Source organism: Streptomyces sp. NPDC051738 (genome assembly GCF_044453205.1).
Taxonomy (GTDB): Bacteria; Actinomycetota; Actinomycetes; order Streptomycetales; family Streptomycetaceae; genus Streptomyces.
On the sequence record NZ_JBITCM010000003.1, the window covers coordinates 513,121 to 568,522 of the forward strand.

Annotated in this window: 55 protein-coding genes and 4 pseudogenes (2 of these 59 running past the window's edge); 19 read left to right on the forward strand and 40 right to left on the reverse strand. The window is 70.2% G+C overall.

Annotation, left to right across the window (positions count from 1 at the left end):
• From ACIA8X_RS10170 to ACIA8X_RS10185, 4 genes are all read right to left on the reverse strand, one after another.
• Positions 1-400: the 5' portion of a cytochrome P450 gene (locus ACIA8X_RS10170; protein WP_393445283.1), read on the reverse strand. It extends 839 nt beyond the left edge of the window; the window shows 400 of its 1,239 coding nt (coding positions 1-400); the start codon lies at positions 398-400; its stop codon lies off the left edge, out of view.
• A gap of 33 nt (positions 401-433) precedes the next feature.
• Positions 434-1,858 (reverse strand): NAD(P)/FAD-dependent oxidoreductase, encoded by a 1,425-nt coding sequence (locus ACIA8X_RS10175; RefSeq protein ID WP_393445285.1) that lies wholly within the window; start codon positions 1,856-1,858, stop codon positions 434-436.
• Complete coding sequence (locus ACIA8X_RS10180; protein WP_393445287.1) at positions 1,815-2,039, reverse strand: ferredoxin; 225 nt, start codon at positions 2,037-2,039, stop codon at positions 1,815-1,817. The genes ACIA8X_RS10175 and ACIA8X_RS10180 overlap by 44 nt, the downstream gene beginning before the upstream one ends.
• 109 nt (positions 2,040-2,148) lie before the next feature.
• Entirely contained in the window at positions 2,149-2,775 is a 627-nt protein-coding gene (locus ACIA8X_RS10185; RefSeq protein ID WP_393445289.1) for a hypothetical protein, read from the reverse strand.
• A 183-nt stretch (positions 2,776-2,958) separates the two neighbouring features.
• On the opposite strand from ACIA8X_RS10185, the gene ACIA8X_RS10190 reads away from it, so the two are divergent.
• The gene (locus tag ACIA8X_RS10190; protein WP_393445291.1) at positions 2,959-3,330 is read left to right on the forward strand and encodes a VOC family protein; all 372 of its coding nucleotides are present in this window, start codon (positions 2,959-2,961) and stop codon (positions 3,328-3,330) included.
• A gap of 46 nt (positions 3,331-3,376) precedes the next feature.
• On the opposite strand, the gene ACIA8X_RS10195 is transcribed toward ACIA8X_RS10190, so the two are convergent.
• Together ACIA8X_RS10195 and ACIA8X_RS10200 are read right to left on the reverse strand one after the other, a co-directional pair.
• On the reverse strand, positions 3,377-3,865 hold the full coding sequence (locus ACIA8X_RS10195) for a methylated-DNA--[protein]-cysteine S-methyltransferase (protein WP_393445293.1): 489 nt from the start codon (positions 3,863-3,865) through the stop codon (positions 3,377-3,379).
• A gap of 13 nt (positions 3,866-3,878) precedes the next feature.
• Positions 3,879-5,360, reverse strand: coding sequence for an AlkA N-terminal domain-containing protein (locus ACIA8X_RS10200; protein WP_393445296.1), 1,482 nt, complete (start codon positions 5,358-5,360; stop codon positions 3,879-3,881).
• Positions 5,361-5,528: 168 nt separating this feature from the next.
• On the opposite strand from ACIA8X_RS10200, the gene ACIA8X_RS10205 reads away from it, so the two are divergent.
• On the forward strand, positions 5,529-5,891 hold the full coding sequence (locus ACIA8X_RS10205; RefSeq protein WP_393445298.1) for an ArsR/SmtB family transcription factor: 363 nt from the start codon (positions 5,529-5,531) through the stop codon (positions 5,889-5,891).
• Between the two features lie 30 nt (positions 5,892-5,921).
• On the opposite strand, the gene ACIA8X_RS10210 is transcribed toward ACIA8X_RS10205, so the two are convergent.
• The 4 genes from ACIA8X_RS10210 to ACIA8X_RS10225 all read right to left on the reverse strand — a co-directional run bounded on the left by ACIA8X_RS10210 (position 5,922) and on the right by ACIA8X_RS10225 (position 10,266).
• Complete coding sequence (locus tag ACIA8X_RS10210) at positions 5,922-6,401, reverse strand: hypothetical protein (RefSeq protein WP_393445301.1); 480 nt, start codon at positions 6,399-6,401, stop codon at positions 5,922-5,924.
• Between the two features lie 68 nt (positions 6,402-6,469).
• Entirely contained in the window at positions 6,470-7,999 is a 1,530-nt protein-coding gene (locus tag ACIA8X_RS10215) for an FAD-dependent monooxygenase (RefSeq protein ID WP_393445303.1), read from the reverse strand.
• 45 nt (positions 8,000-8,044) lie between these two features.
• The gene (locus ACIA8X_RS10220) at positions 8,045-8,986 is read right to left on the reverse strand and encodes a hypothetical protein (protein WP_393445305.1); all 942 of its coding nucleotides are present in this window, start codon (positions 8,984-8,986) and stop codon (positions 8,045-8,047) included.
• A 173-nt stretch (positions 8,987-9,159) separates the two neighbouring features.
• Positions 9,160-10,266: an acyltransferase family protein gene (locus tag ACIA8X_RS10225; RefSeq protein WP_399458162.1), complete on the reverse strand. Its 1,107-nt coding sequence runs from the start codon at positions 10,264-10,266 to the stop codon at positions 9,160-9,162.
• 162 nt (positions 10,267-10,428) lie between these two features.
• Between ACIA8X_RS10225 and ACIA8X_RS10230 the strand changes: the two genes are divergently transcribed.
• Positions 10,429-10,659, forward strand: coding sequence for a twin-arginine translocase TatA/TatE family subunit (locus tag ACIA8X_RS10230; protein ID WP_393445309.1), 231 nt, complete (start codon positions 10,429-10,431; stop codon positions 10,657-10,659).
• Between the two features lie 18 nt (positions 10,660-10,677).
• On the opposite strand, the gene ACIA8X_RS10235 is transcribed toward ACIA8X_RS10230, so the two are convergent.
• Positions 10,678-11,598: an ornithine cyclodeaminase family protein gene (locus tag ACIA8X_RS10235; RefSeq protein ID WP_399458163.1), complete on the reverse strand. Its 921-nt coding sequence runs from the start codon at positions 11,596-11,598 to the stop codon at positions 10,678-10,680.
• A 110-nt stretch (positions 11,599-11,708) separates the two neighbouring features.
• On the reverse strand, positions 11,709-12,500 hold the full coding sequence (locus tag ACIA8X_RS10240; protein WP_393445315.1) for an MBL fold metallo-hydrolase: 792 nt from the start codon (positions 12,498-12,500) through the stop codon (positions 11,709-11,711).
• A 135-nt stretch (positions 12,501-12,635) separates the two neighbouring features.
• On the opposite strand from ACIA8X_RS10240, the gene ACIA8X_RS10245 reads away from it, so the two are divergent.
• Positions 12,636-13,547 (forward strand): amidohydrolase family protein, encoded by a 912-nt coding sequence (locus ACIA8X_RS10245; protein WP_399458164.1) that lies wholly within the window; start codon positions 12,636-12,638, stop codon positions 13,545-13,547.
• Between the two features lie 29 nt (positions 13,548-13,576).
• On the opposite strand, the gene ACIA8X_RS10250 is transcribed toward ACIA8X_RS10245, so the two are convergent.
• From ACIA8X_RS10250 to ACIA8X_RS10260, 3 genes are all read right to left on the reverse strand, one after another.
• The gene (locus ACIA8X_RS10250; RefSeq protein WP_393445319.1) at positions 13,577-15,460 is read right to left on the reverse strand and encodes an exo-alpha-sialidase; all 1,884 of its coding nucleotides are present in this window, start codon (positions 15,458-15,460) and stop codon (positions 13,577-13,579) included.
• A 103-nt stretch (positions 15,461-15,563) separates the two neighbouring features.
• Positions 15,564-16,859 (reverse strand): phosphatidylserine/phosphatidylglycerophosphate/cardiolipin synthase family protein, encoded by a 1,296-nt coding sequence (locus ACIA8X_RS10255; protein WP_399458165.1) that lies wholly within the window; start codon positions 16,857-16,859, stop codon positions 15,564-15,566.
• 81 nt (positions 16,860-16,940) lie between these two features.
• Complete coding sequence (locus ACIA8X_RS10260) at positions 16,941-17,906, reverse strand: alpha/beta fold hydrolase (protein WP_399458166.1); 966 nt, start codon at positions 17,904-17,906, stop codon at positions 16,941-16,943.
• A 239-nt stretch (positions 17,907-18,145) separates the two neighbouring features.
• On the opposite strand from ACIA8X_RS10260, the gene ACIA8X_RS10265 reads away from it, so the two are divergent.
• On the forward strand, positions 18,146-18,871 hold the full coding sequence (locus ACIA8X_RS10265; RefSeq protein WP_393445325.1) for a hypothetical protein: 726 nt from the start codon (positions 18,146-18,148) through the stop codon (positions 18,869-18,871).
• An 8-nt stretch (positions 18,872-18,879) separates the two neighbouring features.
• Here ACIA8X_RS10265 and ACIA8X_RS10270 read toward each other — a convergent pair.
• Positions 18,880-19,065 (reverse strand): annotated as a pseudogene (locus tag ACIA8X_RS10270) (macro domain-containing protein); the annotation flags it as partial.
• 203 nt (positions 19,066-19,268) lie between these two features.
• Here ACIA8X_RS10270 and ACIA8X_RS10275 point away from each other — a divergent pair.
• Both ACIA8X_RS10275 and ACIA8X_RS10280 read left to right on the forward strand, forming a co-directional pair.
• Entirely contained in the window at positions 19,269-20,414 is a 1,146-nt protein-coding gene (locus ACIA8X_RS10275) for an MFS transporter (protein ID WP_393445327.1), read from the forward strand.
• 184 nt (positions 20,415-20,598) lie between these two features.
• Positions 20,599-21,162 carry a TetR/AcrR family transcriptional regulator gene (locus tag ACIA8X_RS10280; RefSeq protein WP_393445329.1) on the forward strand — a complete coding sequence of 188 codons (564 nt, stop codon included), beginning with the start codon at positions 20,599-20,601 and terminating at the stop codon, positions 21,160-21,162.
• 92 nt (positions 21,163-21,254) lie between these two features.
• On the opposite strand, the gene ACIA8X_RS10285 is transcribed toward ACIA8X_RS10280, so the two are convergent.
• Complete coding sequence (locus ACIA8X_RS10285) at positions 21,255-21,560, reverse strand: response regulator transcription factor (protein ID WP_393445331.1); 306 nt, start codon at positions 21,558-21,560, stop codon at positions 21,255-21,257.
• A gap of 319 nt (positions 21,561-21,879) precedes the next feature.
• Between ACIA8X_RS10285 and ACIA8X_RS10290 the strand changes: the two genes are divergently transcribed.
• Genes ACIA8X_RS10290 through ACIA8X_RS10305 form a run of 4 tightly spaced genes read left to right on the forward strand, consistent with a single transcriptional unit; the run spans position 21,880 to position 25,759 of the window.
• The gene (locus ACIA8X_RS10290) at positions 21,880-22,524 is read left to right on the forward strand and encodes a YitT family protein (RefSeq protein WP_393445333.1); all 645 of its coding nucleotides are present in this window, start codon (positions 21,880-21,882) and stop codon (positions 22,522-22,524) included.
• A gap of 18 nt (positions 22,525-22,542) precedes the next feature.
• Positions 22,543-23,238: an O-methyltransferase gene (locus ACIA8X_RS10295; protein ID WP_393445335.1), complete on the forward strand. Its 696-nt coding sequence runs from the start codon at positions 22,543-22,545 to the stop codon at positions 23,236-23,238.
• Entirely contained in the window at positions 23,235-24,800 is a 1,566-nt protein-coding gene (locus ACIA8X_RS10300) for an MFS transporter (protein WP_393445338.1), read from the forward strand. The genes ACIA8X_RS10295 and ACIA8X_RS10300 overlap by 4 nt, the downstream gene beginning before the upstream one ends.
• Positions 24,797-25,759, forward strand: coding sequence for a LysR family transcriptional regulator (locus ACIA8X_RS10305; RefSeq protein WP_393445341.1), 963 nt, complete (start codon positions 24,797-24,799; stop codon positions 25,757-25,759). Before ACIA8X_RS10300 ends, ACIA8X_RS10305 begins: the two co-directional genes overlap by 4 nt.
• Here ACIA8X_RS10305 and ACIA8X_RS10310 read toward each other — a convergent pair whose 3' ends face one another.
• The 3 genes from ACIA8X_RS10310 to ACIA8X_RS10320 are packed head-to-tail and all read right to left on the reverse strand — an operon-like array spanning position 25,760 to position 28,339.
• The gene (locus ACIA8X_RS10310; RefSeq protein ID WP_393445343.1) at positions 25,760-26,380 is read right to left on the reverse strand and encodes a TetR family transcriptional regulator; all 621 of its coding nucleotides are present in this window, start codon (positions 26,378-26,380) and stop codon (positions 25,760-25,762) included. It lies immediately after the preceding gene.
• A complete protein-coding gene (locus tag ACIA8X_RS10315; protein ID WP_393445345.1) occupies positions 26,356-27,570 on the reverse strand; it encodes a chorismate mutase in 1,215 nt (404 codons plus the stop codon). The genes ACIA8X_RS10310 and ACIA8X_RS10315 overlap by 25 nt, the downstream gene beginning before the upstream one ends.
• A 1-nt stretch (position 27,571) precedes the next feature.
• The gene (locus tag ACIA8X_RS10320; RefSeq protein WP_393445348.1) at positions 27,572-28,339 is read right to left on the reverse strand and encodes an AfsA-related hotdog domain-containing protein; all 768 of its coding nucleotides are present in this window, start codon (positions 28,337-28,339) and stop codon (positions 27,572-27,574) included.
• A 425-nt stretch (positions 28,340-28,764) separates the two neighbouring features.
• On the opposite strand from ACIA8X_RS10320, the gene pdhA reads away from it, so the two are divergent.
• The 3 genes from pdhA to ACIA8X_RS10335 all read left to right on the forward strand — a co-directional run bounded on the left by pdhA (position 28,765) and on the right by ACIA8X_RS10335 (position 32,254).
• Positions 28,765-29,895: a pyruvate dehydrogenase (acetyl-transferring) E1 component subunit alpha gene (pdhA, locus tag ACIA8X_RS10325; protein WP_393445351.1), complete on the forward strand. Its 1,131-nt coding sequence runs from the start codon at positions 28,765-28,767 to the stop codon at positions 29,893-29,895.
• A 65-nt stretch (positions 29,896-29,960) separates the two neighbouring features.
• Positions 29,961-30,944 carry an alpha-ketoacid dehydrogenase subunit beta gene (locus ACIA8X_RS10330; RefSeq protein WP_393445505.1) on the forward strand — a complete coding sequence of 328 codons (984 nt, stop codon included), beginning with the start codon at positions 29,961-29,963 and terminating at the stop codon, positions 30,942-30,944.
• Positions 30,941-32,254 carry a dihydrolipoamide acetyltransferase family protein gene (locus tag ACIA8X_RS10335; protein ID WP_393445354.1) on the forward strand — a complete coding sequence of 438 codons (1,314 nt, stop codon included), beginning with the start codon at positions 30,941-30,943 and terminating at the stop codon, positions 32,252-32,254. Before ACIA8X_RS10330 ends, ACIA8X_RS10335 begins: the two co-directional genes overlap by 4 nt.
• Before the next feature lie 145 nt (positions 32,255-32,399).
• On the opposite strand, the pseudogene ACIA8X_RS10340 reads toward ACIA8X_RS10335, so the two are convergent.
• The 7 genes and pseudogenes from ACIA8X_RS10340 to ACIA8X_RS10370 all read right to left on the reverse strand — a co-directional run.
• Positions 32,400-32,589, reverse strand: a pseudogene (locus ACIA8X_RS10340) (shikimate dehydrogenase); the annotation flags it as partial.
• Positions 32,586-32,957, reverse strand: a pseudogene (locus ACIA8X_RS10345) (chorismate synthase); the annotation flags it as partial. The pseudogenes ACIA8X_RS10345 and ACIA8X_RS10340, both read right to left, overlap by 4 nt.
• Positions 32,958-33,007: 50 nt before the next feature.
• Positions 33,008-33,112 (reverse strand): annotated as a pseudogene (locus ACIA8X_RS10350) (Phenylacetic acid catabolic protein); the annotation flags it as partial.
• A gap of 47 nt (positions 33,113-33,159) precedes the next feature.
• On the reverse strand, positions 33,160-33,768 hold the full coding sequence (locus ACIA8X_RS10355; RefSeq protein WP_399458167.1) for a transferase hexapeptide repeat family protein: 609 nt from the start codon (positions 33,766-33,768) through the stop codon (positions 33,160-33,162).
• Between the two features lie 25 nt (positions 33,769-33,793).
• Complete coding sequence (locus ACIA8X_RS10360) at positions 33,794-35,002, reverse strand: FAD-dependent monooxygenase (protein WP_399458168.1); 1,209 nt, start codon at positions 35,000-35,002, stop codon at positions 33,794-33,796.
• Between the two features lie 40 nt (positions 35,003-35,042).
• Entirely contained in the window at positions 35,043-35,594 is a 552-nt protein-coding gene (locus tag ACIA8X_RS10365) for a flavin reductase family protein (RefSeq protein ID WP_399458169.1), read from the reverse strand.
• A 2-nt stretch (positions 35,595-35,596) separates the two neighbouring features.
• Positions 35,597-37,189, reverse strand: coding sequence for a 4-hydroxyphenylacetate 3-hydroxylase family protein (locus ACIA8X_RS10370; RefSeq protein WP_393445362.1), 1,593 nt, complete (start codon positions 37,187-37,189; stop codon positions 35,597-35,599).
• Positions 37,190-37,451: 262 nt separating this feature from the next.
• Here ACIA8X_RS10370 and ACIA8X_RS10375 point away from each other — a divergent pair, with 262 nt between their 5' ends.
• The 4 genes from ACIA8X_RS10375 (at position 37,452) to ACIA8X_RS10390 (ending at position 40,988) form a co-directional block, all read left to right on the forward strand.
• On the forward strand, positions 37,452-38,876 hold the full coding sequence (locus ACIA8X_RS10375; protein WP_399458170.1) for a class II 3-deoxy-7-phosphoheptulonate synthase: 1,425 nt from the start codon (positions 37,452-37,454) through the stop codon (positions 38,874-38,876).
• A 55-nt stretch (positions 38,877-38,931) separates the two neighbouring features.
• Positions 38,932-39,411: a MaoC family dehydratase gene (locus tag ACIA8X_RS10380; protein WP_399458171.1), complete on the forward strand. Its 480-nt coding sequence runs from the start codon at positions 38,932-38,934 to the stop codon at positions 39,409-39,411.
• 143 nt (positions 39,412-39,554) lie between these two features.
• On the forward strand, positions 39,555-40,229 hold the full coding sequence (locus ACIA8X_RS10385; RefSeq protein WP_399458172.1) for a TetR/AcrR family transcriptional regulator: 675 nt from the start codon (positions 39,555-39,557) through the stop codon (positions 40,227-40,229).
• A gap of 24 nt (positions 40,230-40,253) precedes the next feature.
• Positions 40,254-40,988 carry a siderophore-interacting protein gene (locus ACIA8X_RS10390; protein WP_399458173.1) on the forward strand — a complete coding sequence of 245 codons (735 nt, stop codon included), beginning with the start codon at positions 40,254-40,256 and terminating at the stop codon, positions 40,986-40,988.
• A gap of 139 nt (positions 40,989-41,127) precedes the next feature.
• Here the strand turns inward: ACIA8X_RS10390 and ACIA8X_RS10395 are convergent, their stop codons facing one another.
• The 9 genes from ACIA8X_RS10395 to ACIA8X_RS10435 form a co-directional block, all read right to left on the reverse strand.
• Positions 41,128-41,643 (reverse strand): O-acetyl-ADP-ribose deacetylase, encoded by a 516-nt coding sequence (locus tag ACIA8X_RS10395; protein WP_399458174.1) that lies wholly within the window; start codon positions 41,641-41,643, stop codon positions 41,128-41,130.
• Positions 41,644-41,683: 40 nt separating this feature from the next.
• Positions 41,684-42,871, reverse strand: coding sequence for a cytochrome P450 (locus ACIA8X_RS10400; RefSeq protein ID WP_399458175.1), 1,188 nt, complete (start codon positions 42,869-42,871; stop codon positions 41,684-41,686).
• Positions 42,868-44,256: an alkaline phosphatase family protein gene (locus ACIA8X_RS10405; RefSeq protein ID WP_399458176.1), complete on the reverse strand. Its 1,389-nt coding sequence runs from the start codon at positions 44,254-44,256 to the stop codon at positions 42,868-42,870. Before ACIA8X_RS10405 ends, ACIA8X_RS10400 begins: the two co-directional genes overlap by 4 nt.
• A complete protein-coding gene (gene eboE, locus ACIA8X_RS10410) occupies positions 44,253-45,410 on the reverse strand; it encodes a metabolite traffic protein EboE (protein ID WP_393445378.1) in 1,158 nt (385 codons plus the stop codon). The genes ACIA8X_RS10405 and eboE overlap by 4 nt, the downstream gene beginning before the upstream one ends.
• A 7-nt stretch (positions 45,411-45,417) precedes the next feature.
• Positions 45,418-46,272: a TatD family hydrolase gene (locus tag ACIA8X_RS10415; RefSeq protein ID WP_393445379.1), complete on the reverse strand. Its 855-nt coding sequence runs from the start codon at positions 46,270-46,272 to the stop codon at positions 45,418-45,420.
• A 2-nt stretch (positions 46,273-46,274) separates the two neighbouring features.
• Complete coding sequence (locus ACIA8X_RS10420; protein ID WP_399458177.1) at positions 46,275-46,976, reverse strand: EboA domain-containing protein; 702 nt, start codon at positions 46,974-46,976, stop codon at positions 46,275-46,277.
• A 179-nt stretch (positions 46,977-47,155) separates the two neighbouring features.
• Complete coding sequence (locus ACIA8X_RS10425) at positions 47,156-48,088, reverse strand: sugar phosphate isomerase/epimerase family protein (RefSeq protein WP_393445384.1); 933 nt, start codon at positions 48,086-48,088, stop codon at positions 47,156-47,158.
• Between the two features lie 32 nt (positions 48,089-48,120).
• Entirely contained in the window at positions 48,121-49,161 is a 1,041-nt protein-coding gene (locus ACIA8X_RS10430) for an SCO3242 family prenyltransferase (protein ID WP_399458178.1), read from the reverse strand.
• 244 nt (positions 49,162-49,405) lie between these two features.
• Positions 49,406-50,818, reverse strand: coding sequence for a phytoene desaturase family protein (locus tag ACIA8X_RS10435; RefSeq protein WP_393445388.1), 1,413 nt, complete (start codon positions 50,816-50,818; stop codon positions 49,406-49,408).
• A gap of 97 nt (positions 50,819-50,915) precedes the next feature.
• Here ACIA8X_RS10435 and ACIA8X_RS10440 point away from each other — a divergent pair, with 97 nt between their 5' ends.
• Positions 50,916-51,518 carry a hypothetical protein gene (locus ACIA8X_RS10440; RefSeq protein WP_399458179.1) on the forward strand — a complete coding sequence of 201 codons (603 nt, stop codon included), beginning with the start codon at positions 50,916-50,918 and terminating at the stop codon, positions 51,516-51,518.
• Here the strand turns inward: ACIA8X_RS10440 and ACIA8X_RS10445 are convergent.
• The 4 genes from ACIA8X_RS10445 to ACIA8X_RS10460 all read right to left on the reverse strand — a co-directional run.
• Positions 51,454-52,299 (reverse strand): inositol monophosphatase family protein, encoded by an 846-nt coding sequence (locus ACIA8X_RS10445; RefSeq protein ID WP_393445392.1) that lies wholly within the window; start codon positions 52,297-52,299, stop codon positions 51,454-51,456. The genes ACIA8X_RS10440 and ACIA8X_RS10445 overlap by 65 nt on opposite strands.
• A 178-nt stretch (positions 52,300-52,477) precedes the next feature.
• Entirely contained in the window at positions 52,478-54,304 is a 1,827-nt protein-coding gene (locus ACIA8X_RS10450) for a gamma-glutamyltransferase family protein (protein ID WP_399458180.1), read from the reverse strand.
• A 127-nt stretch (positions 54,305-54,431) separates the two neighbouring features.
• Positions 54,432-55,214, reverse strand: a complete 783-nt coding sequence (locus tag ACIA8X_RS10455; protein WP_393445508.1) for a GntR family transcriptional regulator — start codon at positions 55,212-55,214, stop codon at positions 54,432-54,434.
• A 47-nt stretch (positions 55,215-55,261) separates the two neighbouring features.
• Positions 55,262-55,402, reverse strand: partial view of a response regulator gene (locus ACIA8X_RS10460; protein ID WP_393445396.1) — the end only. 549 nt of this gene lie beyond the right edge of the window; only the last 141 of its 690 coding nucleotides appear in the window; the start codon falls outside the window, past its right edge; it ends in the stop codon at positions 55,262-55,264.

Here is a 55,402-nt window from a genome sequence, read left to right on the forward strand (position 1 = left end):
TCGGGTCGCCGATGCCGTCGATGAGGCCGGACACGATGTCGTGGAGCTCTCCTCGCATCCCGTCGACCCGGTGGGGAGAGTGCGGCGGGCCGAAGGGCCGGTTGGTCATGCGGCGCATCCGGTCGTGTTCCGGCGGGTCGAGCCGCAGGAAGCCCGGCGGGAGGGCGCTCTCCTCGGGGGCCGGCTCGGCCAGCGGGTCGGCGGCGTTGGAGGCCAGGTTGCGGGCGTCGGAGCTGATCCGGGGATCGTGCAGGAGGCTGCGGATCTCGTGGTAGGTGCTGATGACGTACGGCCCGTCGGCCTCGTGGAGCACCGGCGTCTTGCGCAGCTCCTCGTAGATCGGGTACGGGTTGGCGCGGTTGGCATAGTCCAGGATCTGGTGCAGCAGGGATTGCGTCATGGCGAGTTCCTAGAGTCCTCGTGGCCGTGCGGGTCAGTGCGCCGGAGTGAACGTCATCCGGCGGTCGGCCGGCGAGTATCCGCTGAGGGTCACGGTGGGCCCGTGGGTGGGGACCGACGGGTCGGGGAAGTCCGCGTCGATGGGCCGCTGTCCGTCCGGGCGCCGGTCGACCGTGGTGAACGGCGGCGGGAACGGCGCGGTCGTCTCGATCAGCTCCTGGTAGAACGGCAGCCACCGGGCATGGTCGAAGGCGACGGCGCCGATGACGCGCCCTTGGTAGCCGTAGACGCCGAGGAACCGGTGGTCCTTGAGCGATCCCTGTGAGATGAGGATCTCCGTCCCCATCGACGGCACCCCGACCGACTTGATGTTGACTCCGAACTGCGAGGACCAGAAGGCCGGCACCTCCATGTGGGGGATGCGGTCGGTGCTCTCGCTGAGCATGTTGTGCGCCGCGACCCCGGCTTGGGTGACGGCGTTGCCCCAGTGCTCCAGGGACAGGAACTGGTAGCCGAAGAGGGGGTGGGGGCAGCGGGCGACGTCGCCCGCCGCGTAGATGTCGTCGGTGACGATTCCGCGGATGTCGAAGGCGCGGCAGCCGGCGTCGCAGGCGATGCCCCGGGGGCCGGCCCCGAGTCCGGACCCGGCGAGCCATTCGGTGTTGCGGGCGGCGCCGAGCGAGACGATCACCACGTCGGTCTCCACGGTGGAGCCGTCGGACAGATGCGCGGCGCGCACCCGTCCCGCGGCGTCGCCCTCCAGGGCGGTCACCATGACCCCGCACCGCAGGTCCACACCCTGCTCGCGCTGCATCTCGGCGGCGACCGCGCCGACCACCCCGCCGAGTGCGCCGACCAGCGGCGCCGCGCCGCGTTCCGCGACGGTGACGGGGAGGCCGCGTTCGCGGCAGGCTGAGGCGATCTCCGATCCGGTGAACCCGGCCCCGATGACCAGGACCCGCTTGGGTCCCGCGTCGAGTCGGCGCGCGAGCGCGGCGCTGTCGTCGCGGGTCCGCAGCACGAAGACGCCGTCGAGTTCCGCCTCGGCCTCGTGCGGCCACGGTCGCGCCCGTACGCCGGTGGCGATCAGCAGCCGGTCGTACGGCACCTCGTCGCCGTCGGCGAGCCGTACCCGCCTGGCGGCCATGTCCAGGCCGCTGGCCGGGACGCCGAGCCGCCAGGTCGCGTCGATGGATCGGCTTCTGGGCAGCGCGGTGCGGTCGGCGGTCGCCCTGCCCAGCAGCACCTGCTTGGACAGCGGGGGTCGGTCGTACGGCTCGTGGGGTTCGTCGCCGATCATCGTCAGGGAACCCGCGAAGCCCTCTTCACGCAGGGTTTCCGCAGCCCGCAGGCCCGCGAGCGAGGCGCCGACGACGACGATGCGGCCCTCGCGCTTGAGCTGTTCCAGGGATCCGTCACCGAGCACCGGACACCGCCTCGGCAGGTGCGTCCACCGCATCGACCAGGATGGCCTGGACGGGGCAGGCCGCGGCGGCCTGTGCCAGCTTCTCGCGCTGTGCCTCGTCGGTGTCCGGGTTGTACAGCAACGCCTCCTCGCCGTGCATGGCGAAGATTTCGGGGGCGAGGAACGCGCACTGCGCATACCCCTGACAGCGGTTCAGATCGACGGCAATCCTCACCAAGGCTCGGTCCTCTCCAAAGGCGCGGTCGCCCCCCTGCGACCACCCTCGGTGCCCGGAGGGGACGCGGCGATAGGAGGGGACCGTCCGGGTGAGCGGGTGCGGCCGGTCAGGTCGTGTCGGCGGGCCGCGGCCCGCTGGTGCGCCGGCCCCGGAGGATGTTCAGGCTGACGACGAGCGCCCAGGCCGGGAAGACCAGTTCGCTCCAGGGCACGTCCGCTCCCACCACGAGCAGCGTCAGGCCCGCCAGGTAGCCGAGGACCACGAGCGGGCGCGGGAGGGCGCCGAGCCGTCGGCCGATGGTCGAGGTCGTGATGATGAACACCGCCGCCATCCGCATGGCGTACGTGGTCAGGAGGTTGTAGGCGAAGTCGCGGCCGAACGGAGACCCCTGGCTCTCGTCGAGTACGGTCCCGGCCGCCGCGGCCGCGCCGAACAGGGCGGCGACGAAGACCAGTCCGCTGCCCAGGAACACGGTGGCGAAGAAGCGGTCCTCGCCCTCGCCGACCTGCTCGCGCACGGCGCCCATGAACCACAGGAAGGCGATCCCGGCGAACGGGAGCAGCTCCAGCGCCGTCCGTACGGCGCTCCGCTGTGCGGCGTCAGCGGTCACGTCGACCCCGCCGGGCAGGGCGATGCGCACCAGGACGATCGCCGTGGCCATCAGGATGGCGAACACGACCCCGGCCACTCCGGCGGCCCAGGGTGTCGCGAGACGCTCGTGCTTCTGCTGCATGGTCTCCCGCTTTCTGCCTGCTCTCCTTCGTACAGACACCAGCGATCCGACGGCTCGCGCCACCGGGGTCACTCGGGAGGAAGACCCCGGTGGGCCATACAGGCCATGGCTGCCGGTCGGGTCCGGCCAGTTGCCCTGCAAAAGGCGGTGCGCGGGCTCGGCGCGTCGATCAGAATCCGTGTCATGACCTCAAAGATCCGCCATATGACGATCGACTCCGCCGACGCCTACGGCCTGGCCGGCTTCTGGTCCCGGGTGCTGGGCCTGCCCATGCACGAGGACAACGAGCCCGGCGACGAGGACGTGCTGATCGAGGGGGCGGGGCTGCTGTTCGTCACCGTCCCGGAGCCCAAGACCGTCAAGAACCGGGTGCACCTGGACCTTCAGCCGGATGATCGCACCCGGGACGAGGAGGTCGAGCGGGTTCTCGCCCTCGGTGCCACGCTGGTCGACGACCGCCGCAGGCCGGACGGCACCGGCTGGGCGGTCCTCGCCGATCCGGAGGGCAACGAGTTCTGTGTGGAGCGCAGTGCGAAGGAACGGGCGGACGGCTGAGGCGGGCGCTTGAGTACGGCGCTGTTCCCACCCGCTGCGGACCGGCTCAGAACAACGCCGTTCCGCTCTCGAAGTCCAGCAGGCGCTGCTTGCGGTCCAGGCCGCCGCCGTATCCGGTGAGGCCGCCGTTCGCGCCGACGACGCGGTGGCAGGGGACGACGATGCCGATCGGGTTCTTGCCGTTGGCGAGGCCGACCGCGCGGGAGGCGCCGGGGCTGCCGAGGGCGTCGGCGAGATCGCCGTACGAGCGGGTCTCGCCGTAGGGGATCCGGCGCAGCTGGCCCCAGACCCTGCGCTGGAACTCGGTTCCGTTCAGCCGCAGTTCGAGGGTGAACTCCTTCAACTCGCCCGCGAAATAGGCCTCCAGCTGGTCCATGGCCGCACCGAAGGGAGCCTCGTCCCGCTCCCCGAAGCTCCCCTCGGGTGGGCGGTGGCGTTGCTCGGTCATGTAGAGGCCGCACAGGGCGCGGTCCTCGGCGACGAGTGTCAGGGGGCCGTACGGGCTGTCGATGACGGTGTGCTGCTTCGTTGACATGTGCTCAGACTCCTTAGACCGGGAGGAAGTTGATGGGGTGGCTGTCCGTCGCCCACAGATACTGGACCGCGTAGGCCCGCCAGGGGCGCCAGGCCGCCGACCGGGCCGTGAGGGCCGCCGGGGTGGACGGGAGGCCCAGCTCCTGGGCGGCGCGGCGGATGCCGAGGTCGGTGGGGAGGAAGGCGTCGGGGTCGCCGAGGGCGCGCATCGCGATGACGTCGACCGTCCAGGGGCCGAAGCCGGGGAGGGCGAGGAGCCTGGCCCGGGTCTGCGGCCAGTCGCTCTCGGGGCCCAAGTGCACGTCACCGTCGGCCAGTTGACGCACCAGCGTCGTGAACGTCGTACGGCGGGTCCGCGGCATCGCCAGTGACTCCGGGTCCACGCGGGCCAGCGCCTCGGGGGCCGGGAAGAGGTGGGTGAGGCCGCCCTCGGGGTCGTCGACCGGCTCGCCGTGGGCGGTGACCAGGCGGGCCGCGTGGGTACGGGCGGCGGCCGTGGAGACCTGCTGGCCGAGGACGGCCCGTACGGCGAACTCGGCCTCGTCGACCGTGCGCGGGACCCGGCGGCCGGGCGCCTTGTCGATGAGGGGCGCGAGCAGCGGATCCGTACGCAACTGGTCGTCGATCGCGACCGGATCGGCGTCCAGGTCGAGCATCCGGCGGCACCGGCTGATCGCCACGGTCAGATCGCGCAGGTCGCCGAGGGTGAGACGGCAGGCGATGTGGTCGGGCTGCGGGGTCAGCGCCACGATGCCGTGGCCGTACGGCAGCCTGAGCGTGCGCCGGTACGCGCCGTCCCGCCACTCCTCGACCCCGGGGACGGCGGTCGCCGCGAGGTGGCCGAAGAGGTTGTCGGGGTTGAGGGGGGCGCGGAACGGCAGGCGCAGGGTCAGGGCGCCCGTGGTGTTCCCCGGGGTGCTGCGGGGTGTGCGGGCGCGCAGGTCGGTCGGGGAGATCGCGAAGACCTCGCGGACGGTGTCGTTGAAGGTGCGGATGGAGGCGAAGCCGGCCGCGAAGGCGATGTCCGCCATGGGCAGGGGCGTCGTCTCGATGAGGAGGCGGGCGGCCTGGGCGCGCTGGGCGCGGGCCAGGGCGAGCGGTCCTGCGCCGAGTTCGGCGAGGAGCTGGCGTTCGATCTGGCGGGTGCTGTAGCCGAGCCGGGCGGCGAGGCCGGGCACGCCCTCGCGGTCCACGACGCCGTCGGCGATCAGGCGCATCGCCCGGGCCACGAGGTCGGCGCGCTGGTTCCACTCGGGGGAACCGGGGCTGGTGTCCGGGCGGCAGCGCTTGCACGCCCGGAACCCGGCCTGCTGGCAGGCGGCCGCGCTCGGGAAGAACCGCATGTTCTCGGGCTTGGGCGGGACCACCGGACAGCTGGGCCGGCAGTAGATCCCGGTTGTGACGACCGCCGTGAAGAACCATCCGTCGAAGCGGGCGTCCTTGGACTGGACGGCGCGCACGCAGCGCTCCGTGTCGGTGTGCATCCCCTTCTGCATGCGTCCAGCATCGGCCACGGAGGGCGACGGAGGCTGGCGAGAATCCGACATCAACCTCGGTTGTCCTGGCAGCCGCCGGATCACCCCGGGTGGGCGGACCCATCGGACGCCGGCCTGACGCATGAATAATCATTCATGTGTTCAGGTGTGGTGAGTAAGATGCCCCGCATGGGTCATGGAGCCGTCACCACCACGCAGGACGCCACCGAGCGCGTACGCCTGGACGCGGCCAACGTCGCCAAGGTGGCCACCACCCTCCAGGCCCTCTCCACCCCGTCCCGCCTGCTGATCCTGGCGCGCCTGCGCGAGGGGCCGCTGCCGGCCACGGAGTTGGCGGCGGAGGTGGGCATGGAGCAGTCCGCGTGCTCCCATCAGCTGCGGCTTCTGCGCAATCTCGGCCTGGTGGTCGGTGAGCGGCGCGGCCGTTCGGTCGTGTACGCGCTGCACGACCACCATGTCGCCGAGCTGCTCGACCAGGCCGTGTACCACGTGGAGCATCTGCGCCTGGGGATCAGCGACGCGGCCGAGTGAGGCGCTCGCCCCGCCGTACCGGGTCGGCGGTCATGACTTGGTCGGGGCCGGGGTCGGGCCCACGCCCCGCAACTGCTGGATTTTTCCGCCCAGTCGGGGGCGGAGCTGCTCCAGCAGCTTCGGTTTGGCGCTGACCACCCAGCGGGTGCCGACGAGGTACTTGCCGCCGTACACCGCGGCCGCGTCCAGCCAGGTGAGCTTGTACTTCTCCTGAGGGAACGTGGTGATGAGGTAGTCGCCCTTCGCCGTGTGGCAGACGCCCTCGCGCAATTCGTCCGCGTCGGTCCGGATCTTGACCTTGCAGCCCGTCAGTCCGGCGATCACCTCGACCTTCGCCGGGGCCACGACGCCGGCCACGGTGGCGGCGACGTTCGTCGGACTGCCCTTCGCCGCGGGCTCCTTGTCCCCACCCCCGCCGCACGCCGCCGTGGACAGGAGCAGGAGAACCAGCCCGCCTGCCGTGGCGACGCGGCCGATGCTTCCTCGCGATGACGGCACGAAGGGTGGCACGGAGCTTCCTCGGTGTGACTGCACGCAGAGGGGTACGGATCAACGGCGCGAGCTGTTCACCCCGTGTGTCACGCGGACTCGATCGGCAGCCAGCGTTCGACGTAGGCCCGCAGCCCCGCCGGCTCGGTGCCGCTCGCGACGTAGCCGAGGTGGCCGTCGGGCCGTACGAGCGCCTGGGCGACGCCCGGCCAGGGGCTCCCATCGCCGAGGCGGTGCACGGTGATCAGGTCCTCCCGGCCGGCCAGAATCGGGGCCAGCCGCTCATCCGGCCAGAGGTGCGGTGGTCCGGTCAGGAGCAGATGCCAGCCGGGGGCGGCGACCCGGGCCTGGAGGCCTTCAGGCCGGTCGGGCAGCCGGTCGCCGGCTCGCGGGCCGCGGCGGGGCCGTCGAGGGCCCGTCGTCGAGGCGGGGCTGCGGCGGTAGTGGATGCCGAGTTCGGAGACGGTACGGAAGGCCCAGGCGCGGGGTGCCCTCGCCCGCATCGCCAACGGGGCGAGGCGCGGGACGAGTTGGGAGCGCGCGAACCTCAGGACGGGATGCGGACTGGTACCGATGGTGAAAGCGCGGTCGGTGAAGCGGCGTACCTCGCGGCCGACCGGGTCACGTTCGCTCTCGTACGTCTCCAGCAGCTCCCGCGGTGCGGCGCCCCGGCACACCAGGGCCAGCTTCCAGCCCAGGTTGAGGGCGTCCTGGATGCCGGTGTTCATGCCCTGCGCCCCGGCCGGGCTGTGGATGTGGGCCGCGTCGCCGGCCAGGAAGCAGGACCCGGAGCGGTAGTGGGCGGCCCCGCGGTTGTGGAGCCGGAAGTCGGTCATCCAGACCGGATCCCGCAGGACCAGGCCCTGCGCGCCGTACCGGTCGGCGATCCCTTGCAGGAGCGGCAGGGTCACCTTGCCGTCCGGGGCGTCGGACGGCCGCATGGCGAGCAACCGCCAGGGTGCCGGCGTACCGAGCGGGAAGAAGAACAGCACCCCTCCCCCGTTCATGAACGAGTGCACCGCGCCCGGCTCCAGCCCGTCGACGTCCAGGTCGGCGAGCAGATACGTGTGCGGATAGGAGTACCCCTCGAAGTCGATGCCCGCCTCGGCGCGCACGGTGCTGTGGGCGCCGTCGCAGCCGACGACGTAGCGCGCGGCCACCGTCTCCCCCGTGCCGTCCCGACCGCGCAGCCGGCAGACGACGTGCGAGCCCTGCTGCTCAAGCCCGATCAGCTCCGTGCCGCGTTCGACCGTCACCTCCCGCTCGGCCAGGTGCTCACCGAGGACGTTCTCCGTCTCGGCCTGCGAGAGGAACAGCAGGAAGGGGTACGGGGTGTCGGGGAGCCCGATGTCGAAGAGCGGTACCGACACCGTGCGCCGGGTCAGGTGCATCCGCAGCTTCACCGCCGGGTTGCCGCGGGCCACCAGCCGGTCGGTCACGCCGAAGCCCGCCAGCGCCTCCAGGGTGCGGGGCTGGATGCCGAGGGCCCGGGACTCGCGCACACGGTCCAGGGAGCGGTCGACGATACGGAACCGGGTCCCGTAGGCGCGCAGTTGCGCGGCGAGCGCGAGTCCTGTCGGTCCCGCGCCGACCACCAGTACGTCCAGCGGTGCCGTCATGGGTCCACGGTAAGCAGGGCGGCGTGTCAGGGCTTCACGCGGGTCTCATTTCGTGCGGAAGCTCAGCACGGCGCCGTCCTTGTTCACGGCTACGGCCTTGACGGTGAGCTCGCCGTTCTTGTCGCCGAAGGTTCCGCTGCCGCCGGAGGCCAGTGAGGTCTCCCCCACGGCGCCGCCGGGGTCGTTGTTGCGCACTGTTGCCTTGGTCTCCGTCAGCGACACACGCAGCTTCCATGCGCCGACCGTGAGGTGGACCTGCTTCGTCACCAGGATCTCGCAGTCACCGTCCGCGCAGGCGGCGACGTCCGTGCCGTCGGCGGCCTTGGGCAGCGGTCCGGGCGGGGCGCACTCGGGTGCGGCGCGGTAGGCGGCCGAGAGCTCCGGCTCCTTTGCGGCCACGGCAGGCAGATCTGGCCTGGGCGTCTTCAAGGACGCGACCAGGTCGCCGACTCGTCCGGCCCGGTCGACCGAGTCCTCCGCGGGGCTCGTGTACCCGCCGGACTCGCTGAGCCCGGCGACCTTCGGCCGGACCCTCGCGACCTCCTCGGTCAGGCCGTCGTACAGCCGGTCCGCGGCGGCGATGCCCGACGGCCGTACGTCATTCAGTGCCCCGGCGACCTCGTCGAGGGACGACGACGTCTCCCACAGGTAGCTCATGGCGGTGAACTCGGCGCCGATCAGTGCGTCCTCGGGCGGGTCGGTGATGTCCTTGACCGCGATCGCGCTGTTCGTCTTCGCCGTCTCGAAGAGCTCCGTGGCCTCACACATCTGCCCGGCCCACTTCGTCAGCGCCCGGCTCGCAGCGGTGGACTTCGCCGGGGCGGACTTCGACGCGGTGGGCTTCGAGGCACTCCCCCGGTCCCCCGCCGAGCCGTCACCGCCCGCCCCGTCCGACGTGTCCGACGCCTCCGATGAGCAACCGCCCACCGTCAGCACGATCCCGGCCACCAGCAGGGCGCAGCGCCCCGCCCTCGTCGACACCCGCATCGCCCGTCCCCTCTCCACCGCTCCGGCTCAGCCGCCCGCCATCATCGAGCCGCCCTCTCGGGAGCCCTCCCGAGATCCAGCTCCGCTCCCCCGAACGGGTCACCGCGCTCCACGGCCGCCGGCGCGCCGACCGCTCGGCGAGGAGAGGAAGGAAGGGCACACGGCGGCCGTGGCTACGTCACACGGCGGAAGACCCGCTGTACGGCGGGGGCGCACAGCGCGGTCATGACCGCCGCCGCGATCAGCGTGACGACGACCTCGCCGACCGGCTGCCGGAGCCAGGCGCCGTCGTACCAGCCCCAGAACTCGGCCCCCTGGGCGACGAAGCCGTGCAGCAGGTAGCCGCACAGCGTGCCCGCGCCCAGCACGGTGAACCACGTCCGGCGCCCCGGCACCCAGGCGAGAAAGCAGGCCACGAGGACGACCGAGCAGCCGAAGGTGGCCAGGGTCATCACGGGTCCGCACCAGGCCGGCACGCCCAGTTCCCGTGCGCTGTCACTGTGGAAGAACCAGGCGTAGTTCATCCGCGGGGCCGCCCAGTACGCCACGGCGAGCGCGCAGACGAGGACCGGCGCGGCCAGGAGGCGCACCTCGCGACGGCGCACGAGCGCGAAGTGCTCCGGCTTCAGGGACAGCCCCAGCACGAAGTACGGCAGGAACTGCAGCACACGCTGGAGGTCGAGGTCGTCGCCGATGGACGGTGAGACGGTCGCCAGCATGGCGAGGGCGAGCGCGACCGGCATCGGCCACCGCAACAGTCGCCAGACGGGCGAGGTCAGCCGCCAGATGAACAGCGCCGCCAGATACCAGGTCAGGTACAGCGGGTCCAGCAGGCTGATCGGCCGGTCGGGGTCCTGGGAGGTCCATCGGGTGAGAAAGGTGTACGCCACCTCGAAGACGACGTACGGCACGACGAGCCCGGTCAGCAGCCGCCTGACCCGCTCCGGGCTCGCGTCGAAGCCGCGCGAGAAGTAGCCGGAGAGGGTGATGAACACCGGCATGTGGAAGGCGTAGACGAGCATGTACAGGGCGGTGACGGCCCGGCTGCCCTCACGCAACGGCTCCCATGCGTGTCCCGTCGCCACCAGCAGGATCGCCAGGTATTTGGCGTTGTCGAGGTGGGGGTTCCGCGGCTCGACGCGTCTCGCTTCCTGCCCTGCGGACGGCAGCGGCTGCCGCCGTCGTTCCGGTACGGCGGTGGCGTCAGTTACCGGTGCGGCGGCGTCGGCTACCGGGGTGGCAGTGGCGTCAGTTACCGGTGTGGCATCGGCGCGGAACATTGGCAGCACCCTAGCCATACATCTGAGCGGTCGCACAAGCCCGCCGCCGGACGCGAGTCCGCGGCAGTCCCCGGCCCACCTGGCAGCAGCCGCAGCTCCGCCATGGCATGCTGCCCTACCTGCGCCAACACGGCATCCGGCTCACCAGAAGGACAGGACCTCATGTTCGGACTGAGCGAACTCGCGATCATCCTCATCGTCGTCATAGCCGTCCTCTGCGCGAAGAAGCTCCCCGACCTGGCCCGTTCGGCGGGCAAGTCGGCGCGCATTCTCAAGGCCGAGGCCAGGGCGGCGAAGGACGAGGACGATCCGGCCACGCCCCGGGTGATCCAGGGGGAGACCGTCACGCCGGACGAGTCGAAGGACCAGGGGACGCAGCAGCCTCGGCCGTGACCGGAGGGCCGGGCCAGGTCAGCCGAGGAACTTGTCGGCCAGGAGTCGCGCGAGGGCCCAGTCCTGCATGGCGACGCCGACCGACTTGAACACGGTCCGCTTGCGCCGGGCGACGGCAGGAGCGGTCAGTGCCGAGCCCAGTTCGGTGAGGTCGTCCTCGGTGAGGGCACCGGACCGAAGGGCATGGATGATCTCGCCCGCCTCTTCCAGGACGGCGTCGCGTTGGTCGATGATCACGGTGCTGTCGGCCAGCAGTTCGTCAGGCAGTTCACGCATGCCGGGGCGGAAGGCCCCGATGGCGTTGACGTGCACCTGTGCGGGCAGGGCGGATGCGGGGAAGAGCGGACGGGTCGCGGGCGTGGCGCAGCACACGACATGGGCGTCACCGACGGCGGAGACCGGGTCCGTGGCGACGCGGATCTCGGCGCCGTCCAGCTCGGCTCGCAGGGTGTCGGCCAGGGCCTCGGCACGCGCGGGAGCGGTGGCGACCACGGTGAGGCGGCTCAGCGGCCGGACGGTGTGAACGGCCCGCACCTGGTCGAGGGCCTGGCCGCCGGCGCCGATCAGGGTCAGCCGATCGGCGTCGGGCGCGGCCAGGAGGTCGGTGGCGACGCCGACGGCGGCGCCGGTGCGCAGCGCGGTGACGGCGCCCGCGTCGGCGACCAGGTGGTCGAGCCGGTCCAGGGTGCTCCACACGACGGTGCCGGTGATCGCGGGTGCCCGGTCGAAGTTCACGCTCAGGGTCTTGACCATGGCGGACTCGGTCGGCCGGTGGTGGGCCGACATGACGAGGAACCGTCCGTCCCGCAGTGCGGTGCGGGTCGGCATCTCGAACTCCCCTCCCGCAAGGCCGACGAAGCCGCGGCGCACGGCATCGATCGCCTCGCTCATCGGCACGGCCTCACGGATCTCCTGCTCACCGAGGCTGATGGTCTTCATGGCACTCCGTCCGCTGGATCGGGAATCTCCTCGTGCGCTGGTCAGGAGACAGAGCGTAGAAGGCAGGTGGGGCGAGGACGCGGTCAGCCTCCGTGAACAGGGATCTGGCCTCAGCCCCGCTGCCCCCAGTCCAGTCGGTCGACGAGCCCCGCGGCGGCGAAGGCGTCCCGCAGTTCGTCGTGGCCCTCGGTGAAGTGGGTCCAGCTGTCGTAGTGGACGGGGACCACCCGGCGGGCGCCGAGTATCCGGGCGGCTTCGGCGGCCGTAGCGCTGTCGAGGACGAGGGGTGCGCCGTCGAAGAGGGCGGCGAAGCGGGGCGCGCCGGCGAAGAGGACGGCGGTGTCCACGGGCCCGAAGCGGTCGGCCGTCTCCCTGACGGCGTCGAGGGAGGCGTTGTCGCCGCTGACGTAGACCGTGGGTAGTCCGTCCCCCGTCAGGACGAAGCCGACGACCTGCCCGGTGAACGCCTCGACCTCCTCCCGCGGTCCGGGGCCGTGGACGGCGGGGACACCGGTCACGGTGACCGTGCCGCCGTCAGGACGGTCGAGTTGGACCGACTCCCAGTCGGCCAGCCCGGTCGCCTTGCCGCCGAGGCGCTCGCCACCACCCGGGGTGGTGAGGGTGAGCGGCACGTCGGCGAGCAGGGCCCGGCCGGAGTGGTCGAGGTTGTCGGCGTGCTCGTCGTGCGACAGCAGGACCACGTCGACGGGGCCGAGTTCGGCGGGGTTGGCGGCGGAGGGGGCGGTCTTGGTCAGGTGCGGGCGGCCCGACTCCGGGTATTCGCCGGGAGCGTCGAAGGTGGGGTCGGTGAGAAAGCGCAGGCCGCCGTAGTCGAAGAGGGCGGTGGGGCCGCCGAAGACGCGGACGGGGAACTGCTCACGGGTCGTCTCAGAGAGAGCCACGAAGAAACACCTCACGGATGGGATTGGTTTATCCGTGATAGACCGTAGTCGCCTCTCACGGATGCAGACAAGCTGTACCGTGAGATTCGTGAAGGGGTATGGACCGCCATCTCATCAACAGCGATCGTGGGCGACGTGAACGATCACCACAGCGCACCTGCCGCCGACGGGCACCGGGACACCGGCGAGGTCCGCCGTTTCTGGGAGCGGCTCGGGCTCCCCGGGCTGGTCGACGTCCACACGCACTTCATGCCCGAGCGCGTTCTGCGCAAGGTATGGGACTACTTCGACGCGCTCGGAACGCTGACCGGCGGACGCGAATGGCCGATCACCTACCGCCGGCAGGAAGCGGAACGGACGGCCCTGCTCCGGGAGTTCGGCGTACGGGCCTTCACCGCGATGCTCTACCCGCACAAGCCCGGCATGGCCCGGTGGCTGAACGGCTGGGCGGCCGACTTCGCCCGCCGCACCCCCGACTGCCTGCACACCGCCACCCTGTACCCCGAGCCGGACGTCGAGGCATACGTCCGGGAGGCGGTCGAGGCGGGTGCGCGCGTCTTCAAGGCGCATGTACAGGTGGGGGCGTACGACCCTGCCGATCAACTCCTCGATTCGGCTTGGGGGTTGTTGGCCGAGGCCCGGATCCCCGTGGTGATCCACTGCGGCTCCGGGCCCGCGCCCGGCAAGCACACCGGCCCCGAGCCGGTCGCGCGGGTCCTCGCCCGGCACCCCCGACTGCGGCTGATCGTCGCGCATCTGGGAATGCCGGAGTACGAGGAGTTCCTCGGGCTCGCCGAGCGGTACGGGGAGGTACGGCTGGACACGACGATGACGTTCACCGACTTCGCCGAGGGGTTCATGCCGTTTCCCCGGCGGGCCCTGCCCAGGCTGGCCGGGCTCGGCGACCGCATCCTGCTCGGCTCCGACTTCCCCAACATCCCCTATCCGTATGTGCACCAGCTTGACGCCCTGGAACGGCTGGGCCTCGGGGAGGAGTGGCTGCGGGCCGTGTGCCACGACAACGCGGCGGAGCTGTTCGGAGTGTGAGCTGCCGCAGCACGACGGCCCCGGGGATGTCAGCCGCCTGCCGTCACCTGGTCCATCGGCAGCCACAGGGCGGTGTTCGCGGACGGGCCGATGTTCGTCTGGCGTACGCGGGTGAGCTCGGCGTCGGTCAGGGCACGGTTCCAGACACGGACCTCGTCGATGCCGCCGGTGAAGAACGCCCGGCTGTCCATGCGTTGGCCGATGTGCACGCCGAACGGCGAGTTGCGGCTGACGGATCCGGACACGTCGGCCGTGCTGAACTGCGTACCGTCGATGAAGAGGGTGAGCCGCCCGCCGCCGCGGCGCAGGGCGAGGTGGTGCCACCGGCCGTCGTTGTGCGCGGCGGTGGTGCTGACGGACGCCGACCGCACGGTCGTCGCGCCGCTGCGCACCGTCATCAGACCGCGCACCCGGTTGCTCGCCGGTTCGCCACGCAGCCAGAACTGGGGCTGGCTGCCGCCGATGCCGCCCATCCACAGCAGGGGCTGCTCACCGGTTCGACCGGTGTAGCGGAACCACAGGGAGGCCGTGAAGTTCTGGGTGCCGAGCGCGAGTTGGGTGCGGAACGGCAGGCGCACCGCGTCGTTGGCGCCGTCGAAGGCCAGTGCGCCGCCGAACCGGCCGGCCGTGGGCGAGGCCCCGCCGAGTACGCTCGCAGGCTGGGCGGACGGGGCACGGTCGGCCGTCGTCGGGTCAGGGCCGCGGCGCGGTGTGAGCCACTCCTCGTTGAAGCGGGCGAAGCGGATCTCGTCGCGGGCGTCGACGGCGCCGCCCTCGTACATCAGCCCCACCACGCCGCCACCGATGAGCACCAGGTCGGAGTAGCCCGCCCAGTCCTGGGTCACGACGGTGCCGCGGTCCACGCTGTCCCAGGTGCTGCCGCCGTCGTAGGAGGAGCGGATCATCATGGTCCGGCGGCGGTCCGGGTCGCCGGGGCAGGACAGCAGGGTGCGGTCGCCCAGTTGCAGCACCGCGCCCTGGACCTGCGGCGTGTAGAGGTTCGGGACGGGGCGGAACCGGACGACGAAGCTGTCGCCGCCGTCCTCGCTGAAGGTCTGGGTGCGGTGGCCCAGATCGGTGCCGTCCTGCTCGCGACCGCTGATCACGATGATGCCGTCGTTGCGCTCGGTGAGGGTGACTTCGGACGGCTTCTGACGGAAGGTGCCGTCGGTGGCGACGGGCCAGGAGTCGGTGGCGCCTCTTCGCCAGGTGGTGCCGCCGTCGTCGCTGACGATGAGTGCCGCATGGTTGGCGGTGACCCGGCTGCCGTTCCAGGTCTCGGTGTTGACGCCGAAGACCAGTCGGCCGGGGTGGCTTCCGTGGGTGAGCTGGATCCCGTGGACGGGGCCGGTGGCGTACCAGGAGTTCCAGTTCGGGGGCATGATCTGGGCGCTCAGGTCACGCGGCCGGGACCAGGTGCGGCCGTCGTCGTCGCTGTACTGCAGGTGGGGCCTGCGTTCGCACGGGACGGCGCAGCTCCCGCCGTCCGCACTCGCCGGGTTGTGTGTCTGCGGGAGCAGGATGCGGCCGGTGGTCCGGTCCACGACCGGGGCCGGGTTGCCGTGGGTGTCGCCTGCACCGTCGCTGACGACCTGGAGCGGACCCCATGTGCGGCCGCCGTCGGTCGAGCGTTTCAGCACGATGTCGATGTCCTCCGCGTCACCGCAGCTACGGTGACGTCCCTCGGCGAAGGCGAGGAGCGTGCCTTGGGTGGACTGCACGACCGCCGGGATCCGGAAGCACGCGTAACCGCCCGGATCCTGGGACGCCTTGAAGATGACGCGCTGCTCGAACAGCGGTACGGCGCCCTGGGCGGGTTGGGCGTGGGCGGGGCCCGCGAGGACCGCCATCGCCACCAGGACGACGCCTGCGGCGAGGTCGGCTCTCAGACGTGCGCGAAGCCTCGACGGCATGGAGGGCCCTTCATCTCGCCTGCTCACCCGGACATTTCCTGTCCGATTTACTCACAATTAGGCGGAATTGGTGGCGATGACACGCCACGCGGCCTCCAGAACGTCACCCGCCACAGGCGGCGCGGATCCGGTAGAAGGTGCTCAGGTACCTGGAGTGGTAGGACGCACTCGTGATCCGCACGATCGCCTCGTCGGCCGAACGGAGCGACGACCCGGTCAGATTGGCGCTGCCCGTGTAGACGCGCGGGGTGAGAGCACCGTTGTAGTCCCCGTCGATCAGGATCTGCTTGTTGTGCGGACGGACCTCGATCCCGGGGCCGTTGGGAATACGGCATCTGCGGTGCTGGATGCCCGCGGCGTTCAGTCGGCTGGTGATCGTGGAGTCGCTGTCGGCGTAGATGATGTCGATCCAGCACCCCCGGCCGCGCAACTGGGCCAGCTTGTCGGCGACCTGACGGCGGGAGCCGAAGAAGCTGTGCGTCACGATGCGGATGTCGGTCTGGTGCGGCAGCCCGTCCGCGCCGGTGTAGGCGCAGCTGACCTCGTTGAGCACGCTGACGACGGTGTCCGTGGCCGGGTTGTGGTACGACGCGTCACCGCGTGGGAAGAAGTAGCCGCGGTAGGTCGAGCCGGTCGGTGTGGAGAAGTACGCGTTGTTGTCACCGCGCGCGAGGGTGCGCCCCTGGCGGAGCCGCTCGTGATACGAGACGTAGCCGTTGTACACCGCACTGTCCGTGAAGGTGACGGCGTCGTTGAAGGACTCGACCTTGTACCAGTCGGAGAGGTTCGAGGAGGTCTGGAACACGACCCTCTGATAGCTGGTGCCGTCGTCGAACGGCCCGATCCGCGAGAAGGTGAAGAACTTGTTGTGGTTGTACGCCGGTTGGGGCGGAGCCACTGCCAGGCAGCCGCGCTGGACATCGTCCACGCCGTCGGCGTCCTCGAACCTGTCGTCGCAGACGACGATCCACGAGCGGGCACCCGTGCTGGTCCCCAGCACGGACCTGAGGGACCGGTACGCCGCGTTGCCGAACTCGGCGCCGTCAGGACCCACATAGGTCGAGTCGTCGACGATGAGTCGGACGTCGACGCCGCGCCCATGAGCGGCGATCAGGGCGTTCGCGACCTCCTGGTCGATGAACTCGTGCATCGCGCCACGGATCTGCGCCCCGGCCGGCGTCGCGTCGATCAGCCGAACGAGCTGGGTGAAGACCGCCTTCTGCTGCGCCGCCGTGCCCAGCGGGTCATTGAACACCGGCCCGTTGACGACCGGCTTGGTCAGTGCCGCGGCCGGCGTCGCCCCACCGACGAGCAGTGCGGTCACCAGGGACAGGACAGCGGCGACTGTGGGCAGCAGTCGGCCGGTGAGGGGCCTGGCGCAGGCGGGCAGGAAGATCACACATCGAGAGTTCCTTGCCGCGATCCGCGGCTGTCTGATTGTGTGTCACATTCATTCGGACGGCGCACAGCGCACGGGTGCTCATCGGGAGCAAGCCGTGAGGAACTCGATGAGCGCTCGGTTCACGTCGTCCGGACGTTCCTGCTGGGTCCAGTGGCCGCAGCCCGCCAGCTTGACGGGCTTGCGCCACAGGTTGGGCATCAGGTCGGGGAGGCGCTCGATGAACTCGGGCGTGCCGGGGAACGCCGGGACCATGTCGCGGTCGCCGTAGATGTACAGGGCGGGCGGGGTGACGACGGCGCCGTGCCAGGGAGCGGTCAGTTCCCAGTTGCGGTCGAGGTTGCGGTACCAGTTGAGTGCGCCGGTGAAGCCTTGGGAGAAGCTCTCGGTGAGTGTGTCGAGGTCGTCCTCGGTGAACCAGTCCGGCAGCACCTCGGGGTCCCGCATGTCCGCGAGCCAGCCGCGCTCGGGGTCGACCAGCGGCTGCTTGCCGTGGTCTGCGGCGGGGGCGTCGCCGGAAGCGCCGTAGAAGAACTTCCGCAGGGTGGTGCGCGTGTCCCGCGCGAACTCGGCGTCGGCCACACCGGGACGGTTGAAGTAGTTCCAGTAGAACCGGCCGCCGAACCTCTCCTCCATGGCGGCCAGCGGCGGCTGTGCACCCCGGGACGGGGGCGGCACGCTCAGGCCGGCCACGCCGAGCAGCATGTCCGGCCGCAGCAGCGCCGTGTGCCAGGCGACAGGAGCCCCCCAGTCGTGGCCGACGACGTACGCCTTCTCCTCACCCAGGGCCTGGATGAGGCCGACCACGTCACCGACCAGGTGGAGGATGGTGTACGCGTCGACGGCGTCGGGGTGGTCACTGCGTCCGTATCCCCGCTGGTCGGGGGCGACCACGCGGAAGCCCGCGTCGGCCAGCGGGCCGAACTGGTGATGCCAGGAGTGCCACGACTCGGGGAACCCGTGCAGGAGCACCACCAGGGGGCCTTCGCCCTGCTCGGCGATGTGCAGCCGAACGCCGTTCACGTCAACCAGTCGATGCTCAACCATGTGGATGAGTGTGCGGGCCACGATTTTCGGACGATTGCGCGGGCCGTGGCGGCCCATCGGGAGGCCCGGGGCCGTGGTCCCGTCGACGGTGGCCGAATGTCACCTCAACTGGCGTACAAGCAGGTGGAGTTGGGCCGTCGGCTGGAGAGACTCCTGAGACGGGCCGGGGCCAGGCGGCGTCGTGCGGTCATCGCGAGCCCTCGGCCGACCGGGGCGGGTGACACGGAGAGGGGACCCGAGTGAGCGGTGCGGGGGACGGGACGCCTTCGGGGCGGCGGATGAGTGTGGGGGAGATCGCCGCATTGGTCTCCGCGGCCACCGCCGTCGTCGGCCTCCTGTTGGCGATGTTCGGCGTGCCGCTCATCGGGGGCTCGCCATCGGGCAACCGGCCCACTACCGCCGGCGGCGCCGCCGCGGCATCGGCAGCACCGGACAGGTCCGCGTCGACCGCGCCGCCGACCGACCCGACGGCAGCATCCTCCGCGCTCCCGAGCGGCTGGCGCCGGGTCGACGCACCCGACCTCAGGGCCGCCTTCGCCCTCCCCGACAGCTGGACTCAGGACGTCGACAGCGACATCCAGAGCAACTGGAGCTCCCCGGACGAAAACCACGCGATGAGCCTCAAGCGGGACCTGTCGTACGGGTCGACGCCGAAGGCAGCCGGCGCCGGACAGCTCAAGTGGTACCGCGACACGTCCGTGTCCCGGATGGCCGACCTCAAGGTCGTCACCCACCCGACCCGGCAGAACGGCAAGGACGCCCTCTGGCTGGAGATCGACTACCACTGGGCCGGTCAGGACGAACCCCGAAAACGCGTCGAGCTGTTCGTCGCGGGCAAGGCCGGCCACGTCTATCAGCTGCTCTTCGACACCGCGGCCACCCCCGGAAAACTGGCGACTCAGAAGCAGCTGTTCGCCACCGCACGCGCGCATCTACTCATCGACCAGAGTGTGCGACCGACCTAGCTGAGCGGCACCGTCTCCACCGCGATACGAGCCGCATGCTCCATCGGCCACCTGTACACGCCGGTGGAGACCGCCGGGAACGCGACCGTCCGCGCGCCCAGTTCGTCGGCGACCCGCAGGGACTCCCGGCGACCGGACGCCAGCGGCTCGGAACGGTCCTCGGTGGCCGACCAGACCGGACCCACGGTGCGAACGGCCCTCCTTGAATAGACGCGACGACTAGTCTAGTCTCCGTGAGTAGACGCAACGGTAAGTCTTGTCTTGTGTTTCCCTCCCGTTGCTCGCTCTACATCCACACTCACGAGAGGCCACTTCAGTGGGGAACTCGACCGTCCGCGCCGTCAGCCCGCCAGGCTCCTCGACAAGGGCCCGCGGCAGCGGTCTCGCCGTATTCAGCGTGGCCTTCGCCTTCTGGATCACCATGGCGGGCACAACGGCACCCACACCGCTCTACCCGCTCTACGGAGACGCCTTCGGTTTCACCCCGTTCACCGTCACCGTGGTCTTCGCCGTCTACGCCCTCGGCGTCGTGGTCGGCCTGCTCGCCTTCGGGCGGCTCTCCGACCAGGTGGGACGGCGTCCGGTACTGATCGCCGCAACCTTGCTCTCCGTATGCGCCGCGGGCGTCTTCATACTGGCGCAGAACGTCGCGGCGATGCTCATCGCGCGGGTTGTCTCAGGCTTCTCAGCAGCCCTCGTCACCGGTGCGGCCACTGCCTCTCTCGCGGAACGGCTCGGCCAGAACAGCCGGGTCAAGCCCGCCACCCTCGCCCTGTTCGCGAACATGGGCGGACTCGCATGCGGCACCCTCCTGGCGGGAATCCTGGCGGATCTCGCGCCGTCCCCGCTGCGTACACCCTGGGTCGTCATGCTCGTCCTCGCGGCCATCGGCGCGCTCGGCGTCCTGCTGCATGGTGAGAGTTCGGACCACCGCTCCGGCTTCTCGCTTCAGTTCCAGCCTCTGCACGTTCCCGCCGAGATACGCTCGGACTTCCTGCGCTCGGCAATGACCGGCGGTGCCGGATTCGCCGTACTCGGGGTACTGACCGCCGTGACGGGGCTGTTCGTGGGGACCGTGCTGAACGAGTCCAGCCACTCCCTGACCGGGCTCGTGGTCTTCATCGCCTTCGCCTGCACGGCCTTCGGCCAGCTTCTGGTCCGTACGCTCAAGCCCGGCACCGCACTTCCCGTGGCCTGCCTCGGCCTGATCGCCGCCGCCGCCCTGATCGCCGTGGCCATGGCCACCAGCACCCTGGCCCCCTTGCTCGTCGGGGCCGCCGTGAACGGCCTCGCGACGGGCATCGCCGTCGGCCACGGCATCGGCAGCATCACCACGCGCAGCGCACCACAGCACCGGGGCGCGTCCGTCTCCACCTTCTTCGCCATCCTGTACTCGATGCTCGCGGTGCCCGCCATCGGCGTCGGCGTCCTGATCCGCCAGACCGGCCTGCGCCCCGCAGGCGAGACGTTCAGCGCCGTGGTGGCCGCACTCGCACTAGGCGTACTGCTCAGCCTGGTACGTCCCGCCGGCAAAGCCGCATGAGCCGGTTCGCCCACATCGCATCTCGGTGAACCCGGCCGTGCCAAAATTCAGGGACCCGCACGACTCGAAAACCCGAAAGGTTGAAGGAACCATCAGCGCCACGCGGAAACCCCAACCGGCCTGCGACCAGCACCCCGTCGTCAGCCGAACCGGTCCTCGACGCAGCGAGAGCGTCCGGCTCGCGGTGCTGCACGCCGCGGACGACCTCCTGGTCGAGCGAGGATTCGCCGCCCTGACCATCGAAGGCATCGCCCAGCGCGCCGGCGTGGCCAAGCAGACGATCTACCGCTGGTGGAAGTCGAAGGTCGACATCCTCCTCGACACACTCACCGACGATGCCCGCGAGGCGCTGGAGTGGCGTACCGGCCAAGGCAGCCCCGAGGACGACCTCACGGACCACCTTCAGCGCGTGGCCGACTTCTTCGCAGAACCGGCCGGCCAGGTGATGCAGGCTCTCCTCGGGCATGCCCAGTTGGACAAGGAAACTGCAGCCTCGCTGCGTGACGGTTTCCTGCAGGACCAACGCGAGCGCGACGTCGCCGGCCTGGGCGCGCTCCTCGCACGCACCCTTGACTGCACCATCGTCGACGACCGGCTCGTCGACCATCTCGTGGATCTGCTGCTCGGGCCGCTGTACTACCGGGTTCTGGTGTTCGGCAAGCCGATCGACAAGGAGCTCGTGGACACCACGGCCCGGCTCGTCCTCACGCTGGCCCGCGAGTGTGCCTCCACTGAACCTGGAGCCTGAGGCCGACTGCGCCGGCACCCTGTCGGCCAACTTTGACGGTTGTGTGCGAGTGGCCCCCGACGTATCTGTCGGGGGCCACTCGCACACAACCGTCAGTGCAGGCTGATGGAGCCGTTGCGGATCCCCGCGATGACGGCCTCCGTGCGCGAATTGGCGCCCAACTTGATGAAAATTGAATGCAGGTGGACTTTTACGGTGCGCTCAGAAATACCGAGTACCCTTCCGACCATCCTGTTTGAATAGCCTTCCTTGATCCCGTCCAGAACCTGTCGCTCCCTGGGCGTGAGAACAGGTGCAGTCTGCCCGACTCCTTCACCGGACTCCCCGTTTCTGAGGTCTCGGTCAGTAGAAACTCCCTCGGAAGTCGGACGAACTATCAGAGACTTCCTCAGAGACATGTATCCCCCTGTCACGCAAAGATTACGCCTTACGACATCATCCTATAGTCCAGGCTCAAGTAATCCGTTCAAACGTGGGTTACATCACAGGAAATAGTTGCAAGCTGAACGTTTCTCAAAATATTCCGTGCGGGAGCTGTCGGACGCTTGCCAGGCGCGGCGCCCCATCAGGGGGACGTCAACGAGTCGCCGATTCCACTTAGTGAAAGTGTACGATGCACGGAAAGCACTGGATTAACTCGCCCCCGGCACCCTAGAGTGGACAGCGGAAGCGAAAGTCTTCCGCCGTACCACTTATTCCCTACGGGGAGGTGAGCCGATGCTCTTAAATCGAGAACGGCGCAACAAGTACTGGATCTACTCAGCCGGCTGCCTGATCTTCTCGGCCGGTGCCTATCTTTTCATTCATTCGAGCATGGGAACGGATCCGCTCGATGTGTTCGCGCTCGGCCTGATGAGGCACATTCCTGTCACAGTGGGGATATCGCAGACTGCGGTGGCTGTGATCTGCCTTGTGATCGTGGCGGCCTGGACGCGGAAAAGACCGCTGCTCTCACCGCTTTTCACTTTCTTCTTCTGCGGCACCATCATCGACCTGCTCCGCTGGTCAGACCCCGCGCACGGCCTGCACATCACCGCGACCGGCATCCTCACCCTGGCCGTGCTCCTGTGTGCCTACGGCTCGGCCCTCATCATCATGAGCGGGTTCGGCATCCGTGCCATCGATCTGCTCGCCATCACCATGAACGCTCGATGGCGCTGGCCCTTCTGGGCAGCGAAAGGGCTCATCGAAGTCGGTCTAATGACATCGGGACTCATCATGGGCGGCCCCATCGGAATGGGCACGGTCTGTTTCCTCGTAGGAGTGGACCTCCTGATCCAGCCCTTCATCAGGGTGAATTCTGGAGTGCTCCGGATACCGAATTTCGGGCTGCCCGAGCCATTGGCAGAACCAACCCGCTGACCTCAAGGAGAGGAATCCATGACCACGACGCCCACCCTTTTCTCGACCCAGACCCGGAACGTTCTTGAAAGCATCCTGAAGGAGCAGCAGCGAGTAGACGCTACAGAACAGCCGAAACTCCTTGAAAAGATCCGCGGCCGGGTATCCCCGTGGACACCGGAAGATCTGGTGGCAGCATGCTCCAGCGGATACTATGCAGCGCCGGAAAATATCGGCCGCATGCTGTACGCCTGCGTGCGCGCCATTCGCCCGCAAACGGTGTTCGAGTTCGGAACTTCCTACGGGTTCACCGCGATTCACATTGCGGCAGCTCTACGGGACAACGGGTACGGCAAGCTGTACACGGTGGACCTGCACAAAGAGAAGTGCGCGGCCGCGCGGGAGCATCTGAAGTCTGCTGGGGTGGCCGAGCAAGCCGACGTGATCCAGGGCGAAGCCGTGGACGTGCTCTCCACGTTCCCGGAGCAGATCGATTTTCTCTACCTTGACGGGTGGGCCGATTTCTATCTCGATGTGATCAAGGCGGCGGAACCTCGGCTTCGCCCGGGTTCCCTGGTGCACGCGGACGACACCGAGAAGTTCGCGGCCGCGGCCCGTCCGTACCTCGATCACGTCCGCGACTCCGCCAACGGTTACGTCTCCGTCGGCATCACCGATGGGCAGGGGCTGGAACTCTCCACCTTCGTGGACGCGCGTACGCGGGCCATCGCGTGAGTGTCCCCGGACCCACCCGCCCGGCGCAGCAGGACACGGCCACGCCGGGCGGCGCCCGGCGTGGCCCGCGAGCGGCCATCGCCGGCATCGGCATGTGCGTCATGCTGGTGTTCGGTCTGGGTGCCAGTGTGAACCTGGCCGTCGGCCGACTGGCCACGAGCGCGCTGCACCCGACCGCGACACAGGTGCTGTGGATCGTGGACAGCTACCTGATCGTCTTCGGCTGTCTTCTGATCCCCAGTGGTGCCATCGGCGACCGCTTCGGGCGCAAAGGGGCGCTCCTGTGCGGGCTGGCGCTGATGATCGTGGGATCCGTCGGTTCCGCGGTCGCCCCGTCCGTCGCCCTCCTGCTCGTGGCACGGGCCCTGACCGGAGCGGGCGCCGCACTCGTCCTGCCCAACAGCCTTCCGCTGCTCATGAGTTGCTATCCGCAGGACCGGCGCGGTCATGCCGTGGCGCTGTGGACCGCGCTGAGCGGAGGCGGCGGGGTGGCCGGCAACATGGTGGGCGGCGCCGTTCTCCAATTCTTCGACTGGCAGGCCCTGTTCGCCGTTGCCGCCCCGCTTGCCGCGCTCGGCCTCTTCGTAGCCGCGAAATTCCTGCCCCGTGTCGAGCGGCACCACCATTCCGTCGACGTGCGCGGAGTGTTCATCCTCGTCGTCTCGGTGTTCGCGCTGCTCTTCGGCATCATCGAGGGAACCGAGCTCGGCTGGACTTCACCGGCCGTCCTGGTGGCATTCATTGCCGGCCTGTGCTTTCTGGCCCTTTTCATCCGATACGAGATCCGCCGGGAACAACCGCTGCTCGACCCAAGGGTGTTCCGCCATCCCGGAATGCGAGCCGGGACGCTCGGTATCGTCGTGTCCTTCATCGCGATGTACTCGGTCTTCTATCTCAACGGCCAGTACCTGATGAATGTGAAGGATTATCCGGCGGCTCTGGCGGGGCTCGGCACGGCGCCGCTGGCCGTGGTGATCTTTCTCGTCTCCCCGCGGTCCGCGCGGCTGGCCGACCGCTACGGCTCACGTCCCGTCGTCGCCTGCGGGCTGCTCGTCGTGGTGGTGGGGCTCGGACTCTTCTCCTTGTGCGGCCCTTCGACGCCCTACGTCCTGTACGCGGGGTGCATCATCGTGGTCGGCGTCGGGTCGGGGCTGTCCAATCCGCCGCTGTCCCAGGCCGTCGTCACTTCTCTTCCCGCGCACCAGGCCGGAGTGGGCTCGGGCATCAACAGCTTCAGTCGTGAGATCGGCGGGGCTCTGGGCTTCGCCGTCTTCGGTACGCTGCTCAACACCCGGTTCGCCGACGCACTTCCGGCCGTACTTCGACGGTTTCAGGACGATGCCGCAGGCGGGCAGGCGTTGGGCTCCGCGCTGAGCAGTCTCGAACGTTCCGGCGCTGCCCCGGCGGATCGTCTCTCCGCGCAGGTCCGCGAGGCCTTCACCACGGGCATGGCCGAGTCGTTGCGCGTGGTCGGGGTCATTCTGCTGCTCGCCTCGCTCCTGGTCACGCTGTGGCTGCGTCGGCCCGTCAGCGAACAGAACGCTCCCCGGGAGAAGCAGTGACCGCAACCGATGCCGACAGCCCGGCGCACCGTGACTGGAGCGAGGAGATGTCCACCCTGCTGGCACCGCATGTGGACATGCGGCTGCTGCCGGCTCTGGACGCCTTGCTGGAGGAGGGCAGCGTCACCGGTGCGGCCGAGCGGCTGGCGCTCTCGCCGCCCGCCATGAGCCGGGCATTGTCCAAGATCCGGCGGGCTCTCGGCGATCCCGTACTGGTCCGGGCCGGCCGTGGCCTGGTCCCCACGCCCAGAGCGCTGGAGCTTCAGCCGAAGGTCCGCGCTCTGATGCGCGCGGCCGAGGACATCCTCACCCCGCGCCAGCAGGAGGACCTCACCCAGGTCAGCCGGACCCTCACCATCGTCGCGGATGATGCCTACGCGGCTGTTCTCGCACCGGCCCTGCTGCGCCGGGCGATCCAGGAGGTACCCCTGGCCCGCTTCACGTTCACTGTCGAGAGCAGCCACGGCAACGCACCACTGCGGGAGGGTGCGGTGGACATCGAAGTCGGCGTCATCGACGAGCCCTCTCCGGAACTGCGCATCGAGCCGCTCTTCCAGGACGAGTTCGTGGGCGTGGCCCGAACCGGTCATCCCCTCCTGTCCGGCGAGGTGACCGCCAAGACGTTCGCCGCGGCACGGCATGTCAGCGTGTCACGCAAGGGCCGCATGACCGGACCCATCGATGTCGCGCTGCGCGAACTCGGGCTGCGCCGGGACGTCATCGCCTCCGTGCCCGACTACGGTGAGGCCCTTTTGATGCTCCCCTTGACCGACTTCGTCACCGCGATGCCCCGATCCCTCGCGGTCAGCGCGCAGAAGTCCGTGAGCATCGAGGTGTTCGACCTTCCGGTCGAGACCGAACCCATCGGCATCTGTCAGGCATGGCACCCCCGGCACGAGACCGAACCGGTGCATGTCTGGCTCAGGCAGGCCATACGGTCCGCGCTCCCGCGGGCCTGATCAGGCCACTGACGTCGGCCGCAGGCCACCGAGCAGGACATCGACCGCAGAATTCGAGGGCGCCACCGGCTCGCCCGGGAGACAGTTCGTCCCCGCCACGGCGCCCAGGAGCAGTCGGGCGCTGAGCCGGGGCGCGATGTCGTCGCGTACGTCGCCCTCCGCAATGGCCTGCTCCAGCAGGTCGACCAGCCGCCAGAACACCGCTTCGCGGCAGGCCGAGTCCCGGTCGTCACCCGCAGCTGTGCCGCGCGCCGCCCACAGCAGGGCATGCCCGGCCGGGTCGTCCGCCGCCACGTCGGCCAGCCCGCGCAGGAGTCCGGCGAGCGAGTCGACGCCCCTGCCCCGTGCCTGCGCGCTGCTGCCCAGCAGTGCGAACACAGCCGCCCGCATCGGACTGGTGACGGCACACAGCAATTCCGCTTTGCTGCTGACGTGGCGATACAGGGCGCCCTTGGTCACTCCGGCGTGTTCGGCTATGTCGCCCATGCTCGTGGCGTCGTAGCCCCGGGTGCGGAACAAGGCCGTCGCGGCCGCGAGGACACCCTCACGACCGCGACGGAGACCGGACGACCGCTGTGCCGTCCTCGGGGGCCGGCTCACCTCGGGGCCTGCCCCCGGCACATCTCGAGTACGGCGTCCGCGACCGCGCTCCCACCGTCACCGAGGGTCTGCGTGTACCGGTCGCGTATCGCGTGCTCACGCCCGGAGTCGATCCGTGCACCGCCACCGCCCATGCGCAGACGCTGGATCTGCCTGGACGCCGTCAGCCGCTGCTGCAGTGCGCCGATGAGCGATTGGTCCAGGGCGTCGATCTCTTCCCTCAGCCGGGTGACGTCCCCGGGTGCGGGTTCCACGGACAAGTCGGCTTGCGCGGCGGCTTTGCCGGGCATGATCCTGCTCCGTTCGGACGGGGACATCACGGGATGCGCCGAGACGTACGACCCCAGGGATCGGAGCCCCGGCAGGCTCAACTGCAGGAGACCCACGGCTCGCGCGGTCTCCGGCCGGTCCATGCGGCCCGGGCAGTCGGCGAGGAGCAAGCGGCTGTCCGGGCCGTCGTGGACAACGTGCAGGGAAACCTCTTGCAGGAAAGGGTGCTTCTTCAATTCCTCTAACTGCACGGTGATTTGACCCGACCGGCTCGGGAGGCGGCCGATCAGCGACGTACGGTGGGCGTAGCCGGGATCCGGGACCCGCGCGGCGCCGCGGTGCGCACAGAGCAGGAAGCGCGTCGCGGCACCGGAGCTGTCCTGTATCCCGGTGCCGGCGGCCTCCAGGCCGTAGCGCGCCGCGGCGAAGAGTCCGGCCACCGCGGCGTCGCATTCGCCGTCCTTGACCCGGCGTGCGCCCTCGGCGTTGGACGGCGCCGCGATCCACCGCGCGTGCGGCACATGGCTGCTGAGCCAATGACGCACCTGCGTCCCCGCGTGGGGATGCCCACTGACCGTAAGGACCCGCGAGAGCGGCGTCCCCGGGCGCACCAGCAGCGCGAACTCGACATCGAGCACGACTTCCCTCACCACGACCGGTGACGGTGACTCCACCAGCGCGCGCAAGGTGTCCGGGACCGGTCCGGCCACCGTGTTGTGCACCGGCAGCATGGCGGCGTCGGCGGCTCCACTGCGCACATACGCCAGGGCCTGTGCGGCCGTCGCGGCCGGCAGCAACCAGGACCCTCCGGCCTCCGGGAGCGATCGCAGGGCCTGCTCGGTGAAGGTTCCTTCCGGCCCCAGATAGGCGAACCTCTGCCCGCTGTGGCAGAGCTGTGCCTCTGTGAGGGGCGCCTTCATGTCCTGCACCGGCAGTTTCACGTCAGACGGTTGCGGTCGCGAGAGCCGCGTCCACCGCGCTCGCCACCGCACCCTTGGCCCGCCGCAGCTCCTTCTCCTCCAGCAGACCGGGGGCGAAGGCCGCCGCGTCGATGGTCACCGCGGCGGCGGCACGCCCCGCCTGCTCCACTTCCACCGTCGTACGTACGGTCAGCCGGCTGGGCTCCGACAGGTCGGACTCGTCCACCGTCAGCCGCAGCGTGGCGCCCACGGGGAAGAGGAAGTTCGAGAACGTCGTGTTCATGGAGTTGAGCACGATGTAGTAGCGCTGCTGCGGCCAGCGTGCGGTGAAGTAGTGCTCGACGACCGCGAGGAACATCTGGCGGGCCGCTTCGATCGCCACCATGCCCTGTACATGCACCCGGTCCTGCACGTCGACGAGGATCTCGTTGTGGTCGTGCAGCCGCAGCTGAGCCTCGTACGTACGGTCGTCGGTCTGCGTGAGACCGGCGACCAGGACGTTGTCCTCGCGGGCCTTGTGCAGTTCCTGCCGGCGTGCGGGTAGCGCTGTGGAGTGCACCAGCACGACGCGGTCGTCCAACTGCCGACGCGTGATCGCGTCGCGGAGGTAGGAGAGTTCGAACTCCCCGATGCCCTGCCCGGTGACCACGTGCACCGGACCCTGGAGCGTGTCCAGGTCGCCCGCGTCGAGTGAACGGGTCAGGCCCGAGAAGGTCTCGGCGCCGACGGCCTCGGCGAAGTCGCGGAAACGGTCGCCGACGACGAGTCGGGAGGTGACTGCACTGCTCATGGATGTCCTCCTGGCTGGGAGAGCCGCGACTCTGCGCGGTCGCGGCCGGGTCCGTTCAGCGTGGAGTCCGCACCACCGCACCGGTAGTCGCCAGTTGGCAGTAGAACCACCTGTCTAGTCCCGGAGTTCTAAGCGGCCCTGGTGAAGTCGGCAGCGCCCGAAGGGGCGCGGGGCTGCGTCGATGGGCGGCTCCGCCGCGTGGGCGCGACCAGCCACGACGGGCCCGCAGACGATCGACGACCCATCGCGGCACTTCCCGCGGAGCGATCGGCGGCGGTCCGGTGAGCCGTCGCAGGTGCGCGGCACCGGAGGCTAGAGCCGAGGTACTAGCCGTATCGGCCGACTGCCGCGGCCTGTGTCCGCCGCGAATGCTGGAGCGGGAACACCGGCGCCCCTACTGACCCGGCCGAAGGAGCCTCATCCACATGACAGTTCTTGATCCGCCAGGTGTCGACGAGGTCAAAGTGGCGGCGATGCTGCCTTCCGCAGAGCCTCTGAGCCTCATCGACGACGTGTCCGGCACGGAGTCCCTCGATGCCTCTGTCCTGCTCGAGCTCTATCGGCAACTGGTCCGGGGCCGCCGCTACAACCTCCAGGCGACCGCGCTGACCAAGCAGGGCCGACTGGCGGTCTACCCGTCGACGACCGGGCAGGAAGCCTGCGAGGCGGGCGCTGTCCTGGCCCTGGACCGGCAGGACTGGATCTTCCCCACCTACCGGGACACGTTGGCCCTGCTCGTCCGGGGCGTCGACCCCGTGGACGTGCTGACGCTTCTGCGGGGCGACTGGCACAGCGGCTACGACCCGCGCGTCCATCGCATAGCCCCCTTGAGCACCCCCCTGGCTACGCAGACCCCGCACGCTGTGGGCCTTGCGCACGCCGCAGCTCTGCACAGGGACGACCTCGTCGTTCTGGCGATGGTCGGGGACGGTGGCACCAGTGAGGGGGACTTCCACGAGGCGCTGAACTTCGCTGCGGTCTACAAGGCTCCCGTGGTCTTCTTCGTCCAGAACAACGGCTACGCGATCTCCGTACCGCTCAGCAAACAGAGTGCCGCGCCCAGCCTTGCTCACAAGGCGATCGGCTACGGCATGCCGGGTGTACTGGTCGACGGGAACGACGCGGCGGTCGTGTACCGCGAGGTGCGGCGGGCCGCTGAGCGCGCTCGTGAAGGCGGCGGGCCGGCCCTCGTCGAAGCGGTGACGTATCGCATCGACGCACACACGAACGCCGATGACGCCACCCGTTACCGCGACGCGGCCGAAGTCGAGTTCTGGAACCGTAGGGACCCGGTCATGCGCATGGAACAGCACCTGCGCGAGCGCGGACTTCTGGACGACGCCGGGGTGGACCGGATCCGACAGGAAGCCGAAGACATGGCGGAGGACCTGCGCAGTCGGTTCGCCACGGATCCGTCCCCTGCCCCACTGGACCTCTTCGACCACGTGTACGCCCGGCGAACCCCTCAGCTTGAAGAGCAACGTGCCTTGCTGACAGAGGAGTTGGATGCGGCGCGGAGTGTGCGCGGCTCCTCCACCGGGGAGGAGGAGCAGTGACTGCCACAGTGGATCCGACCGTCGCTCGGGCCGCCGGCAACGCGCCGGCCGTCGAGCAGGTGACGATGTCCAAGGCGCTCAATCGGGCGTTGCACGACGCCCTGACCGACGATGACCGGGTCCATCTGCTGGGCGAGGACATCGGCACGCTCGGCGGCGTGTTCCGCGTCACCGATGGTCTTGCCGCGGCATTCGGCGACCGTCGGGTCGCCGATACCCCCCTCGCGGAGGCAGGCATCCTGGGGACGGCCGTCGGCATGGCCATGTACGGACTGCGGCCCGTCGTGGAGATGCAGTTCGATGCCTTCGCCTATCCCGCGTTCGAGCAACTCGTCAGCCACGTCGCGAAGATGCGTAACCGGACGCGCGGCGCGCTGCCGATGCCGCTGACCATCCGCATCCCCTACGGCGGTGGCATCGGCGGCGTGGAGCATCACAGCGACGCTTCGGAGGCGTACTACACGCACACACCCGGCCTCCACGTCGTCACGCCCGCCACGGTCACCGACGCGTACGGTCTCCTGCGCGCTGCGATCGCCTCGGACGATCCCGTCATCTTCCTGGAGCCCAAGCGGCTGTACTGGTCCAAGGGAGAGATCGACCGCTCGGCCGCGCTGCCGGCCCTGGGCGAGGCGGCCGTACGACGCGCCGGATCGTCGGCCACCCTCATCACCTACGGCCCTTCCCTGCCGGTGTGTCTGGATGCCGCCGCGGCGGCGCAGGCCGAGGGATGGGACCTCGAAGTCGTGGATCTGCGCAGTCTGGTGCCCTTCGACGACGCGGCGGTGTGCGCGAGCGTCAGGCGCACAGGACGGGCTGTCGTCGTCCACGAAGCCCAGGGCTTCTCGGGTTTCGGCGCCGAGATCGCCGCCCGGGTCTCCGAACGCTGCTTCCACCACTTGGAAGCTCCCGTACTGCGGGTCACCGGATTCGACATCCCCTATCCCCCGCCGATGCTGGAGCGCTACCACCTGCCCGACGTCGACCGCATTCTGGACGCCGTCGCGCGGCTGCAGTGGGAGGACTGCGCTCAGGGGGAGGGCATATGAGCAGCGACGCCAGGGAGTTCGTCCTCCCCGACCTGGGCGAGGGGCTCACCGAGGGGGAGATCGTACGGTGGCTGGTCCACGTCGGGGACTCCGTCTCCGTCGACCAGCCCGTAGTGGAGGTGGAAACGGCAAAAGCCGTGGTGGAAGTGCCCTGCCCCTATGCCGGAGTCGTCACGCGCCTGTGGGGGAAGGAAGGCGAGAGCGTGGATGTCGGGCAGCCGCTCCTGTCCGTCGGCGGCAAGCAGGATCCGCCGCCCGGAGCGCCCGACCCTTCGGCTGCGGCCTCGGAGGACTCGGGCAACGTGCTGGTCGGCTACGGCACGTCCGCCCCCGTGGCGCGTCGGCGCCGGGTCCTCGCTCCCTCTCCCCGTACGGCGGTGGCAGCACCTGCCGAGGCGAAGGCGCCGATCACCGAACCGATTCGCGTGATCTCGCCCCTGGTGCGGAAACTCGCCAAACGGCACGGCCTCGACCTTCGCACGCTGCACGGCAGTGGCCCCGGAGGGCTGATCCTCCGCAAGGACGTCGAGCAAAGCAGCCGGGTGCCGCACGCGTCCGCCACAGCGCGGCGGACCCTGCTCCCCACGGCTGGGGAGCCGACGGCACATCATGCACCGGAGGCCGTGCGCATCCCCTTGCGGGGGGTCCGGCGCACCATCGCCGACAAACTGTCGAGGAGCCGTCAGGAGATCCCCGACGCGACGACATGGGTCGATGTGGACGCCACACGGCTCCTGGACGCCAAAAGGCAGCTGTCAGCATCGAGCGACGACAACAAGGTCTCTCTCTTCGCCCTCCTCGCACGCATCTGCGTCGCCGGACTCACCCGTTATCCGGAGCTCAACGCGACCGTGGACAGCGTCAACCAGGAGATCGTCCAACTCCCCTCGATACACCTGGGGTTCGCCGCACAGACGGACCGTGGCCTGGTCGTACCCGTGATCAGGGACGTACAGAAGATGAGACTGCCGGCACTGTCCGCCGAGATCACCCGCCTCACCACCGGCGCACGCGAGGGGACGCTCGCCCCCGCGGATCTGACCGGAGGAACGTTCACCCTGAACAACTACGGTGTCTTCGGTGTCGACGGATCCACGCCGATCATCAATCACCCGGAAGCGGCGATGCTCGGCGTCGGTCGAATCCTGGCCCGCCCTTGGATCATCGACGGCGAGCTGGCGATCCGGCAGGTGTGTCAGCTGTCCTTCACGTTCGACCATCGCGTCTGCGACGGCGGGGCGGCCGGGGGGTTCCTCCGCTACGTCGCGGACCTGATCGAGCGGCCTGTTTCTCTGCTCCGGCTGCTGTGACAAACGTGACTTCTGCCCTGCTCGTGGTATCCACACGAGCAGGGCGGAAGCTGCTGGTCACTCGGCTGTTTCGCCGTACGCGGCGAGGAGGACGGCCGGGTCGGGCCCCTCCAGGACGTGGGCTTGCCGAGACCGTCGAGGACGATGACAGCCCTACCCACTCCGGCCCGAGCCGCTCGATGAAGCGGGGCGAGGCCGCCGCATCCACATTGAACGAGTCGTACGACCAGTCGGAGAGTCCCAGTTCCGCGTATGCGGCGCGGTGCGGCACCGGCGACAGCGAGTGGGCGATGGGCTGATCGCAGGACCGCCGCCCTGCGGCCTGTCCTGCTCACCGGATCTGGAGGTTGTCCAGGTAGGACTGCACGTTGCGGCGGGTCTCGGGCACGCTGTCGCCGCCGAACTTCTCCGCCACGGCGTCCGCGAGGACCAGCGCCACCATGGCCTCGGCCACGATGCCGGCCGCCGGCACCGCGCACACATCCGAACGCTGATGATGCGCCTTGGCCGCCTCACCCGTCGCCACATCGATCGTCGCCAGCGCACGCGGCACGGTCGCGATCGGCTTCATCGCCGCTCGCACACGCAGCAGTTCACCCGTAGTCAGCCCACCCTCGGTACCGCCGGAGCGGCCGGAGGCCCGCTTGACACCATCGTCGGTGGAGAGGATCTCGTCGTGCGCCCGCGAGCCGGGTACGCGGGCCGGAGGCCCAGGATGAATGGTCGTCCATCCGTCCGCTGAGAAGTTCTGCGGGACTCGTCCTGGACCTTCGGCGGCAGAATCACCCCGCGGCGCAGGCTGGGGGCACCGGCCAGCCAGGTCGCCTCCGGTTGCATGCCGATGATCTCGGAGTGGGCACGGACATGGTCATCTCACTTCACCTGCCTCTGTTGCTGCCCAGCCCTCAGCGGGCCCGGAATTCGTGCAGGGTGACGTGCTCGGGCTCGGCAACCGCCGTGGTGTCGGCAGCCGCGCGCTCAGTCACCGCCGATGCCGGGTGAAGCCCCGTCAGGCAGCGTTGCGCCAGCTTCTGGTACTGAACTGTGCCGTTGCCCTTCCAGGCGACCTCGTCCGCTGTGAGCTCCCGGGCCACCTTGGCCGGGCTTCCCAGGACGAGGTGCCGTTCCGGTATGTGGAAGCCGCTCTTGACGAAGCTGCCGGCACCGACAAATGCCTGTCGCCCCACCACCACACCGTCCATCAGCACCGACTTGATGCCGATGAGGCTGTCTCGGCCCACTCGGCATCCGTGCAGCACGCTGCCGTGTCCAACATGGCCGTCCTCCTCGACCACCGTGTCTGCTCCGGGGAAGCAGTGCAGAACGCAGCCGTCCTGCACGTTGGAGCCCTCTCTCAGTTCGATGTGCCCGAAGTCGCCCCGCAGGCTGGCGAGGGGACCGACGTAGCAACCCGGCCCGATGTCGACGGAGCCGATCAGGACGGCGTCCGGGTGGACGAAGGCCGTGGGGTGCACGACGGGTACGTTTCCTTCGAAGGAATAGATCCTTGCCATGGTTCCTCTCACCGTTCGTCGGCTGTCAGGCAGGAGCCGGGGCCGAGGCGGACCCCAGCCGACCGACGGCGTCGTGCCCGTGGATCCAGGCAAGGTCGTCGGGCAGGGTGGCCAACCGGACATTGCGCGCCTGCGCCTCGGGCCCGTCGGGCAGCTGGAAGCAGTCGGCGTTCTTGCGGGAACCGGCCTGCAGCAGCCGGGTGCGCGGCCGGCGCACCTGCTCGTACGCGCGCAGCGCCGACTCGGCCCCGGCGGCATCCACGTCGCCGAGGATGTGTGCGAGGACCACCGCGTCCTCCAGCGCCTGGTTCGCGCCCTGGCCGTGGTGCGGCAGCATCGCGTGGGCGGCGTCACCGAGCAGCGTCACCGCCCCCGAACTCCAGGTGCGCTGCGGTTCCCGGTCGTACAGAGCCCAGCGTCCCGGTCGCTCGCAGGCAGCCAGGATCTCGGTGACGAAGGGATGCCAGCCCTCGAAGGCCGCCAGCAGATCGGCCGTCTCGCCCTGCGTGGACCACGACTCGATCGTCCAGTCACGGTCGGGGACGACGGCCAGGAAGTTCAGGGCGCTGCCACCCGCCACGGGATAGGCGATGAAGTGCCTGCCGGGACCGAGCCAGAGCCACAGCACCTGCTCGGCGAGCTGAGGGACATGCCCCAGCCGTTCCATGGGGATCAGGGCCCGGTATCCGCTGGTGCCCGAGAACACGGCCTCCTCGGGGCCGAAGACGCTGTGGCGCACCACCGAATGGATTCCGTCGGCCCCGATCACCGCGTCGGCCTCCTCTTCGGTGCCGTCCGCGAAACGGATCACGGCACCGCGTTCCGTTCTCTCGACCTCGGTGCAGCGCGCTCCCAGGCGTACGTGCTCGGCGCCCAGTTCGGCCAGGAGAGCCTCTTGGACCGTGGCCCTCTCCACGGTCCAGAAGGGGGCCTTGAACCGTTCCTCGTACGCACCGGCCAGCGGGTGCGACACCATGCACCGGCCCGATCGCCAATGTCGGAAGTCGGCACGTACCGGCTCGACCGCCGATCCCTTCAGACGCTGGGCGACTCCCAACTCCCGCAGCACCCTGTGTCCGTTGGCGCCGACGGCGATACCGGCCCCTTGGTGGGCCACCTCTCTCGACTGCTCGTGGACCATCACCTCGATGCCCCGCCGCCGTAGTCCGATGGCAGTGGCCAGACCGCCGATACCGCCGCCCACGACCGCCACGTACGGGCGCCTCCCGGCCATGGATTCTCCTCTCCGTGTTCGTTGATGGGGATGTACGTGGTCAATGCGGCTGTGCGACTTCGGTGAACGTGCCGCGGTGGAAGACCAGAGGCGGGTCGTCGTCGCGGGATGCGGCACCGAGCACCCGCCCGACCACGAGCACGTGGTCGCCGAGGCGCTGGGTCAGGTGCAGGGCGCATTCGAGGGTTCCTGGGCCCTCTGGGAGAACCAGGCATCCCGTGTGCGGTCCGACGGCCCACTGCGCGGCCTCCTCGACCGGAGGGCGCTGCGTGGCCGGCGCCGTGAGTACGTCGACCAGGGCACGCGACTGGTTCCCCAGGAACGAGACAGCCCACTGGCCCGTTGTACGCACCCGCTCCAGGAAGGTGGAGTCGTCCCGCAGACACATCGACACGAGGGGCGGATCGAGGGACACCGCAGTGAACGAGTTCACCGCGATGGCGTCGTGGCGGGGCCCGGACGAGCTCTCGAAACGTGTCGACACCGCGCACACACCTGTCACGAACTGCCCGAGGATGTACCTCAGTTGACGCTCGTCCAGAGCATCGGCACCCACGGACGGCGCGGGCGGTCCAGTCGGCGTCGCGGGCATCCTCACCGCGTGGCCTCGGCGGCGCCCGACGAGACCGGGGCCGGTGTGCCGCCGCCTATCACGCTGGTGTCCCCGGGGTTGACGAGGTCCGGGACCTTCCAGCCGTTCTCGTCGTACTCCGACAGACACTGGTCGACGAGTTGCTTGTACTGGTCGAACCGCCCTGACGCCTGCTGGGCATGGAGCGCCTCGAAGCGGATCTGCTCGTGGTTGCCCGCGTAGTTCATCTCGTACAGCTCCCATCGGGCACCGAACTCGGTACCGACGGCGTCCCACGCCAGCTTCATGAGCTTGACCCGGTCGATCGCCTCGACGCCGAGACCACGGACGTACTTGTCCAGGTAGGGCCGGACCTCGGGGTTCGCCCAGTCGCGGGCGTGGGAGTTGTTGTAGATCAGGGCACTGCCCAGGTCCCGCAAGAAGATCTCGCGGACCTTGGGGAAGATGGAGGAGGACAGGACGCGGAAGGCAAGAGCCGTCTCGCCGTTCGGAGTGACGGTTCCGTCGGGCCACTTGGTCGGATTCTCGGCCATGGAGTCCACCAGGGCCCAGAACATGTTGCGGTAGGCGAGGATCTCGCCGAGCCGGCTCTGTACGCCACGGAACTCCGAAGTGCCCGTCGTCTCAAGGCCCTTGGCGAGGAGCCCGGTCATGAAGTCCATCTTCACGGCGAATCGGACGCAGGCGTGGAACATGGCCCGGTAGAAGAACCCCGAGCCGTAGAAGAAGTTGTTCGCCTTGTCCACGTCGTAGCAGAAGACGTTCTCCCACGGAATGAGCACCTGGTCGAACACCAGGATCCCGTCGTTCTCATCGAAGCGGCTGCTGAGCGGCTGGTCGAAGGGGCTGCTGACGGTGGCCGCGGAGAACTCGTACGACGGCCGGGAGATGATTTTCAGGCCCGGGCTGTTGGTCGGCACGATGAAGTACGCGGAGAAGTCCTTGGCTCCGTCGGGGATGCGCCCGTAGCTCCCGATGAAGATGTGCTGGGTGAGCGCCGCGCCCGTGCCCACCACCTTGGCCCCTGAGACGACCAGGCCGGCGTCCGTCTCGCGGTCCACCGTCAGCATCACGTCCTTGAGCTCGGTGAGCCCCCGGTTACGGTCGATCGGCGGGTTGACGATGCCGTGGCCGATGAACAGGACGTTTTCCTGCGCCTTGCGGTACCAGGCGGACGCGTTGTCCTCGAACGGCGCGTAGTGCTCCTTGTTGGATCCCAGCGTGGACAGGAACGCGGCCTTGAAGTCCGGGGTCCGGCCGAGCCAGCCGTACGTCATGCGTGCCCACTCCTCCATGGCGCGCGCGGACGCCCTCAAGTCCCCCGAGGTGTAGGGCGCCTTGAAGTAGGGGTGGGTGAAGCCTCCATTACCGGTGTCCGTGGGAACGACCAACTTGCTGTTGCGCTCGGGGTCATGCAGCGCGTCGTAGAGCCGGGCCACCATGCGCGCGTTGTTCCGGAACGCGGGGTGAGTGGTCACGTCCTCCACCCGCTCGCCGTAGATCCGCACGTCGCGGCCGTCGCGCAGGGTCTGCAGATATTCGTCCCCGGTCTGCGGGCGGGTCACGGTCCCGGGCGGGTTGGCGGTGCTGCTCATACAGGGATCACCTTTCGAGGCCGGTCGTCTGGTAGCGGCAGGGCGCCGGGCTTCGTGTGGTTCCTTGCGCCCACCGAAATCCTTCAGGAGGCGGACCGCCCTCGACAGTCGGCCGCTGGGGCTAGTACCCGGGTATTAGATCCGCCCTTCTAGCCTCAACGACCCACTGCCCGCGCCTTGTCCGCCCGTGCCAGGCTGCGCCGCACGGTCGACTGCAACCCGGTGCCCGGCCCTCGGAACAGAAGGCGTTGAGGTTTTCTCCGTGGAACATTCGAATCCCGAATCATGGCGGGCTCTGCCCGCGGCACAGCAGCCGGACTGGCCCGATCCCGCCGCGCTGCGCTCGACGGTCTCGGCCCTGTCGGCCGCGCCGCCCCTGGTGTTCGCGCGGGAGTGCGACACGCTCCTGGACCGCCTCGGCGAGGTGGCACGCGGCAAGGCCTTCCTGCTGCAGGGCGGTGACTGCGCCGAGACCCTGGACTCGGTGAGTGCGGAATCCGTCCGCAACAAGCTGGAGGTCCTGCTCCAGATGGCCGCCGTCCTCACATACGCGGCGGCCGTCCCCGTGGTCAAGGTCGGCCGTCTCGCCGGCCAGTACGCCAAACCCCGCTCCCAGCCCACCGAGACCCGGGACGGGGTCACCCTGCCCTCGTACCGCGGCGATGCCGTCAACGGCCTTGATTTCAGCACCCGTTCGCGCACCCCCGACCCAGCCCGGCTCCAACGCATCTACCACGCGTCCGCCGCGACCCTCAACCTGCTGCGGGCGCTGACCGCCGGAGGACACGCGGACCTGGACCACGTACACGAGTGGAACCGCGACTTCGTGGCGCTCTCCCCGGCGGGCCGCCGCTACGAACGGCTCGCGGACGAGATCGACGCGGCGCTCGGCTTCATCCGCGCCTGCGGCATGAACACTTCCACCCTGCGCACCGCCGAGGTGTTCGCCAGCCACGAAGCGCTGCTCCTCGACTACGAGTCCGCGCTCGTGCGTACGGACCCCGACACGGGACGTCGGTACGCCCTGTCGGGGCACATGCTGTGGATCGGCGAGCGAACCCGTCAACTGGACGGTGCGCACGTCGCGTTCGCCTCCGAGGTGAGCAACCCCATCGGCGTCAAGCTGGGGCCCGACGCCGCCCCGGACGACGTACGGGCGCTGATCGACCTGCTGGATCCGCACCGCACGCCCGGCAGGCTGACGTTCATCTCGCGGATGGGCCGAGGCCGGGTACGCGACCGGCTGCACAGCCTCGTCGAGGCCGTGCGCGGGAGCGGCGCGGACGTGGTGTGGGCGTGCGACCCCATGCACGGGAACACCTTCACGGCGGCGAGCGGGCACAAGACCCGGCGCTTCGACGACATCCTCGACGAGATCACCGGATTCTTCGAGGTACACAGGGCACTGGGTACTCACCCCGGTGGCGTGCACGTGGAGTTGACGGGCGAGGACGTCACCGAGTGCGTGGGCGGCGGCAGCGAGGTCCGCACCGACCATCTGCATCTGCGCTATGAGACCGCCTGCGATCCACGTCTCAACCGCGGCCAGTCAATGGATCTGGCCTTCCGGGTCGCCGAGTGGTACAGCGCCGAGAAACGCCGCCTCACCCCGCCCCGGCCGGAACGCGACGCCCGACATCCCGAGGCCGTGCCCACACACGCCGACTACGTGCCGTCCCTCGCCTGAGTACCGCCGTACCAGGACATCTCAAGCAGCCCTTCCACGGAGGAGGTCAGGAACCATGCGGCACTTCGAGCACTTTCCACCCGGCAGCACCTACGAGTTGGGGGCCACTCGGCTCACGACCGACGACATCATCGCCTACGCGCGTGTTTTCGACCCCATGCCCTTCCATCTGGATCCCGAGGCCGCCCGTCGCTCCCCCTTCGGTGGGCTCGTGGCCAGCGGCTGGCACACCGGAGCCGTGGTCATGGGCCAGTTCGTGCGCGCCCTGCTCGCGGACTCCGCCTGCCAGGGCTCGTACGGCATGGACGAGGTTCGCTTCCTGAGCCCCGTACGCCCGGGGGACGAACTGCGCGGAAAGGCGATGGTGGAGGACGCCTCGCTCCACCCCAGGCGGCCGGGCACGGGGACGGTCCGCTTCCTCGTCGAGGCGGTCAACGAGCGCGACGAACCGGTGTACCGAATGCGCACACGGCTGCTGTTCGGCTGCGCGCCGGCCATCGGCACGGCGTCCGGAGTCCAAGCCGCCCGCTCCTGATCCGGCTGCGGTCCGCCGGTCCCAGAACGCACCTCCTTTGACCAGACGCACCGTTGCGTCTAATCTTCTTCCAGTCGGCCTCGGGAATGCCACCCCCGTCCTTCCCGAGGCCGACTGCGCCACCGCAACGAGGAGGTCACGCCATGAACGAGCAGCACAGCGCACCGCTGTCGGGCGCCGAACTCCCGAAGCGGCACCCCAAGACCGGACCACGACGCAACGAGTCCGCACGAGTCGCCGTCCTGCGCGCCGCTGACGACCTCCTGGTCGATGTCGGATTCCACGCCATGACGGTCAGCGCCATCGCCGAGCGCGCCGATGTCGCGAAGCAGACCATCTACCGGTGGTGGCGGTCCAAAGTGGACATCCTTCTCGACGTCCTGGAGGAAGACCTTCGGGCCGGAGCGTCCTGGCCGTCCCAAGCAGAAAGCGCGGCTGCTGTACTGGAACAGCACGTGACCCACTTGAGCCACGTCTTCACACGGTCCTCCACGGGACATGTGTTGTTCGCCCTCATCGGTCACGCCCTGCAGGACCCGGCGACCGCCGCTCCACTGCGTGGTCGGGTGCTGGCGCGCCAGGCGCAGAACGACCGCGCACGGCTGACCGACGCCTTCGCTTCCGCTCCGGTCCCCGCTCTGAGTCGGCACGACGCCGACCAACTCCTCGACCTGGCAGTGGGCCCCGTCTTCTATCGGCCCTTCACCACAGGGCAGCCGATGGATCCCCGATTCGTCAGACGCCTGGCCGCCGCCCTCGCCGACCGGCCAGGCTCGCCACGCGCCGACGCCCGCCCCGTACCTCGCCCATCCCACTGACATCCCGCGGAAAGGCCCTCTCTCATGTTCCGCGCACGCCGGACCCGCTACGCCGCCACGGTGGAGTCGGTCTCCCGGATCGCCCCGCGCATGGCGCGCATCACCTTGGGAGGACCGGGTATGTCGGCCTTCCACTGCGACGAGCCCACCCAGTGGGTGAAGCTGTTCGTGACCGATCCCCTCGATGGACAGCCCGCCGGCCGCGCCTACACGGTGCGCCACTGCTCCTCGGCGCAGCAGACCATCGACATCGACTTCGTCCTGCATGGCAACGGCCCGGCGGCACGCTGGGCGGAAGCCGCCACGCCGGGTCAAGAGGTCTCTTTCGGCGGCCCCAAGGGTGCCTTCCGCCCCGACCCCGACGCCGAGTTCTATCTCCTGGCCGGTGATGAGAGCGCCCAGCCCGCGGTCCTCACCATCGCCGAGAGCCTGCCGCGCGGCATGCGGGGCGCCATCTACCTGGAAGTGGAGGGACCTGAAGCCGAAGCCAACATGTCATGGCAGGCCGACCTGGACCTTGTGTGGGTACACCGCCCCGTGGGCGTCCCGAAGGGAGAAGCCCTACGGGCTGCAGTTCTCAAAGCCCCCGTCCCGCGGCACGAGCGTGTCGCGGCCTGGGCGGCCGGAGAGTCCGGAGCCGTCCGGGACATCCGCCGCCACTTCTTGGAGGGCATCGGCCTGGATCGTCACCGCGCCTACGCGAAGGGCTACTGGAAACGGGACGAGGCGGACCATCGCGACCCGCTGGCCTCGGACTGACGACACCGCGGGCTCAGTCGGAGCGACAAGTTCGATCGCCTGCAGCACGACTGACGCTCCATCAGAACGTCAACCACGGCGGCGCCGCCTAGCTGATCGGTTGTTGGCGACTCACGGCCGGCCGGTAAACGGGCCACGATCATCGCCAGCGGACCTGCCGCGCGAACGCCTCGTACGCCCCCTGATCGAAGAGGACGAACCTGACCTCCTCGACCGATGTCTTCGCCGCCCGCACCGTCGCCACCGCGATCCGCGCCGCGTCCTCCATCGGCCATCCGTAGATGCCCGCGGAGACCGCCGGAAAGGCGACCGTGCGGGCGCCCAGCTCGTCCGCCACCCGCAACGACTCCCGGTAGCACGAGGCCAGCAACTCCGAACGGTCCTCCTCTTGGGTAAATCGCGGGCCCACTGTATGAATCACCCACCGCGCGTCCAGCTCCCCCGCCGTCGTGGCGACCGCCTGCCCCACGGAAAGGCCCTTGCCGTAGTGGGAGGCGCGCAGTTTGCGGCACTCGGCGAGGATCGCTGGGCCACCGCGGCGGTGGATCGCGCCGTCGACTCCTCCCCCGCCGAGGAGGGAGGAGTTCGCGGCGTTGACGATCGCGTCGACACTCTCACGCGTGATGTCGCCCTGAACGAGGGTGATGGTGGTCATGACTGCCTCTATACCCCCCTCGGGCCGGGCCGCCCCCGCTTCACCCCCAGCCGACCGGCAACGAGCGCACCCCGTGGACCGTGCTCGCGGACGGGGTCAGCGACTCCTCAGGTGCCGTCAGACGCAGTGTCGGGAGCCTGCGGAACAGGGTGGACAGGCCCAGGCGGAGTTCGACGCGGGCCAGCGACTGGCCGAGGCACTGGTGCAGGCCGTGGCCGAAGGCGAGGTGGCCGGAGGCGTCGCGGTGGACGTCGAGGGCGTCGGCGGTGGAGTACACGGACGGGTCGCGGTTGGCGGCCTGCAGGGCCACCACCACCCCCTCCCCCGCGCCGATGCGGACCCCCGACAGCTCGACGTCCTCCGTGGCGACCCGCCGTATCCCGGAGTGGATGACGGTCAGATGGCGCAGGAGTTCCTCCACCGCCCCCGGCCACAGGGAGTCGTCGGCGCGCAGTGCGTCCAGTTGGGCCGGGTTCCGCAGCAGGGCGATCACGGCCAGCGGGAACATGTTCGCCGTCGTCTCGTGGCCGGCCAGGAGCAGCAGGGAGACCATGCCCGTGGCCTCGTCGAGGGTGGCCTCGCCGGTCGCCACGCGGTCCGTGGCCAGGCGGGAGACGAGGTCGTCGGCGGGGTCGTGCGTGCGCCGTTCGATGAGGGCGCGCAGATAGCCGTAGAGCGCCATGCGCGCGGCCATCGCCTCGGCCGGGTCGCCGGCCACACTGGTGAGGGCGTTGGACTTCTCGCGGAAGAAGCCGTGGTCCTCGTAGGGGACGCCGAGCAGTTCGCAGATGGCCAGGGTGGGGAGCGGGAGTGCGTACGACGCCACCAGGTCCGCTTCCGTCGCGTCGCCGTCCGTCATCGCGTCCAGCAGGTCGTCGCAGATCCGCTGGATGGCGCCTGCCATCTGCTCGACGCGCCGGAAGGTGAAGTCGGGGATCAGCATGCGGCGCAGCCGGGTGTGGTCCGGCGGGTCCATCTGGTGGAAGAGGCCGGGGGCCTGCGGCGGGGCGCCGGGGCGGGTGTGGGGGAAGTTCGGGTGGTTGGCGTCGGCGCTGAAGCGGGGGTCCGCGAGGACGGTGCGGGCGTCTTCGTAACCGGTGATGAGCCAGGGGCTGTTGTCGCCCCAGATCGTCACCCGTCGGACCGGCTCCTCGGACTGCCACTTGGCGTATTCGGGAGCCGGGTCGAGCAGGGGGCGAATCGTGGGGAGGGGTGGGTGGGTCGTCACTTCTCCGTACCTTCCGTTTGCAGGCCCGCGAGGCCCAGCAGCAGGGACTTGACCTCTGTGGCGGCGTACGCCTCGCGCGCCCGATCCGGCTCCGAACACAGCAGTACGGGGCCGTCGGCGGGGTCGGCGGGCAGGCGGCCGTGGCTGCCGCGGACGCCGGACGGGTCGAGCGGGACCGTCTTGAGGCGGTAGCGGAAGCCGAGCTTCTTGCGGGCCACCTGGCCGACGGCGCGCAGCTTCACGGCGGGGACCGTCTCGTCGTAGAGCAGCTCGGCGGGGTCGTAGCCGGGCTTGCGGTGGATCTCGACCTGGCGGGCGAAGTCGGGGGCGCGCTCGTCGTCGAGCCAGTAGTAGTACGTGAACCAGGCGTCGGGGTCGGCGAGCGCGACGAGTTCGCCGGAGCGCTCGTGGTCCAGGCCGTGGGCCGCCTTGCCGGCCGCGTCCAACACCTGGTCCACGCCGTCGAGTTCGGCGACGATCTTCGCGACCTTCTCCGTGTCGGCCGGGTCGCGGACGTAGACATGGGCGATCTGGTGGTCGGCGACCGCGAACGCGCGGGACGTCCACGGGTCGAGGTACTCCATGCCGTCCTGCGTGTACACCTCCAGCAGTCCGGCCCGGCGCAGGGCGCGGTTGATGTCGACCGGGCGGGACGCGGGTGTGATGCCGTACTCGCTGAGCGCGACGACCGTGGCGCCCTCGCGCTGGAAGTGGTCGAGCAACGGGCGCAGGGCGTCGTCGAGTTGACGGGCGGCGCTGATGGTGGCGGGTGAGTCGGGGCCGGAGCGCTGGGGCTCGTAGTCCATCTGCGGGAGGTAGACGAGCGTGAGGTCGGGGCGCTTCTCGTCGAAGATCTGGCGGGCGGCGGCCAGGATCCACTGGGTGGAGGGCATGCCCGCGTTCGGGCCCCAGTAGGTGAAGAGGGGGAACGGGCCGAGTCGGTCGGTGAGTTCGTCGTGCAGGGACGGCGGCCAGGTGTAGCAGTCGGGTTCCTTGGCGCCGTCCGAGTAGTAGATGGGGCGTGGGGTGACCGTCCAGTCGACGTCGGCGCCCATCGCGTACCACCAGCAGACGTTGGCGACCTTGTAGTCGGGGTTCGACTTACGGGCCGTCTCCCAGATCTTCTCGCCGCCGACGAGGGCGTTGTGCTGGCGCCAGAGCATGACTTCGCCGAGGTCGCGGAAGTACCAGCCGTTGGCCACCGCGCCGTGCGTGGACGGGGGTTCGCCGGTGAGGAGGGTGGACTGGACGGTGCAGGTCACGGCCGGGAGCACGGTGTCGAGCCGGGCCTGGAAGCCGCGCTCGCCGAGGGCGGACACGGCGGGCATGTGCTTCAGCAGCTTCGGGGTCAGGCCGACGATGTCGAGTACGACCACGCGGTTCATGAGGGGTCCTCCTTGAGGCCGAGGCCGGTCAACCGGTCGCGGGCCCAGGCGAGTTCGGCGGCGATGCCGCCCGGCAGGTCGGTGGGCGGTTCGGGGAGGACGGACCAGGTGTAGGTCTCGACCTCGATGTGGTCGCAGTCGGCCGAAGCGCCGCCCAGCAGTCCGGCGAGGACCTGGTCGAGCTGGTCGGCGGTGGTGCGCAGCGGGGGTTCGGGCTCGGTGTGCAGGGGGGCGTGGAAGTGGACGCGCCAGGGGCCACCGCCGTCGGGAAGCTCGCCGTCGAGGGCGTCCGGGAGGTCGTCCGCGCCCAGGACCTCCCCGTCGGCCACCGTGCGGGTCTGGTGCAGGAACCGGGGTTCGGCGAGCCGGTGCAGGGCCGCGCGGGCGGCGGGGTCGGCCGGGTTCGCGGCCTCCACGGCGCAGGACGCCTGGAGCTTGACCACAGGCATCCCGGCCTCCGCGAGCCGCCGCAGCGCCTCTCCCGGTTGCTCGAACTGGACGGCGAGATGGCAGGCGTCGAGGCAGATCCCCAGCCGGTCGGGGTCCAGCCCGCCCAGCTCCCGCACCGCCTGGGTGGTGGTCTCGACGACGCACCCGGGTTCCGGTTCGAAGCCGACGCGGATACGGCGGCCCGTCCACGCCTCCAGTGCCGCGAGCCCGGTGGTCAGCCGCTCCAGGGCGTGCCGGGCCTCCTCGGCACAGGCGGGCGTCCACGGGGAGCGCCACGCGAGCGGCAGCGTGGAGACACTTCCGCGGTCGACGTCGTCCGGGAGGAGGGCGGCGAGGACGCGGGCGCAGTCCAGGGTGTACTTCAGCCGGGCCTCGTCGGCCCAGTCGGGCAGGTACACGTCCTTCTTGACGACCTCGCGGTGGAAACCGGCGTACGGGAAGGCGTTGAGGGTGACGGTCTCCAGACCGCGCGCCCGCAGTTCGCTCCTCAGCCGCACCAACGCGGCCTCGTCGTCGGCGAGTTCCGTGACGACCGGGCGGGCCAGCCACAGCCCGATGCCGAGCCGGTCGACGCCGAGCCGCTCGCGCACGGGCTCGGCGTACTCGGCGAGTTGGGCGATCACGCCCCGGAGGTCCTCCGCCTGATGGACGTTGCTGCAGTAGCCGAGATGGACGGTGCTGCCGTCCGGATGCAGAAAGCGCATCGGATGCTCACGCTCCCCCGCGACGTATGGAGTTGCCCTCGAAAGTGGCCTCCCCGTCCGGCTTCGGCTCGTCCAGCTCCAGCCGTCCGCTCTGGCCGTAGAAGGCAACGGGATTGCGCCACAGCACCTTGTCGACGTCGTCCTCGTCGAACCCGGCGGCGAGCATGGCGTCGGCGGTCTTACGGGTCTTGAGCGGATCCGAACGCCCCCAGTCGGCGGCCGAGTTGACGAGCACCCGCCGCGTCCCGTGCTCCTTGAGGATCTCGACCATCCGGTCCTCGCTCATCTTGGTCTTCGGGTAGATCGAGAACCCGGCCCAGCAGCCGCTGTCGAGGACCATGCCGACGGTGAGCTCGTTGAGGTGGTCGAGGACGACGAGTTCCGGGGCGATGCCCGACTCCCGGACGACGTCCAGGGTGCGCCGCGTACCGGCCGCCTTGTCGCGGTGCGGAGTGTGCACGAGGGCGGGCAGCTCGTGCGCGATGGCGAGCTGAAGCTGACGGGCGAGCGCCTCGTCCTCCTGAGGCGTCATCGAGTCGTACCCGATCTCGCCCACGGCGACGACCCGGTCCTTGGCGAGATAGCGGTCCAGTTCGTCGAGGACCGGGAGGCAGCGCGGGTCGTTCGCCTCCTTCGGATTGAGCGCGATCGTGCAGAAGTGCTGGATGCCGAACTGGGCGGCGCGGTACGGCTCCCAGCCCAGCAGCCCGTCGAAGTAGTCGTAGAAGCTCTCCGGCGAGGTGCGGGGCTGGCCCAGCCAGAACGCGGGCTCGACGACTGCACGCACCCCGGCGGCGTACATCGCCTCGTAGTCGTCGGTCGTCCGGGAGGTCATGTGGATATGGGGGTCGAAGATGCGCACGGTCAGCCCTCTTCCTTGCGTACGTCCGTGAGTACGTCCGTGAGTGCGTGCTGGAGTTCTGCGCGGTCGCCTGCGACGTCCGGGAAGGCTCGGACGAAGGGCAGGATGTCCTGGGGTACGGCCCGTCCCGCGACGATCCGCTCATGGGCGAAGTCGGCGAGCATACGGGCCAGTTCGCGGTCGGCTCGGGTGTCGAGGCCGGTGACGCGGTCGAGCGGGATCTCGTAGAAGACGCACTTCAGTACGGCCTGACGGTACTCGTCGTCCGGGAGGTGCGCGGCGGCGTACGGGCCGAGGGCGGCCTCGATCAGGGTGGTGTCGTTGCCGCGCAGGGTCTCCCGCACGAGCGGCAGGGCGAGGTCGCCCAGGTCGAGCAGCGGCAGGGTGCGCAGGACGGCGCGCTGTTCGGCCGGGTCGCCGTGCCGGTGGAGGCGGGCGACCTCGCCGGCAAGGGCCTGGTCGCGCAGGGGCAGTGCGGTGAGCAGGACGGCGCGGGCGGCCTCGTCGACGGTCCAGTGGTCGGTGAGGCGGCCGCGTCCACAGCGCCTTCGGGCGGCCGGGAAGAGACGCCGTACGGCAGCGGGTACGGCGGCGACCTCGGCGACGCTCTCGTCCAGCCAGATGCGGGCCGTGTCGTCCAGTACGGCGGTCAGGGCGGTGCGGGGGTCCGGCGGGGCCGCGGGGGACGCGGCGGGGACAGCCATGGGAGGACAACCTCCTGGGAGGTGGGAGGAGTTGGGCTGGAAGAGGGAAAGCGGGGGGCTGATTGGAGAAAAGCGGGGGCTGAAAGGAGGAGTCCGGGCGGTGTCTGTACGGCGTCTGTTCGGGTCTGTACGGCAGCGGCGGGTCGATACGGCCGCGCGGTTTGTCCGACCTCGGCGATCTATACGGTCGCGGCGGCCTGTTCGGGCGCGGCACGCTTATCCGCCGCGGCACTCTGATCGACCGCAGCCCCCTGATCCACCGCGGCACGCTGCTCCGCCGCGCGCAGGAACTCGATCGAGCGGCGGGCTACGTCGGGCGCGTCGAGCGAGCCGCCCTGGATCTCCACGGAGACCAGACCGCAGTCACCGAGTTCGCGCAGGGCCGCCAGCACCGGCGGGAAGTCGATCTCGCCGGCGCCGAATTCGAGGTGCTGATGGATACCGCGCCGCATGTCCTCGACCTGCACGTTGCGCAGAAGCGGCGCCGCCTCGCGCACGCAGTCGAGCACGGGGCGTTCCTCGACACAATGCGCATGGCCGATGTCCAGGGTGACCCCGAACAGCTCGTGCCCGCCGACCAGTTGGGCCAGGTGCAGACAGCGCTCCACGGTGCCGACGAACATGTACGGCTCCGGCTCGAAGGCCAGCGCCACCCCGTACTTCTCCGCCGTCTCCAGCACGGTCCGGACACCGGCCGCGAGCCGCTTCCACGCGTCGCCCTCGGGCAGCCCCTCCGGCGCCGGGCCGCTGCACAAGTGGACGGTGGGCGAGCCGAGGTCGGCCGCGATGCGCAGGGCACGGCGCAGCAGGTCGATCCTGAGCTCGGAGCCGTCCGACATCAGCGTCGGCAGGTGCTTGCCCCACGGGTCGAGGAAGTAGGGCGCGCCCGTCTCCACCGTGACGTCGAGACCGTGCCGCCCGAGCTGCCGGGCGAGGGCGTTGACGCGCCGGGGCAGGTCGTCGGCGTACGGGTCGAGATGGTTGTGATCGAGGGTGAGGGCGACACCGTCGTAGCCGAGATCGGCGAGGACGACCAGGACATCGGTCAGGCGGTGGTGGGTGAAGCCGTTGGTGCCGTAGCCGAACTTGAGGGCGGTGGGGGGAGGTCTCATGGTGCCGGTTCCTCACACGGAGGTGGTGGGTCTCAGGTGGGGGATATGCGCCGGGCCAGCCGTCGCGCGAGGGGGTGGACGACGCCGAGCGCCGCGGCGACGGCCGGTGCCCCGCCCCGCGCGGTCAACGCCGCCTGAAGAGGCATCAGCCCGAGAATTCCGGCGCCGACGGCCCGCCGCACGTTCTCGGCCGAGGGCTCCTGTACGGCACGGGCCTGGGCGGTCCCGTAGGTACCGAGGTAGGCGAGGGCGCCGACGGCGGTAAGGCCAGTCCGGACCCTCTTGGAACGGCCGGCAACGGCAACGCCCCTAAGGGGCGCGGGGAACTGCGCGACCAGCCACGACGGCGCAGCAGACGACACACTCCCCTTCGCGGCACGTCCTTCGTCGGCTCGGGCAACCGGAACAGCCGTGGCAACCGCGGTCGCCGCCGACACAGCAAGGGTCCTGACCGGAACCCGCACCGGCGCACCGGCGATCTCATGTCGACTGAGCGCCATCAACGTGCCGGTATGCGCACCCACCAGCCCGGCAGGCACGGCGGCACGACGCAGCGCGGCACCGACCGACGGGGCACCGGGCCCGGCCACGAGCGCCCCCGCCAGAACGTCCAGCACCCGAGCCCCCGCCATGGCGAAGCCCCCCGCCGGGGTGGACTTGAGCTTCAGGTCATACGCCCACACCAGCCCGGCCAACGGCAACGAGGCGCCCACACTGCGACGACCACCCGCCGCCGCGGCCAGCCCGAGCCCCGCCACGGTGAGCCCCCCGGCCACGGCGAGAGCGGTACGGCGCGGAACGCGACCCGACGGCACCGGTCGTTCGGGCCGCTCGACGGAGTCCACCGTGGCGTCGGCGTAGTCGTTGAGGGCCATGCCGGCCCAGTAGAGGCACACGGAGGAACCGATCACTCCGAGGGTACGGACGCCCAGCGGGCGTCCGGCGGCGGCTGCTCCCGCGATCACGTCACCGGGGACACTCAGCGCGGCCGGCGCCCTGACGAGCAGCGCGAGGTCGGCGAGGCGCACGGGAGACCGGGATCCGCAGCGCGCAACCGCTTTCCGATCTTTCATGGCCGCACCTTACTCGTAGCCGTTGAGCCTTGAAGGTACCTACCCCCCGGTAAGGGAAGTGACAAAGAAGACACGGATTTTACTTACCTTGAGGCCAGAACTGACGGTAAACGTAGGTCGTTTGACCGGCTTCAGGGCTCAACTCGGCCTCACCGCACCGGCCGAACTCACGGCTCAAGGCGCGGCTTCACGGCTCAAGCTGCGGTTGCACGGCTCAAGCCACGGCTTCACGGCACAGCCGGCCTCACGGCTCCTGCCGCAGCCTCCGCCAAACCGCCTTGGCCGCGTTGTGCCCCGACATGCCGTGCACGCCCGGGCCGGGCGGGGTCGCCGACGAGCAGATGTAGACCGCCGGGTGCGGGGTGCTGTAAGGGAAGAGCGACAGCTTGGGGCGCAGCAGGAGTTGGAGTCCGGAGGCCGCGCCGGAGGCGATGTCGCCGCCGACGTAGTTGGCGTTGCGGGCGGCGAGTTCCGCCGGGCCCGCCGTCGCGCGGGCGAGGACGCGGTCGCGGAACCCCGGGGCGAAGCGCTCCAGTTGACGCTCCAGGGCGTCCGTGAGGTCTCCGGTCCAGCCGTTCGGCACATGGCCGTACGCCCAGAAGACGTGCTTGCCCTCGGGCGCCCTGGTGGGGTCGACGACGCTGGGCTGCACCGTGATCATGAACGGCTTGTCGGGTGCCCGGCCCTCCCGGGACGCGGCGCGCAGCGCGGCACCGATCTCGGCGCTGCTGCCGCCGACCTGCACGGTGCCCGCACGCCGGGCCTCGGGCGCGGTCCACGGCACCGGCCCGTCCAGCGCGTAGTCGATCTTGAAGGCGGCGGCGCCGTAGCGATAGCGCTCGTAGTACCGGCCGAAGCCGGCGATGCGGGCCAGGGCGGTGGGTGAGGTGTCGAAGACGTACGCGCGCGCGGGCGGCAGGTCGTCGAGCCGCTTGACCTCGTAGTCGGTGTGGACGGCGCCGCCGAGGTCCTTGAGATACGCGGCGAGGGCGTCGGAGATGGACTGGGAGCCGCCGCGGGCCAGGGGCCAGCCGCGGGCGTGCGCGGCGAGGGCGAAGACCAGGCCGATGGCGCCGGTGGCGAAGCCGCCGAGGGGTCCCATGACGTGGGCGACGAGGCCGGAGAACAGGGTCTTGGCCCGCTCGTCCCGGAAGCGGCGCATCAGCCAGGTCGACGGGGGCAGTCCGACCAGGCCGAAGCGGGCGAGGGTGACCGGGTCGCGCGGGAGGGCGGTGAGGGGCAGCGACATGAAGTCCCGGGCCAGCGTGTCCCACCTGGGCAGGAAGGGCTCGACCAGCCTGCGGTACGTGCCCGCGTCGCGTGGGCCGAAGGAGGCGGCGGTCTCGGCGACGGACCGGGACAGCACGGCGGCGCCGCCGTCGGCGAACGGGTGCGCCATCGGCAGCTCGGCGTGCAGCCACTGAAGGCCGTAGCGGTCGAGCGGCATCGCCCGGAACGCGGGTGAGTTGATCCCGAGGGGGTGTGCGGCGGAGCACGGGTCGTGCCGGAAGCCGGGCAGCGTCAGCTCTTCCGTGCGGGCTCCCCCGCCCACGGTGTCACGCGCCTCGAACACGGCCACGGAGAAGCCGCGGCGGGCCAGCTCCACGGCAGCGGTCAGCCCGTTCGGCCCCGCACCCACCACGACCGCATCGAGCATCGACGGCACCTTCGGACTCCTTCGTCAGCCGACGGCCTTGAAGGATCAGGATATGCCGGGTCACTGACAGCGCCGGGGCGTGGGTAAAGTCCGCCGGGTGACGCGCCGCTTCCGCTTCCATGTGCCCGAGGACGACTCGTGCCACTGGTTCGAGGTGGGGGAAGCCGGGCAGGTGCTGCGGCAGATCACCTTCCGGGGGTCTGATTCCGTGCCCGTGGTGGCGGCCGAACCGGTCGAGGTGACGCAGACACGGCAGGCGTGCGGGGAGTGGGGCGTGCGGCTGTACGAGGTCGTGTACGGCGTGCCGGTGCAAGTACCGGTCGTGGAGCCGCCGGGCGCCGGGTCGGTCGACCCGCGGGAGTTCGATGTGGCATGGGGCCGCGCCCGGTCCTTCCGCCAGTGCCACGTCCGCCACGACACCGGTCCCCTGCCGGTCGGGACGCGCCTGACCGGGACGTTCACCGCCTCGCCCTGGGGTCCCGGTGTCACGGGAGTGTTCGTCGACGTCGGTCTGCCCGCCGCCGGCTTCGTGGACGCCTCGGTGCTGCGGCGGGCGGAATGCGCGTGGCCCGCGGACGGCACTCCCGCCGAGTTCGAGGTGGTCGACCTGCGTGTCGGCGGGGGCCGTCCCCAGATCAGGCTGCGCCCGACAGCAATTCCCGCACCCGGCGAGCCGTGGCCGCGTCACGGGCCGTCGTGAACGGCAGGACGTTGCCGCCGGTGATGCGGAAGGGCTCCCCCGCGAGGGTCAGGTGGGCGCCGCCCGCCTCCTCGACCAGGAGCAGGCCCGCCGCGTGGTCCCAGGCGGCCTCCCAGGAGAACGCCGTGGCGTCCAACTCGCCTCGGGCGATGGCGAGATACTCCAGCCCCGCGGAACCGCAGGCGCGGGGCCGCACGCCGTCGGTCCACAGGCCCAGCAGGGCGTGCTTCTGCTCGTCGGTCGTGTAGTCCGGGTGGGATGTGGCGACATCGAGGTCCCGGCCGGGCTCCGGCGACCCGGACTGCAGCCGCTCGCCGTCGAGGTAGGCGCCCCGGCCCCGTATCGCCGTGGCCAGTTGGTCGCGGGCGGGGGCGTAGGTCCAGGAGGCGAGCAGCACGCCGCGCTGTGCGAGCGCGACCAGCGTGCAGAAGCCCTCGTCGCCGTGTACGAACTGGCGGGTGCCGTCGACCGGGTCGACGATCCAGACCGGGGCGTCGCCCTGTACCGCCTCGTACACCGCCGGGTTGGCGTGCACCGCCTCCTCGCCGACCACGACCGAGCCGGGCAGGAGCGCGCCGAGTGTCTCGGTGAGGTACTGCTCGGCGAGCCGGTCGGCGTCGGTCACCAGGTCGTGCGGGCCCGCCTTCTGGTCGACCTCGTGCTCGGCGAGCTGCCGGAAGCGGGGCATGATCTCGGCCGCGGCCGCCTTGCGGACCGCTTCCTCCACGTCGGCCGAGTGCTGTGCGAGAAACTCTTCGATGGTTTCGTTGGTATCGATCACCCCTTCATGAGAGCACGCCCCACTGACAATCCCCGCCGGCCCGGTGGACGCCGGATGGCATCGGCGTGAATTCGAGGGGCGCGTATCGGCAGGTCAGAGGCGGTCAAGCCCGGTCCGGCAGCCCCGTCTGGCCCCCGTCCGGCACCCTGTCCGGCAGTCCCCGTCCGGCACCCTGCCCTCAACGCCCGACCGCGTACCCCTGCATCCCGCGCGGGTTCGCCGCCGCCGACAGGACACCGGTCTGCGGGTCCCTCGCGACCGCGCACAGCCGGCCCTCCGACCAGGCGTCACCGACGGTCACCTCGTGACCACGCCGCCGCAGCTCCTCCACCACCTCGGCGTCCATACGGGACTCCACGGTCACGCTCCCCGGTCGCATCCCACGCGGGTAGAAAGAGCCGGGGAAGCTGTCGTTGTGCCAGTTCGGGGCGTCGATGGCGCCCTGGAGGTCGAGACCGCCACGGACCGGGGCACGCAGCGCCACCGCCAGGAGGAAGTGCAGCTGCCACTGGTCCTGCTGGTCCCCGCCGGGCGTGCCGAAGGCCATGACGGGTACGCCGTCGCGCAGGGCGATGGAGGGCGTGAGGGTGGTCCGGGGGCGCCGCCCCGGCGTCAGGGAGTTCGGCAGGCCCTCCTCCAGCCAGGCCATCTGGAGCCGGGTGCCGAGCGGGAAGCCCAGTTCGGGTACGACGGGGTTGGACTGCAGCCAGCCGCCGCTGGGCGTGGCCGCGATCATGTTGCCCCAGCGGTCGACGATGTCGAGGTGGCAGGTGTCCCCGCGCGTGGTGCCGTCGGCAGCGATGTCCGGCTCGCCCGGCACGGGGGACGTCGGGCGCTTCGCGACCGTCGGTTCCCCGACGCCCAAGACGTCGAAGCCGGGTTCGTCGGAGGCCACTACGCGCGCGTGGGCGCACAGCCGCGGGGCGCGTCCACCGGGGCCGCCGGGCCGCAGCTCAGGCGAGGCCTTGTCTGCGACCAGCTCCCGCCGGGCCGCGTTGTACTCGGCCGACAGCAGCTCGGCGAGCGGCACCTCGGCCGCGTCGCCGTACCAGGCCTCCCGGTCGGCCATGGCCAGCTTGCAGCCCTCGATCAGCAGATGGACGTACTCGGCGGACCCGTACCGGGGCAGCTCGGGCGGCAGCAGCGCGAGTTGCTGAAGGAGGACGGGGCCCTGGCTCCAGGGCCCGGCCTTGCACACCGTCCAGCCGTTCCAGTCGTACGTCGCCGGCGCCTCGTAGGTCGCGGACCAGTCGGCGAGGTCGGCGGCCGTGAGCGTGCCGGAGTGCCGCTCGCCGCTGGTGTCCATGGTGGGCCGCTGGGCCTGCCGTACCAGCGCCTCGGCGATGAACCCCGCACGCCACACCTCCCGCGCCGCCTCGATCTGCGCGACACGGTCCCCGGCCCCGGCGACCTCGTCGAGCAGTCGCTTCCAGGTGGCGGCGAGGGCGGGATTGCGCAGCAGTTCCCCGGGCCGGGGTGCCTTCCCGCCCGGCAGATACACCTCCGCCGACGAGGTCCACTCCGTCTCGAACAGCTCCCGTACGGTCTCGACGGTCTCGGTGACACGCTCCACGGGCGCGTGCCCGTGCTCGGCGTATCCAATGGCGTACTGGAGCACGTCGGCGAGAGTCCTGCTCCCGTGGTCCCGCAGCAGCACCATCCAGGCGTCGAAGGCGCCGGGCACGGCGGCGGCCAGCGGCCCGGTCCCTGGCACGAGGTCGAGCCCGAGTCCCCGGTAGTGCGCGATCGTCGCCCCGGCCGGCGCGACGCCCTGCCCGCACAGCACCCGCACCTCGCCGCCCGCCGGGGCGAGCAGGATGGGCACCTCGCCGGCCGGCCCGTTGAGGTGCGGCTCGACGACATGCAGCACGAAGGCACCCGCCACAGCCGCGTCGTACGCGTTACCGCCGCCCTCCAGCACTGCCATCGCCGACTGCGAGGCCAGCCAGTGGGTGGAGGACACCATGCCGAAGGTGCCCTGGAGGGTGGGGCGGGTCGTGAACATGGGGCCTCTCATCTCGCTGTTTCCGCACTACGGCCGGACTACGGCCGGACCACGGCCGGTCGATCACCTTGCGCCCCCTTCTTCCCCCGCCTCCGCGCCGACGAACCGTCGTACCGCGCCGCCCTGCTCAGCGGGTGACATCCACCTGCACATGCGCGCCGATCGTGAGGTCCTGACCGGTCAGGCTGTCGATGAGTGCCTGCAGGGTCTGCGCCAGGTGGTGGCGGCAGGCCGCCTCCGCGGCCTGGGCGTCCCCCTGTGTGATCGCCTTCAGCATCGCGCGGTGCTCCTCCAGCGACGTGCGCATGCGGCGCGGTCCGCTGTGCGAGAGGTGGCGCAGCCGCGCGCTCTGGCCGCGCAGGTCGCCGATCGTGCGGGCGAGGTACGGATTGCGGCACGCGGCGATGACCGCCCGGTCGAAGCCCTCGGCGATGTCGTAGAACTCCTGGTACGAGCGCGCCTGCGCGGCGGCGTCCAGCGCACGGAAGGACTCGTCGAACTTCTCCAGCCGCGCCAGCAGTTCGCCGAACGGCACCAGCACCCGCCCGTCCGCCACCCCGGCCGCCGCGACCGACCCGACGGCCTCCGGCTCCAGCAGCATCCGGAACTCGAACAGCGGCCGCACCCCGCCCAGCGAGATCGCCGCCACCCTGGCCATCTCACCCGGCGCGAAGTCGACCAGTCCCTCCCGGGCCGGCCGCCGGATCGCCTCCCGCACCGGCGTACGCGAAGCACCCAGTTCCTCGCCCAGCTGGACCTCGCTCAGCCTGGCCCCCGGAGGCAGCCGGAGCGACTCGATGTCGCTCTTCAGCCGCTCGCAGACCGCTTCGCTCTTGCCAGTCGCCCGGGCCGTGGAACTCCTCGCCGATCCTTGCCGACCCTTCCGCGTACACGCCTGTATACAGGCTATCGGGGCAGCGCATCAGATGTGCTTTGAGGTGCAGGGCTCGGTCGGGCTCAGGACACCGGCGCGTCCGGACTTCGCGGAGTCACCAGACCCGACTCATAGGCGAACACGACCAGTTGGGCCCGATCCCGCGCCCCGAGCTTCGTCATCGCCCGGCTGATGTGGGTCTTCGCCGTGAACGGGCTGATCAC

Coding starts and splice junctions, on each gene's coding strand:
- ACIA8X_RS10260 (WP_399458166.1), bottom strand. CDS start 17,906: ATGGTTGAGCATCGACTGGTTGACGTGAACGGCGTTCGGCTGCACATC.
- ACIA8X_RS10370 (WP_393445362.1), bottom strand. CDS start 37,189: ATGAGCAGCACCGCCAACCCGCCCGGGACCGTGACCCGCCCGCAGACC.
- ACIA8X_RS10175 (WP_393445285.1), bottom strand. CDS start 1,858: ATGCGGTGGACGCACCTGCCGAGGCGGTGTCCGGTGCTCGGTGACGGA.
- ACIA8X_RS10385 (WP_399458172.1), top strand. CDS start 39,555: ATGAACGAGCAGCACAGCGCACCGCTGTCGGGCGCCGAACTCCCGAAG.
- ACIA8X_RS10190 (WP_393445291.1), top strand. CDS start 2,959: ATGACCTCAAAGATCCGCCATATGACGATCGACTCCGCCGACGCCTAC.
- ACIA8X_RS10195 (WP_393445293.1), bottom strand. CDS start 3,865: ATGTCAACGAAGCAGCACACCGTCATCGACAGCCCGTACGGCCCCCTG.
- ACIA8X_RS10360 (WP_399458168.1), bottom strand. CDS start 35,002: ATGGCCGGGAGGCGCCCGTACGTGGCGGTCGTGGGCGGCGGTATCGGC.
- pdhA (WP_393445351.1), top strand. CDS start 28,765: ATGACAGTTCTTGATCCGCCAGGTGTCGACGAGGTCAAAGTGGCGGCG.
- ACIA8X_RS10405 (WP_399458176.1), bottom strand. CDS start 44,256: ATGAACCGCGTGGTCGTACTCGACATCGTCGGCCTGACCCCGAAGCTG.
- ACIA8X_RS10390 (WP_399458173.1), top strand. CDS start 40,254: ATGTTCCGCGCACGCCGGACCCGCTACGCCGCCACGGTGGAGTCGGTC.
- ACIA8X_RS10380 (WP_399458171.1), top strand. CDS start 38,932: ATGCGGCACTTCGAGCACTTTCCACCCGGCAGCACCTACGAGTTGGGG.
- ACIA8X_RS10230 (WP_393445309.1), top strand. CDS start 10,429: ATGTTCGGACTGAGCGAACTCGCGATCATCCTCATCGTCGTCATAGCC.
- eboE (WP_393445378.1), bottom strand. CDS start 45,410: ATGCGCTTTCTGCATCCGGACGGCAGCACCGTCCATCTCGGCTACTGC.
- ACIA8X_RS10365 (WP_399458169.1), bottom strand. CDS start 35,594: ATGCCCGCGACGCCGACTGGACCGCCCGCGCCGTCCGTGGGTGCCGAT.
- ACIA8X_RS10200 (WP_393445296.1), bottom strand. CDS start 5,360: ATGCAGAAGGGGATGCACACCGACACGGAGCGCTGCGTGCGCGCCGTC.
- ACIA8X_RS10430 (WP_399458178.1), bottom strand. CDS start 49,161: ATGAAAGATCGGAAAGCGGTTGCGCGCTGCGGATCCCGGTCTCCCGTG.
- ACIA8X_RS10215 (WP_393445303.1), bottom strand. CDS start 7,999: ATGACGGCACCGCTGGACGTACTGGTGGTCGGCGCGGGACCGACAGGA.
- ACIA8X_RS10250 (WP_393445319.1), bottom strand. CDS start 15,460: ATGCCGTCGAGGCTTCGCGCACGTCTGAGAGCCGACCTCGCCGCAGGC.
- ACIA8X_RS10295 (WP_393445335.1), top strand. CDS start 22,543: ATGACCACGACGCCCACCCTTTTCTCGACCCAGACCCGGAACGTTCTT.
- ACIA8X_RS10330 (WP_393445505.1), top strand. CDS start 29,961: ATGTCCAAGGCGCTCAATCGGGCGTTGCACGACGCCCTGACCGACGAT.
- ACIA8X_RS10220 (WP_393445305.1), bottom strand. CDS start 8,986: ATGCGGGTGTCGACGAGGGCGGGGCGCTGCGCCCTGCTGGTGGCCGGG.
- ACIA8X_RS10435 (WP_393445388.1), bottom strand. CDS start 50,818: ATGCTCGATGCGGTCGTGGTGGGTGCGGGGCCGAACGGGCTGACCGCT.
- ACIA8X_RS10320 (WP_393445348.1), bottom strand. CDS start 28,339: ATGAGCAGTGCAGTCACCTCCCGACTCGTCGTCGGCGACCGTTTCCGC.
- ACIA8X_RS10395 (WP_399458174.1), bottom strand. CDS start 41,643: ATGACCACCATCACCCTCGTTCAGGGCGACATCACGCGTGAGAGTGTC.
- ACIA8X_RS10425 (WP_393445384.1), bottom strand. CDS start 48,088: ATGAGACCTCCCCCCACCGCCCTCAAGTTCGGCTACGGCACCAACGGC.
- ACIA8X_RS10205 (WP_393445298.1), top strand. CDS start 5,529: ATGGGTCATGGAGCCGTCACCACCACGCAGGACGCCACCGAGCGCGTA.
- ACIA8X_RS10235 (WP_399458163.1), bottom strand. CDS start 11,598: ATGAAGACCATCAGCCTCGGTGAGCAGGAGATCCGTGAGGCCGTGCCG.
- ACIA8X_RS10420 (WP_399458177.1), bottom strand. CDS start 46,976: ATGGCTGTCCCCGCCGCGTCCCCCGCGGCCCCGCCGGACCCCCGCACC.
- ACIA8X_RS10290 (WP_393445333.1), top strand. CDS start 21,880: ATGCTCTTAAATCGAGAACGGCGCAACAAGTACTGGATCTACTCAGCC.
- ACIA8X_RS10185 (WP_393445289.1), bottom strand. CDS start 2,775: ATGCAGCAGAAGCACGAGCGTCTCGCGACACCCTGGGCCGCCGGAGTG.
- ACIA8X_RS10285 (WP_393445331.1), bottom strand. CDS start 21,560: ATGTCTCTGAGGAAGTCTCTGATAGTTCGTCCGACTTCCGAGGGAGTT.
- ACIA8X_RS10335 (WP_393445354.1), top strand. CDS start 30,941: ATGAGCAGCGACGCCAGGGAGTTCGTCCTCCCCGACCTGGGCGAGGGG.
- ACIA8X_RS10355 (WP_399458167.1), bottom strand. CDS start 33,768: ATGGCAAGGATCTATTCCTTCGAAGGAAACGTACCCGTCGTGCACCCC.
- ACIA8X_RS10450 (WP_399458180.1), bottom strand. CDS start 54,304: ATGTTCACGACCCGCCCCACCCTCCAGGGCACCTTCGGCATGGTGTCC.
- ACIA8X_RS10225 (WP_399458162.1), bottom strand. CDS start 10,266: ATGTTCCGCGCCGATGCCACACCGGTAACTGACGCCACTGCCACCCCG.